The organism is Halomonas sp. SpR8, from assembly GCF_031010195.1.
Taxonomy (GTDB): Bacteria; Pseudomonadota; Gammaproteobacteria; order Pseudomonadales; family Halomonadaceae; genus Vreelandella.
Genome location: NZ_JAUAMC010000011.1, coordinates 57672 through 113751 on the forward strand (window position 1 = coordinate 57672; position 56080 = coordinate 113751).

A 56080-nucleotide genomic window follows, 5' to 3' on the forward strand; every position below is an offset into this window, starting at 1 on the left:
GTGCCACCAACGCACCGGGCGCTAGCTCAACGCGCATTCCCGCCTTCACGTGATCTACGGGCAGCGATGCCCAGGCTTCCTCTTGCCAAACTGTTATATTCACATCCGGCAGCGTCAGGGCATCCAATGCTTTTAACCCCCGATGGCGACACAGCGTCTCGACCAACCGCCCAACGAGTAAAAGCACAATCAGCATCACTGCCGTGTCGAAGTAGACCTCTGCAGAGCCGCGCCATAGCAGCCATACCGAGACCATCACCGCGCCGATAACACCCAGGCTAACCAGCACGTCCATACCCGGGCGCTTGGCCAGCAGCGTGCGCCACCCAGCCCGGTAAAACGGCACGCCTACAAACAGCACAACGGGTAGTGAAAATGCCCCCGATACCCACGCGACGACCAGTTCAATCTGCTTATCGGGCAGCGCTCCGGCGTAGATCAGTAGAGAGGCGAGCATCGTCCACATGCCGAACAGTGAGCCGACCAGCAGTCTAAGCGTTAAGTAGCGGCTCTCCGCTTCTAAACGCGCATGGGCGTTCCCCACCGGTTCAAGCTCTGTCAGCCTATAGCCCAGCCGCTTAACCTTGGCGGCAAGCGTTGAGAGTTGGATAGCGGCAGGCGTGCCGCTGATGAAAAGCGTTGCGCTTGGGTAGTGCACGCTAACCTCACGCACACCTTCAAGATGCTTAAGCGAGCCCTCCACGGCTAGGGCGCAACTGGTGCACCACATACCGTGGAGGGTATAGAGCTTTTCCACGTTGGTGTCCGTCATACCACTCACAGACAAGGCGGAATGCCGATTATCGGCATTGCCGCAAACACAACGCCTAGGGTAGAGAAAAGATACAGGCCAGCGGACACCGTGGCATTAAAGCGCAGCCGCCCGATCTGGCGCTTGGCCATACGGCAACAGCCCACCGTTAGCACCGCCAGTAACGCAATCGCCGCAATACTGACGGCAAGCAGCATAGCGTTCACCAGGGTGAAGACGCCCTGCTCGGGAGCAGGCGGCGCGACTGCGCAGGCGACCGCATGTCCGCCATAAACCGTTACAAACCAGATACACCATAGCGTTAAGCCAATCACAAAATGCAGTGGATGGGTAAGGTGTAGGCGCTGCATCGTAGGCGGTTTCCACATCGGATTAGCTCCCTATTACGCGGGGCAACACGGCAAGCGCGCCCACGAGTATCCAGAAGGTCACCAGGTTATAGCGCCACCATTGGGCAACCACGGCGGGTTCGAAAGGCGCATGGGCACCCACATAGCCATAGCCCACCCGCAGGCCCTGAAGCAGGGTAAGCACGGCGCCTAAACCGCCGTGTAGCAGCACATAGGCCAGCCCGACCAAAATGATCGCATCATGGGCGGTCTCGGTAACCGCCAGGTCTGCACTCAGCAGCACCCAAAGCGTTATCACTACCTGCACAAATCCAAGGGCACTGATGCTATACATGCCCACTACCAGCCCCGCATCCCTACCCTGTCGCAAACCGCGAACAAGTTTTTCGAGAATTCCCGCGCCAGCGGTTAGCGCTGCCCCGGCCAGGATCAACCCCAGCAAGGAGAGCGGTGAAGACTCGGGCATCCGCCACTCCGGCGATACCGTCCACAGGTAAAACCAACCAAACAGATACGAGAGAAAGAACGAGCCGTTAGCGATTAGCGTGATCGACATGGCCCATAGACCCGGGCCATCCATGGTACGCGAGTGCAGCGGCGGATCGCCGGGAGCAACCTCCGCATCCGGGGCAGCTTTTGGATGCGCCCCGTTCTCCCACGACCAGCGCAACAGAAATAGCCCCGCAATAATCACCGCAATACCCGCCAACGGATAAAGACGCGTTAGCAGGCTAATACAGACAACCGCCAGCGCCATCGCAGCAAACAGCGGCCACCAGGAGTTACCCGGCAGGTGAATAATTTCACGCACTTTGCCGGTTATCGGGTCGGTGCCCCACATTTCCCGGCGGCCATGAGTCGCCACCGCCAGACTATGCTGACCTTCTGCCATGGTACTGGGTAGATCCGGATTGTCCCAGAGCGGATGACGCGTCTCGACGTTGGGTAGGCTGACAAAGTTATAGGCACTGGGCGGCATACTGTTAGCCCACTCAAGGGTGTCTGCATTCCAGGGGTTATGCTTGGCAGGTTTGCCGAAACGGAAATGCAGCGCAAAATCGAGCAGCACCATGGCAATGCCCGCGGACATGATAAAGCTACTCATGGACGATAGCAGGTTGAAAATATCCCAGCCCATGCCCGTCTCATAGGAGTAAACCCGCCGCGGCATACCCAGCAGGCCAGTCCAGTGCATGATCAGGAAGGTGCCGTTAAAGCCCAGGAAGGTCAGCCAAAAACCCCATTTGCCCAGGGTTTCAGACGGTATCCGCCCGGAAAACAGCGGCAGCCAGTAGTAGAGCCCGGCAATTAGTGGGAAGAACATTCCGCCCACCAACACATAGTGCATATGCGCTACGACAAAGTGGGTATCGTGCACCTGCCAGTTAAACGGCACCAGCGCCAGCATTACTCCGGTTAAGCCGCCACACACAAAGATAATCAGGAAGCCCATGATCCATAGCATGGGTAACTTCATCTTGGGCTTACCCAGCCATAGCGTGGCCAGCCACACAAACACCTGAATCGCTGTGGGCACCGCCACCAACATACTGGCGGCGGAGAAGAACGCCTGGGCCAGTTGAGGGATGCCCACGGTAAACATGTGGTGAACCCAAAGCCCAAAACTGATAAAGCCAGTCACGGCAATGGCAAACACCACCCAGCCATAGCCAACAATCGGACGGCCAGCAAACACCGGTATCAGCGTGGAGACTATGCCCGCTGCAGGCAGAAAGATGATGTACACCTCGGGATGGCCAAACAACCAGAACAGGTGCTGCCAAAGAATCGGGTCACCGCCGCCGGCCACTTCAAAAAACGGCATCCCCACCGCGCGCTCAAGTTCCAGCAGAATACTGCCCAGAATCAGCGGCGGAAAACCGACCACGATCATCAGCGCCATGGCGAGGATATACCAGGCAAACAGCGGCATTTTGTGCAGCGCCATGCCCTGGGTGCGGGTACGCAGTATTGAAACCACCAGTTCAACCCCGGCAGAGAGCGCGGAGATCTCAACAAAGGTAATCCCCAGCAGCCAGAAATCGGAGCCCAACCCCGGCGAGTACTCGCTGCTGCTAAGCGGGGTATACATAAACCAGCCGCTATTCGGCGCCATCTCCAGCACCAAACTAAACGACAAAATAATGCCGCCAAACAGGTAGCACCAGTAGCCCAGTGATGTCAGCCGGGGGCAAACCAGATCCCGGGCGCCGATCATCTTGGGAATCATATAAATCGCCAGCCCTTCAAGCATGGGGATGGCGAACAGAAACATCATCACCGTGCCATGCATGGTGGTGACCTGGTTATAGATATCCGGCGTCATAAAGTCTTGATCGGGGAGCGCCAGTTGGGTGCGCACCAGCATGGCCAACAGGCCGCCGACCAAAAAGAACACCATCCCGGTGACCATAAATCGCAGGCCGAGCGTGGTGTGATTGACAATGGTGAGGGCCTTCAAGCCACGCGGATTGCCCCAGATCTCGTGCAAATCACTATGCAGTTGATGGGGGCCTTTGATGTTATCGCCTTCGGGGGTCGCTTCACGGTTGATAGTGGTCATGGGGTGAGCGTCTCCAGCCAAGCACCCAGGCTCTCCAAGGTGGCCGTCTCGATATCATTGTGGGGCGGCATTTTGTTGCCCGGCTTTAACTCTTGATGGTGCTGAAGCCAGCGGGTTACCGCTCCCTCTTCCATGGCCATAATGCCCGCCCCGAGGCTGGTACGGCTGCCAAGATCAGAAAGATCCGGCCCCTCCCTACCAGAGGAGAGTCCTGCTACCCGGTGGCAGCTCGCGCAATGGGTCATAAAGGCCTCCCTGGCCGATTCATGCTGTTGGTCGTTTTCCGCTAGCGCTGCCAGTTGATCCGTTTGGCGGGCGGCCAGCCAAGCTTCGTAATCGTCGCGCTCGACGGCTTCTACATAGAGCTGCATTTGGGCATGCTGGGCACCGCAGAACTCGGCGCACTGGGCGCCAAATACCGCCGGCTCATCCGCCTCCAAGCGGATTTTATTCACCCGCCCGGGAACCATATCGATCTTTCCGCCCAGGCGCGGCACCCAAAAAGCGTGAATCACATCAGCACCGCTAACATGAAAATCAACCGGTTCTCCCGCTGGCATAATGAGCTGATTAGAGGTCACCACCTCGCCCCTTTCCGCCCCTGGGTAGCGAACTTCCCACCACCACTGATGGCCGATAACTTCGATGACCTCCGGTGGTTCTGCTAACGGCAGCGGCAATAAGCGCTGCCCAGTAGGCACCCCGAAGGCCAGTAGCGCGGTAATGCTCGCCACCGGCAGCACAATGCCGCCGCCTATAATCCAGCGGCGCGCTATTTTTCGCTCATCAGCAGGCGTTCGCGTTACTTCTTTGCGCTTGAAGGTATACAGCCAAAAAGCCGTGACCAGCACTAGAACCACGGTGCCAAACCCCAGCATTACCCACCAGATCATCACCACATCGCGTGCGGCCTGACCGGCCGGGTCTAGAATAGACTTATCCCCTGCGCAACCGGTTAGCAATAGTCCAGCCAGTAGCGCCAGTGCTATGCCAAGCGAGTTGACCCGCTGTAGGGTTAAGCGTTGAATAGTGTGCTTCATCCCTTGAATTACTGTTTCTGCCCACAGGAAGTGACCATGGCAAAACCTCGTCAGCGCTCGATTAAAAGCCGCGCCTCCCTCGCCGGCCACCCGCTTCATCCCGTGATGATTCACTTCCCTGTTGCAGCCCTGATGGCGCTGGTGGCAAGCGATATCGGTTACCTGCTGAGCGGCGATCCCTTTTGGTTGCGCGCTGGCCTGTGGCTGGCAGGCGTCGGCGCGTTTGGCGGCTGGATTGCAAGTACGGCAGGCATTATTGATCTGGTCACAGTGCCACGCATTCGCCGCCTGATTACCGGCTGGAGCCACGCCATCGTCGCGGTGGTCATGCTCTCGTTGGCGTCGCTGAATTGGCTGTTGCGCTTCAACGACCCCAGCGCGATTCTGCCCTGGGGGCTGGCCGTCTCGCTGGTCACCGCCGCGTTGATCGCCTTGGCAGGCTGGCTGGGCGGTCAGTTGGTGTATGAACACGCGGTGGGGGTCGAGGTTGAGGATTAACGCTAATACGTTAGATGTCATCGTGTTAGCTCCAATCCAGCGGTTTTGCTAACACAAACCCCAGCACGCTTAGAATGCCTGCCAGGGCCAAACAGAGCGCTGCCCAGTTGGCGGGCTTAACCCAGCGGTAGTGGCCCATTTCAAGGCGCAGTATTAACCAGCCAAAACAGCCGTGGGCAGCTACCATGGCCACGACGGCACCCAGCTTTAAAATCAACCACCCGCCCAGCAGGCCATGAACGAGAAACAGCAGCGTGCCTGAGGCGATGGCTACCAAGGCGGCCGGGGTAGCAATAGAGTTATAGAAGAACCGCGGCATGGGCGGCGTGCCCTGGGCAAAACCAGAGTCTTTGCGTAGTTGCAGTGCCTGGCTGAGTAAGGCAGGTAAATAAAGCAGTGAGCCGCACCAGATCACTAGCGCGGCAATGTGAAGCAGTTTAAGCCAAGGCATCGGGGCTTCCTTGCGTTGCATAAGGCGGGATCAGATCACTCCCTAACCTTAGTCAAAACACCCTCATCTGGCTAGCCGCTTAGCTCACTTGTATCTCGTAACCCGTGAATTTGCGGAGATTAATCACACCGCTATCAAGGATCAAATACTGCCCTTTTATGCCTTGCAGCACGCCTTCCACCAGCGGCTGTTTATCAAAATTATGCGAGACCACTTTTTTGGGGAAAACGCTGACGGGGTAGTGAAAATGCTGTGGCGCCGCTTCCAGCGTGCGAATCGCCTCCACGCCATGGGTCTCACGCAGTTGGTTCAAGCCATCGGCTAACTGGTTGAGCAAACGGTCACGCTCGGCGCTTAAATCCATGACCTCGACGTCACCCTTGAGCATCGCCCGCCAGTTGGTGCGGTCGGCCACTTGCTGTTTAAACAGCATTTCGACAAACCCAGACTGCTGACGGGTATCCACTTCAAGTATCGGCAGCGCCTGAATCGCGCCTTGATCCAACCAGCGGGTAGGCATTTGGGTGTTGCGGGTAATGCCGACTTTGAGCCCCGAGGAGTTAGCCAAATAGACGATATGCGGCTGGAAGCAGTGCCGCTCGCCCCACTCCGGCTCACGGCAAGTGCCTTGGAAATAGTGGCAGGTTTCCGGCTTCATGATGCAGGTATCACACTGGGCTAACCGCTTGAAGCAGGGGTAACAGTGACCCTGGGCAAAGCTCTTTTTGGTCGCCCGTCCGCAGTGGGTACAGGCAATGGCACCTGTCCAGCGCAAGCTAAGTGGCTCACCGATACGCTCGTTTAGTGCAACCCGGTGCTCACCCGCACGTAAGTGGTAATCTACCTGTTCGTTTTGGTGACCGGGGAGCGCTGCCGCCATTTTGCTTAAACAGCCTTTTACGGCCGCTTCAATCACGCGTGGCATCCCGTGCCAGGCCCGCCATTTCAGGCGTTACGCCAGCACCGCTGGCTGCCGCCCCGCAGGTACGCTGCTCCAGGTAGCCTACGCGGTTCTCTTCCGGCACGTTGTTCTCCACCTCAAAGCGCATGACGGCTTCCAGGCAGAGTTCAGTCTGCTCTGGCGTTAAGCGGCGACCGTCGGGCCATTTACGCAGCGATACCGCCTGTTTCAGGCTTTCGTAAATCGTCGGGGTCATCTGGTTAATCATTTTCTCGAACGTCATTTCGCTCATTGCAGGCCTCTTAACGGTTTTTCAAACGGCGGGATGAATAATACCAGCCTGTGATAAGCCCCACGAGTAGACCGCCCAAATGAGCTTCATTAGCGACATTGCCAAAACCAACGCTGCCCGCCATATCGGTCATGGTGAATACCATCCACCCCAGCATAAATACCACTAGCATCTGGGGCACAAAGAAGCCACTTTGGGGAATCCGACGAGACATCAACCAAACGTGGGCCAGTAAGGCGTAAACGACGCCTGACATGCCGCCGAACAGCACGGTGCCGGTCGCATACTGCGCCACATTAGCACTAATGCCCGCCACGATAAGCAGCAGTAGCATGGTCCGACTGCCCTGGAGTGCCTCTATCTGGCGGCCAAAATACCACACCCACATTAGATTGAAGATTAAATGCATCCAGCCAAAGTGCAGAAAAGCAGGTGATAGCAAGCGCCATACTTGCCCCGAGGTAAGCGTTTGCATCAGATTGCCGAACACCAGCTCGCCAGCTGAAATACCGATGGGCACAATGGTCAATGTAACGATCAGTTGGTCGCCAAATACGCCGATGAGTGCAAACACAATCAGGCTAACCACAATCATTAGCGCAGTGATGGGTACCTGACGAAGTGACGCCAAGGAGGTGGTCAGGGTAGGTGAACGCTTAGTGGACTGCTGGATGACGAGAGTCTCTCCACGCTTCCAACGTTCCACCAGGGCGTTTAGTTCATCATGCTGGCGTGGGTCGGCGATCCATAGCAGTTGGCCATCGGCTTCATCGGTAATGCGGTGGCCAATGCGATGGCGCCAAAGCGCTTGGCGCAGTTCGCTCGTATCTGCGTGATCGGGCAGAAGCATCACTGGATGCATAACATCCCTCTAATCAATGCGCTAGCGGCACGCTGTCCGCAGCGGGTAACTGTTATATGTGCTCTCGGCGGCCAACAAACAGGCAAAAAAAACCGGCGGTGGGGACCGCCGGAGAATAAAAGCAAGGGATCATTCAAGGGAACACTCACTCTGATAGCCGACAGCAGGGTTAGTTCAGCCGTTTTGCAAAAAAATGTGTAACAGTATGTAGCTTTTAAGTTAATCGTCAGTCGAAATCGATTTCCCAGGGTTTAGGCAGCGCCCGCTCTTCTTTAGGTACCTTTATCCAGACAAAATGATCGGCGTTCAACACCGTTTCGCCACTCCAGCGGTAAGCGACTAAACGTCCATATTTGACCGCGCTGTAGTCTAAACAAGCGATATTACTAGCAGGAAGCGCCGGGACACCTTCGCACCAGTAATGGCCGATAAACAGCGGCGGCTGTTCTGGCCCATAATAACTCAACTGCTGATACTCTTTGGTGGATAGTTCACGGGTTTCAAGGTCGCCGGGTAAGTTATCCGGCTGAAAGACCACATCGCCCCACTGCTTTGGCGCCTGGGCCCAAAAGTGAGCGCGAAAACTTTTCCTCGTAAAGCCATCGCCGGAGTGTATCGCAATGCCTTCGGGTAGTGAGACGTGCGGACCACGAGTGAGACGATCTAAAATTCGAAACGCCTGGGTGGCTGGATCGGTGGATTCAATCAAAAACCGCGTGTCCATGCAGCCATCGGGGCGACGTTGTTTAAGCTCTTCAATGAGCTGAGCGTCCCAGCAGGCATGCACGACACGTATACCATCGATCTCTAAATAGAGCGGTATGGTTTTAAACCACGCCAACGTATCGTCCCATTCGTTGGTGTAGTCACGATACTGCGCTAGGGTATCTTGGATAATGCGATTATGCCGGGGAGTATGTTCTCTTAGCCAGCGCTTGTGGCTGCCTGCCGGCCCGGGATGGGTATACGCCAAGGCGTTATACTCGTGATTGCCCATGACGATATACGCTTCGCCCTGCTCTACCATGCGGCGGGCAATAGTCACTGCCAAGCGGATGCGTGGCCCGCGATCGATTAGATCACCGAGGAAAATGACTTTGCGACGAGGGTGACGGTAAACGCCGCTGCGCTGGTGATAACCCAATTTTTCGAGTAGCGCGGCAAGCGTTGCACCGCAGCCATGGACATCGCCGATAAGGTCATAGCCCTCCATACTTAATCCCCCAACCGATGGCTCCAGCCTAATTTGCTGCGTAGCACTTCATAGAAATTATGGCCGATGGGGTGCACTAGCTGGACGCGTTCAGGTTTGCGGGTAATGACGAGCACGTCATCCGGTTTCGCCACTGCGCGGGTTTGCCCATCGCAGCTAATATGCGGGTAGGTTTGATTGGTTTCGCCAATATGGATGCGAATCTCGCTGGTAGAATCGATCACAATCGGGCGACTTGAGAGCGTATGGGGAAACATCGGCACCAGCGTTACCACATCGAGCTTGGGGTGCATAATCGGCCCGCCGCCAGAAAGCGCATAGGCAGTAGAACCGGTGGGAGTGGCGACAATTAAACCATCGCTGCGCTGGCTGTAGACAAACTGGCCGTCAATAAACAGTTCAAACTCGATCATTCGCACCGCTTTACCAGGATGCAACACCACTTCATTTAAGGCTTCACCATTACCAACGGCAACACCATGACGATAAAGCACCGCATCGAGTAGAAAACGCTGCTCAACCTCATACTCCCCGGCAAGCACTTCGCCCACGCGGGTTTCCAGTTCATCAGGTGAAATATCCGTGAGAAACCCAAGGCGGCCTCGATTAACGCCTAAAATCAGCGTGCCGCTGCGACATAACGTGCGCGCCGCACCCAGCAAACTACCATCACCGCCAACAACAATCACCAAGTCGCACAGCTCTCCCAGCATGCGACGGCTGGCTTCCGGCTGGCCATGCTCAGGTAGCGCGGTGGCCGTGCGATCTTCCACCAATACACTGTACTCATGAGCAACAAGGTAGGTGACAAGCCGCTTAAGGGAGTCGACAACCTTATCGCTACCCAGCCGACCAATCAGCCCGATGGTTTTAAACGGTCTGCTTGGTCGTTCACAGGCAGAAGACATAGCACTTGATGGTGAGGTGTTGCTCATTGGCCGACTCTCGCTAACATAAGTCACCATTATGGAGAGACCTCACGTATCGGGCAAATAGGCTTAACTAGCAATGACCTGACGACGCTGGCACCACCAGTGGTTTAACCATAGTGAGGCAGCCATGATAAGCGCTCCTAATAAAAGCCGTGGAATATCCGCATCACGGTTCCAGATCACTAAATTAACGAGCAGTCCCGCGGGTACCAGCGCATTGTTCATAATCGCTAATGTGCCTGCATCCACTTTAGTGGCTCCCTGGTTCCATGCGAAATAGCCCACCCCCGAAGCGACTAATCCCAACCAAGCCAGAACGCCCCACTGCACTGGAGTAGTGGGCAGCGCAGCGCTATTTCCGAAGAGTAAATAAGCGGGTAAAGATACGCACATTGCCCCAATAAAGAACCAACCAAACACGTTGTGCCAAGCCAGAGTAGGCGGTAAATCAGTCACTAAGCGGCGATAGCCCACTTGACCAATGGCGAAGCAGAGGTTAGCTCCTTGCACCACTAAAAAGCCTGCCCAAAAGCCACTATCAACGCCGTCATAGCGAATCACGCCTGCGCCTACTACCGCTAACAGGGCAGTCACAATATAGATCGGCGTAAAGCGTCCAAACAGCAGATCATCCAGCAGCGCAATATAGATAGGCGTAAAGATGGTGAACAGCAGCACTTCAGGGACTGACAGCAGTAAAAAGGATTGATAGAAGAAGGTGTACATAACGCCCAACTGAATGGCACCCAATGCCATTAATGCCAGCCGCTGTTTACCGCGTAGTAAGCTGGGGCGTAAAAACGGCAAAAATACCAGCGTGGCAAGCATTACCCTCAGGAGCACAGCAAAGTAGCTGTCGACCTGTCCCGCTAGATAAACCCCTATCAGCGAAAAGGAGAAGGCCCATAGGACGGTAACGCCGATCAGATAACCCATCGTAAACCTCTATCTATTATTTAGTTTACACGGATTATACGCACTTGGATGAAGCTGCCAAGCGGTAAACATCTATAAAGTGCGTTAGTTAACGCTGCTGCAGCCACCAAACTGCATACACAACGCCGGGTAGCCACCCCACTAGCGTAAGTAGCACAGCTAAGCCTACTCGCTTGCTTCCCCCCAAGGTTAAACCCACCGCCAGCGGTGGCAGGAGTAACGCCAGAGCATAATAGGCGAGTTTTAAGGCGCCTGACTCTGGCACAGGTTGGTGTGCTTGCTGCGCAGGTGTCGCCTCAAGGGGCGTGCCCTGGGCAGGCGCAGGGTCTGGCTTAGGCGGCGGAGTGAAATGCTCCACTGGGCTGGAAGCGAACTCAGTTGCAGCCTTCGCTGCACGTTCCTGGGCAATCCGGTGAGCCTCTTTATCGATTTTCTGCTCCAGGGTTTGCGCCCCCTCAGCCAAATCATCGTGGTGGCGCTCCCAGTCTTCCCAATCATGGGGCGTGCCCGATTTAGGTCGCTGTTGACCAGAGCCTCGCGCCCGTTCCCAGGCTTTCTCTTCCAAGGTGTTTGGACGATCAGGGTCTCGGTCAAGGCCTACTCCTTTACGGCTTAGGTACTCACGTGCATCCATAAAAGGCTCCTTGATGCGGAAAAAACAACGATGTTGCAGATTAGAAAATCTCCAGCGTAGAAAATTCAGTACTTACAGCGTTGAATAAAGAACGCTTACAGGCTGCATCTGTGGCATTAATCTCCTACAGTGAAAGAGTCGACTTTAGCTTATTGCCATCAAAGACAACTTATTAGACTGCAGCTTCAATCGCGCCCTGTTCGCCACAGCGCTGACTACGATAAGTAAGGAGTCTCCATGATAAATAGAACAAACCCCAACATCGTCCGCGACATCATGTCTCGTGATTGCTACCGTGTCTCGCCCGACGCTTCAGTCACCACCCTCGCCAAGGGATTAGCGTTGCACCGCTTGCCCGGCGCGCCAGTAGTTGACGCGTCCGACCGTTTAATCGGCTTTATTTCTGAGCAGGATGTAATGGGCCGCGTGTTGGATAGTATTTACCATGATGATGAAGCGCCACTGGTAAGGGAGATGATGCGTCACGAAGTGCTCAGCGTCTCTCCCAATAAAAGCATTACCGACTTAGCCCAGGAAATGCTTGGGCCTAAACCTAAAATTTACCCGGTGGTGGAACAGCAACGGCTAATAGGAATCGTGACGCGCCGTGATATTCTAATTGCTCTACTTTCAATGCGACGCCATTAGACGCTTGTTTAGACAAGGCAACCATTCAACTATTAGCCCCAAAAAAACCTAGCCAAAAAAAACCGCTACTCGTGGAGTAGCGGAAGCAAGGGATCAAAACAATAGAGCCGGAACAACAACTTTAGCGACTGCTATCGCGCTGTTGGCTGTACTAACTCAGACACGCTGTACAGAAAAAGTTCTGCAAAAAGTAAAAATTTCGACCCAAGCGGCGTCAAGCGTATAATTTAGAGGCATTTTTTTATTCATAACGCCTGGGAGCATCGCCAATGGCGCTGTATCTGTTAGTTTTTGGGGTGTGCTTACTTGTGATTGGCGCAGTAATACTCGTGCTAATGACCTCGAGCACTCCGCGCTACCGCACTGAGCCCAAAGATTTACTGGCGCTATTTGATAAAGCACTTGATAGCCAGGTAAGCGAAACAGAATGGAATGCTGTGATTGGTTATCCCATTCGGCACAATGAGTACCTGGACAGCATTAGGCGGCGTGCCGCGCACCTAATGGAACAACACGGTCGACGCTGGATGATAGCTCAAGGCAAGCCGTTGCTAAATGAAGAGGGTCACGCAGAACTCAAGGCCCTTCGCGACCATTTGTCCGCCCATACTGCCCTCCGTCAGCAGTAGCAGTTCAGGAGATCTGCATGTCCAGCACCATTCGACAAATTCCACTTGCCAGTGCTACGCATCACCACACCCATGATTTTCATCAAATAGTGATTACGCTATGTGGTTCATCAGAATTTGAAATCGAAGGGCTGGGTGGGCGAGTTAATGCGTTTTCAGGCTGCATCGTGCCCGCTAATCACGAGCATTACTACTCGGGCAATGGCCATAACCGACAACTGATTTTCGACCTGCCTGAAGATGCACCGGCATTAACCGGTGAAAACCGCGAATTAGTAGCGCTGTTTGACGCACCGCGCTTTTTTGGTCTGGATAACGCCCTGCGTCACTACTTAGCGTTTATGGAAAGTGAACTTGCCCAAGGGTTTGATACCGCCATCAACTCCTTTCAGCAAGACCGCTTGGCCGCCACACTGCTGGGCTCCCTTAAAGCGCGCCTGGGGTCAGCTGCCAATACTGCTCAGCAGCGCCTGGACTTGACGCGGATTAACCGCTTCATTCGTCAACACCTTGCCGATGACCTGCGCGTCGCCGATTTAGCCCGGCTAGCCTGTTTAAGCGAAGCGCATTTTTCCGACTGCTTTCGTGCCCAAACTGGGCTTTCGCCCTGGCAGTACGTCAAACGTCAGCGTCTGCATGCGGCCCGCCAACTGATCCTGCAAAGCCGCCTCCCCCTTACCGATATTGCGATTCAAACCGGCTTTGCCAATCAAAGCGCACTCTCCCATGCATTTCGCCACAGTTATGGGTTGTCGCCACGCAAACTACGCCAAGGCGATATACCACCGGCTGCCATTAGCCCATCAAACGCTGCTTTAGGGCCGCTAGCAGCCCAGCAAAAACTCTACTAAAGTCGTATAACAACTGTTCTTGCCGCGAAATTGACACGTTTTGCCCTGAAATCAACATACACCAAAGGGGGCAGCACTCTACATTCGCTTATTTGCGTATGTCGGTAGACGATGAGTGGGCCACTCATCAACATCATTAACCTGAACTCCTGAACAGGAAACTAACTTATGGTCGACAATAATATAGGGATCACTGCTTACAAAGGTACCAACAAGTTCGCTGACTTGGTTCGTGGCGGACGCTCGTTAGGCCTTCTGACGTGAATAAACAACAGGGTCAATAAAAATAACGCGGTTTACTACCGGGCTCTACCCGGTGACCGCACTGATAGGTCGGACCTAGTTCCTTCCTGACGAACTGGAGAAGTTACATGGCTATTGGTGTTTGGATCAGTCTCATTGCGTACTTTGTGCTCATGATTGCCATCGGTATTTATGCGATGCGCACATCCACGTCCACATCCGAAGATTACATGTTGGGGGGACGAACCCTAAGCCCCAAAGTGGCAGCCCTTTCGGCTGGCGCGTCGGACATGAGCGGCTGGTTGCTGCTGGGTTTGCCCGGAGCGATGTTCGTCTCTGGTTTGGGCTCGGCCTGGATCGGAATCGGCCTATTCGTGGGTGCCTTCTTCAACTGGGTGTTGGTCGCACCGCGTCTGCGCGAACAAACGGTTCACTATGGGAACGCGATCACCATTCCCGCCTTTTTGGCCAACCGGTTCCCAACTCGGGCAATGTCGTTGAGAACGGTATCGGCTATCGTTATCGTCGTCTTCTTCGCGGTTTACACGGCCTCAGGTCTGGTGGCAGGCGGCAAGTTGTTCGAAAGCGCATTTGCCGGCGTTATCAACATTGGTGGCCTGAGCGATTATGCGACGGGCATTATCATTACCCTGGGCGTGGTACTTGTCTATACCGTTGTTGGCGGTTTCCTCGCCGTGAGCATGACGGACTTCGTGCAAGGCTGCATCATGATGCTGGCCCTGGTGATCATGCCCTCAGTGGTGCTGTTTGGCGAAGGTGGCGGCGGTTTCAGCCAGGCCTCGCAGACCTTGAATGAAGTCGACCCCACGCTGCTATCGTGGACAGACGGTTTGACCTTCATTGGTTGGCTCTCCGCGGTGACATGGGGACTGGGTTATTTCGGTCAGCCGCACATCATTGTTCGCTTCATGGCCATCCGCACGCTGAAGGATGTGCCTATTGCCCGTAATATCGGCATGAGTTGGATGGCAATATCCCTGATTGGCGCGGTATCACTGGGTATCTTTGGTCGGGCCTATGCGATTCGCAATGGTATGAATGTTGAGGATCCGGAAACGATCTTTATTATTCTGGCGGATCTACTGTTCCACCCGCTGGTCACCGGCTTCCTCTATGCGGCACTACTTGCTGCGGTTATGAGCACTATTTCCAGCCAGCTTTTGGTGGCATCTTCATCTCTGACCGAAGACTTCTATCGCCTGTTCCTGCGTAAAGAAGCGACGGAAAAAGAGACCGTCGGCGTAGGCCGGATTAGTGTCATCCTGGTTGGCTTGGTTGCCGCTGTCATTGCGTCTGATCCTAATTCCCAGGTACTGGGGCTGGTCAGCAACGCCTGGGCAGGCTTTGGTGCCGCGTTCGGGCCGGTGATTATTTTATCGCTGATGTGGTCGCGCACAAACGGCGCTGGCGCAATCGCAGGCATGGTAGTGGGCGCGCTCACCGTTATGATCTGGATCGCACTGGGCTGGAACGGAGAGTTTATGGGTGGTCCCGGTGTTTACGAGATTATTCCTGGCTTCATCGCTTCTTTCATCGCCATTTTGGTGGTGAGCAATGCGACAGCCGATGCCGGTGAATATCAGCATATCGATCGCAAGTAAGCGCCCAGGCGTATCGAGAGGGCTCCCGCGGGAGCCCTCTTTAGGTTTGCTATTCTGTTTGCAGTAAAAAGTATGACTACATCCTAACCGACGCAGCAACGCCTGAGTGTCGGCTAGCAAGGAGAGACCCTGTATGAACGATCATCTGCATAGCGACGTGAGTGATCTACGCTCGCGCATTCGCACCCACTACGACGCCAATGAGGCAGATGTGCTGCACGGGCTTGTCGAGCGTATCAAGCTGTCGGAGGATAACCGCAAGAAAGTTGCCGCCGCTGGCGCCAAATACGTTGAGCGTGTGCGCAAGGAAAGGTCGCCCTCAATGATGGAGGCGTTCCTTGCCGAGTACGGGCTCTCGACCACTGAGGGCGTCGGCCTGATGTGTCTGGCAGAAGCGCTGCTGCGCGTGCCCGATGCGGAAACCATCGACGACCTGATCCACGACAAGATCGAGCCCTCCGACTGGGGCGCCCACCTGGGTAAGTCTTCGTCATCGATGGTTAACGCCTCGACCTGGGCACTCTTGCTGACCGGCAAGGTGCTGGACGACGATCCCAAGGGTCCCACGCGGGCGCTGCGCGGCCTGGTGCGCCGCATGGGCGAGCCGGTAGTGCGTAAAGCGGTTGGTCAGTCGATGAAGATTCTTGGCCGCCAGTTCGTACTTGGTCAGACCATCGAAGAAGGCATGAAGAATGCCCGTGAGCTCGAGAAACAGGGCTATACCTACTCCTACGACATGCTGGGCGAAGCGGCACGCACCGACGAAGATGCCATTCGCTATCATGAAGCCTATGCCAAGGCGATCTCCGCCATCGCCGAGCAGGCCAAGGGCGACGTGCGCGGGAGCCCCGGTATTTCGGTGAAGCTCTCGGCGCTGCACCCGCGCTATGAATACACACACCGCGAAACGGTAATGGCGGAACTGCTGCCCCGCGCCAAAGCGTTGGTGCAGCAGGCGGCCAAGGCCAATATCGGTTTCAATATCGACGCCGAAGAGCAAGACCGGCTGGATCTGTCCCTCGACGTGATCGAAGCCCTGATGGCCGACCCCAGCCTCGATGGCTGGGATGGCTTTGGGGTCGTCGTGCAGGCTTACGGTCGCCGCGCCGCGCCGATGATCGAGACACTCTACGAACTAGCCGCACGATACAACCGCAAGATCATGGTACGCCTGGTGAAAGGCGCTTACTGGGATACCGAGATCAAGCTATCCCAGGAGATGGGCGTCAAGACCTTCCCTGTCTTCACCCGCAAGGTCAACACTGATGTCAGCTACATGGCCTGCGCCCAGATGCTGCTCGACCGGCGCGACCGTATCTATCCGCAGTTCGCGACCCACAATGCCCACACCTGTGCTGCCGTCGTCGAGATGGCGGGTGATGACAAGGACAGCTACGAGTTTCAGCGTCTGCACGGCATGGGCGAGTCGCTGCACCACATCGTCAAGGAGTCGGAAGGCACCCACTGTCGCATCTACGCGCCGGTCGGCGCCCACCGCGACCTACTGGCCTATCTGGTCCGCCGCCTGCTGGAGAACGGCGCCAACTCCTCGTTCGTCAACCAGGTGGTGGATAGCTCGATTCCGCCAAGCGAGGTCTCGAAGGATCCCATTGAAGGGTTTATGCAGCTCGGCAACGACGTCTCAAGCCCCTTGATCCGCCAACCTAGCGAGCTATTTGAGCCCGACCGTAAGAACTCCAAGGGTTATCGGATTAATGAACCCGCCTCGATTCTGCCGCTGCTCGATGCGCGGGAAGCGTTTGCTGACGCCACCTGGACAGCAGGCCCCATGCTGGTAGGTAGCCCTGCACCCCAGGGCCCGGCGCGCGATGCCCTCTCTCCCGCCGACGGCTCAAAGGTAATCGGCAAGGTGCATGAGGCCACCCCGGAAGAGGTCGCCACTGCTCTCGACGCTGCCGAAGAAGGCTTCAAAGAGTGGTCGGCGCGCCCGGCGGCCGAACGTGCCGCAGTACTGCGCCGCACCGCTGATCTCTACGAAGAACACATCGCCGAGCTGACCGTGATTACCACCCGCGAAGCGGGCAAGATGATGTTCGACGGTATCGCCGAAGTGCGCGAAGCGGTGGATTTCCTGCGCTACTACGCCAACGAAGGCGAGCGGCTGGAGGCCGAAGAACCCGGCAGCGCACGCGGCATCTTCGTCTGTATCAGCCCGTGGAACTTCCCCCTAGCTATCACCACCGGGCAGATCGCTGCCGCCTTGGTAGCTGGCAATGCGGTGCTCGCCAAGCCCGCCGAGCAGACGCCCCTAATCGCTGCTCGTGCCGTCGAACTGATGCGCGAAGCCGGCTTGCCGGAAGCGGCCCTGCAGCTATTGCCGGGCGACGGCCCGACGGTAGGCGGCCCGCTGACCAGCGATCCACGCATCGCTGGCGTTTGCTTCACTGGCTCAACCCCGGTGGCCCAGATCATCCACAAAGCGCTGGCCGAGAACGCCGGGCCTGATGCCGTACTGATCGCCGAGACCGGTGGTCTCAACTCCATGATCGTGGACTCCACGGCACTGACCGAGCAAGCAGTGCGCGATATCCTGATCTCCTCCTTCCAGTCGGCGGGTCAGCGCTGTTCGGCGCTGCGCATGCTGTATGTCCAGGAAGAGGCGCGTGACCGGTTACTCAACATGCTCTATGGTGCCATGGAGGCACTCACCATTGGCGACCCCTGGAACACCGATACCGATGTATCACCGGTCATTGACGCCGACGCCCAGACCGAGATCAACGACTACGTAGTGGCACACGAGAAGAAAGGCAAGGTGCTGAAGAAATTGGCTGCGCCGGACACCGGCACCTTCGTCACTCCAGCAGTGGTCGAAGTCGGCGGCATTGAGGATCTCGAACGTGAAATCTTCGGTCCGGTGCTACACGTGGCTACCTTCAAGGCTCGGGACATCGACAAGGTCGTTGACGACATCAATGGCAAAGGCTACGGGCTGACCTTCGGCCTGCATACCCGTATCGACGATCGCGTGCAGCAGATCGTCGAGCGCATTCATGTCGGCAACGTCTACGTCAACCGCAACCAGATCGGCGCCATTGTTGGCTCCCAGCCGTTCGGCGGCGAGGGCCTCTCGGGCACCGGGCCCAAGGCCGGTGGCCCGCTCTACGTGACGCGCTTCCGCCGCACCACCGACGTGGAGCGCGTTGAGGCGCCACAAGGAAAAGCCGTCTCACTGCCTGACCTCCAATCCGCGCTTGATGGGCTGGATGCGCGCAACTGGGCGGTACGACCCAATCGGATCGAGGTACTGCGCAAGGCGCTCTCTGGCAAAAACGGTGTGATCCGCAAGGCGCTTGCCGAAACAGCAGCATTGGATATGACGCCGCAGACGCTGCCCGGGCCAACGGGCGAAAGCAACCGTTTGGCGATGTATCCGAAGGGAGCGGTTCTGTGTCTCGGGCCAACCCTGGATATCGCTATCGCGCAAGCAGCGCAAGCCCTCGGCACGGGCTGTGCGGCCGTTGTAGTCGCACCCGGTGCCGAACAGGCTGTGAAGCCGCTGCTCGACGCCGGTGCGCCGGTAGCCGGGCTTGATGGCAGCGTTTCAGCCGAGACGTTGAGCGAAGTCAAAGGCATTGCGGCGGTTGCCGCAGCGGGCAACAGCGACTGGACCCGCGAACTGCGCATTGCTCTGGCCAAGCGCGACGGCGCCATCATACCGTTAGAGATCCAGACTATCTCGCCGGATCGCTACGTGGTGGAACGCCATCTGTGCATCGATACCACTGCAGCGGGCGGCAACGCCAGCCTGCTGGCAACGGCTGAATAGGTCTCGAGGCTTAGTTATCTGTGCTTACGAGGTGAGCGGCGGTTTAATGCCGCTCATCCTCCTCCCAGGCTTTCTTAGCAATCAATATTTAGCCACTACTCGTTAGTGGCTTTTTTTCATTTGGCAGCCGGGATTTTTGACAACAGCGGCTGGTGATACATTATTCGTAGTGGCTCCAGAGCCTGAGAACTTTCACCACTCGCTCGTCCTCAAGCACTTGGTAGACCAAACGATGCTGGATATTGATCCGGCGTGAATAGGCGCCAGCAAGATCACCAATGAGCTTCTCAAACGGAGGCGGCTTACGGTAGGGATCTTCTGCAATCAGTGCCAGTAAATCCTGGGCTTTTGGCTTGAGGCCGCTGGAGGCCAGTTTCTTCGCATCTTTTTGGGCTTGTTTGGTGTAAACCAACTTCCATGTCACCAGTCCAGCTCCTCATCGCATTCATCTATGGGGGTATTCATCCCTTCACGAATAGACTCCCTCATACCTGGCACAGAGAGCAGGTAAAGTGTTTCCTGAATCGCCGACCAGTCTTCCTCGGATACCAAGACGGCTTTGTTCCGCTTGCCCATGATGACGATGGGCTGGTGGGACTCAGCAGTTTCGTCGATCAACCGATAAAGGTTGCTGCGCGCCTCTGTTGCAGTGATTCCATTCATGACGCACCTCTTGCGTGTTCAACTTCCCACCAAATGTACGCCTTTTGGCACGTACGTCAAGACGAACGCCTTGTGTAACATCGTAAGAATACGTCTTTCAAGTATAAGGCCTTGATACTCATTGAGCCTTTTCTACCAGTTTCGTGTCAGCAGCCTTGTCACATGTTGCTCCAAATAAGGCCTCATAGACCTCATCGATAGAACTGAAATTTTTGAACCAACCTTTTGGCAAAACCTTTATGTTGGGCCGTTCGGCTTTGAACCCGCCCTGGTTGCCCTTGGTATGTTTTGCAACCTTAAGCCCGTCAAGGCTAGGTAATTTCTCGCCTGGAAGGGAACCAAAGAAAAGGAACGGCCCCAGCTCCAAGGTTTCTTCGTTGAAGTAAATCCAAATAACACACCCGGAAGGCTTTTCAGAAAGCCTCGTATGCACTTTTTGGCTAGCCGTTTTGCCCCCAGCATATGAAGCTTTAAGCTGTATATGCCTTATAGCTCCATTATCTTCCGCTATTAGATCGTAGCCAGCGTTATCAACTTCTGGGCTCGCCACCTCTAGCGTGCAGCCAAATTCCTTCCAGGAAAGCTTTAACAGTTCGCCAATGAAAAGATGCTCAACGAGCTTTTCTCGAAAAGACGAGTGTTCAGTATGATTCAACGCCTGCTCTCCATGTAACGCCGCAATCCGGCGTTTGTCGCGTGAATGGCTTTATTAAAGCTTTCACTGGCAAAAATTATCATCCTAAAATTCGAGAGTCAGCCTAAGCATGTCTTGGTGCTGTACCCCATTTTCCATGATTGGCTCTGGATAGTTCTTCAAAAAGAAGTCTTTATCAATGCTTTTAACTCTAAAGCCCTGCCGCTGGTAGAAAGCCAACTGATAACCAAAAGTGCCAGTACCAACCTCTAGACCCTTTTCACCTGACTCCTTCACTTTATCAATAATATTTCTCAGAAGTTGTGTCCCAATGCCTCTCTGTTGATACGATGACGAAACAGCAATGTTCATTAATTCTACCATCCCCCCTGCGATTGGCTTGAGGACACAAACTCCGACTACCACATCGTTCACATATGCCAAAAAGCACCTTGAGTAATTCAGGTACTTCTTGATCGCCTCTTCAGAGGGATCCGCCAAGAGAAGTAGGTTCATCGGTGCCTCTGAAGGCGGCACTTCACTTATTCGCAACGGTGTACACGCCTCTTGGCTCGATATTAGGATTAACCCCGCCATCATTCGCTTATGGCATTGTTAGCGATGCAAGTGTCTCGCGCCGCTACCAATCACCAAAATACGGCAGCACGATAAACGGAAAAATAACTCCAAACACTACAGCCATTCCCGTTTGCTTTATGAATCCTTTCGGCCAACCGAAAATTAAAAAAATAACCCATAACCAAGCGACTGAAGCGGATAAAAGCCCTTCAGATTTATAGATGCCAGAAACATAAATACCGTAAAAGACAATCAACGGCGAAAGCTTCAGCATACGCAGCAATTGACGCCCTTCTTCGGCGCTCTCTTCTTTGATGGACTTCAAGTGCGATTGTCTCTGATGCTCCAATTTGCCTCCCGTTTTTCACTCGCTAACGCGGACAGCAAGCGTGGCTACGGAATAGAGGCTAAGCCGCAATGGAGCAGGCATCGCCGTGCTTGTGATCGTTAGGAATTGCCGATGGATCCGCCATTATGTCAGGTCCTGATAAGGGTTGTAGGCTACTTCCCAATAATGGCCTTCCGGGTCCTGAAAATAACCAGAGTAACCGCCCCAGAAAACTTCCACTGCCGGTTTGATAAGCTGTGCGCCTGCGGATACTGCCTGACTAAGGACAGCGTCAACTTCGGACTTGCTTGCAACATTATGGGCCAATGTAATACCAGAAAAACCAGCCTGAGTGGGGACGGGTAATCCGATATCCTTGGCCAGCTCTTCCCGAGGATAAAGCGCTAACCAGGTTCCCTCCAGACTAAAAAAAGATATATTGCCGCCTTCAAAGTCGTACTTTGGCAGGCCGAGACCTTCACCATAGAAACGGGTGGCCCTCTCCAAGTCATCCACACCAAGCGTGATAATGCTGATTTTCGGTTTCATGATTCCTTTCCTAACGCTCGGCTCACGCCCCGGTTTGTAGCCGCGAAGCGACGGAGAATCGGTCGCCGTGCAGCCGATTGTTAAAGCCTGCCAAGCCAGTATTGGGGACGCCGCCGATCATGGGCAACAGCCAGCACTTGAAAGCCCTCAGGCTTTTCTCGGTAAATAATAGATAGCGGAAATCGGTGAAGGGGTGCTCTGCGAATATCTGGCGGCAACTCGACTTGCCAAGCTTTTGGTGATTCGCCAACTAAATTGGCCAGAGCCTCAAACTCATCTATGAGAGCACCACCCAACCCCAGAACCCTTGATTCGTAATAGCCCACTAATTCCAGGAACTCGGCTTCCGCTGCTGGGTGGAAAAAATAGTTCATCTGAGCAGTGCCCGAGCCTTCCTCATAACATCATCATTGGAGACAACCTGGACTGTGCCATTGTCGAGCTCCTCGCCTCTGCGGCGGGCCTCGAGCAGCCAATCGGACCTGAGCTCATCATCTGACGGAGATTCAAGACTCAGTACCAATCGCTGGATCAATCGGGCCCGCTCCTCTTTAGGAAGATGCAGCGCCTCGTCTTCAATTTTCTGGAGATTCATAGGAGAAGCCTCTCGTTCTCGATTCGCTCGATTTTGACACGGATAAGCATCGGCTGCCACGACTTGGTTTTTCGCTTTAACAGTTTATTCATGCGCATGCGCATTATCATTTCGCATTGCCTATAAACATGAACAAAATCTTCTCAACTCACTGTTTTAATTGTTTTTTATAAAAAATTTCGAAAGATTTGAGCATGCCTATTGTTGAGCGTACCAGAAAAATACGCATCACAAACTAAAAATACTTCGCGTGACCGTGCATACATCGATCCCAAGGGGGTAACCCAAATGGCCAACAGCCCGCTCCTAAATCAAGCCTTCCAGCCCCCTACCCCAATACCACCTGTCTAATTACTCTTGCCCTGGATCAATAATCCACTCCCTGACTCTCGCTACACTGGCTGCATCGTTAAGCGGCTATTGAATGGCCGCCCAGCCTTGAAACCAGGAGTCACTCCATGCGTAAAGCTGCCCTGCCTACCCTACTTGTATCCACCGTTGCCGTTGCGGCGTTAATGACCAGCAGCCAAGCATTCGCTTACGGCGCGGGTGATTTCTTTACCCGCGTTGGCGTTACCAAAGTCGCCCCTAAAAGCGACAACGGCTCGCTGGCCAACGGTGCGCTATCTGTGGATGTACAGGATGAAACCAATTTCGCGTTCACCTTGGGCTATCGTTTCCACGATAAAGTTGGCGTGGAACTGTTGGCAGCGCTGCCGTTCGAGCACGATATCCATTTGAACGGCGATAATATCGCCTCTACCAAACATCTACCGCCGACCCTGACGCTGCAGTACTACCCGCTGGGCGGCACTCAGTCTCGCATTCAGCCTTATGTGGGCGCGGGTATTAACTACACCCACTTCTCCGATGAAGAGCTGGCGATTGGTGATTTGGACCTGGATGACTCTTGGGGTGCGGCGGGGCAAGTCGGTATCGATTTATTGATCGATAAAAACTGGGCACTGAACGCTGCGGCTTGGTACATCGATATCGATACCGATGCGAGCGTTAACGGTGCGGCGGCAGGTACCGTTGAGATCGATCCTGTCGTGGTCATGGCAGGTCTTAGTTACCGATTTTAAGCCGTCGGTAAAACTGTCTCTTTGAAAGTTATCCCCAAAGCCTGCCTGTCTGGCAGGCTTTCGCTGCTATGAGCCTACCCTCAACGCTTCCCAATCAACGCTTTCCTATTCACTCTCGGTGACGATTTGGTCGACTTTCTCTACCGCCTGCACGATGAGCAGTTGGTGGTGGGCAGGTGTTTTTTCCTGCTGCAAATAGGCTGCCACAGCGGGCGCTACGTCACAATTAGCGGGCATCGCAGCACGGGCATCGATCAAGGCATTCAAGCGCGCGATAAACACAAAGCGGATCCATTGCGGCAGCGACATGGTATCGATGCAAAATGGCTGCTGGCTGGCGAACGCTTCTGCATCAGGTGTTGGCATGCGCCATAAGTCGGCGGCTTTCATCGACGCTTCAAGCTCTAAAAGTGCTGTCTGCAGCGGTTGATAAGTACTCATAAAGTCGTTTGTCACTACCTCAGAAATGAAAAATATGTGGCGCCTGTCTATTATCCCCACTCGGCGGGCGGCTTGCCACTTATCAACACTTGCGGGGAGTTATCCATAGACTCACAGAAAACCTGCACGAGCCTGTGGATAAACTATGGAAAGGTGTCGCAACGCGTGCTCTCATGGGGCTTGCGCAAAGTTGATTATTTTTTAACCGCATTGTCATTAATGCCAATGCCTTAAGCCAAGGGCATGAACACTATGTTTATCCGTCACTGCGGCTGACAGTGCCACATCAGCAAGGTAGAGTGCAGGCTTGCAACGCGGAAGGATGTCATGCAACCGATTCAAACCCTTGATGAGTTTTTTACCCGCAGTGGTGGCGAGGTTTCCCTTTACCATATGGGCCGCCATGTCGTCCCCTGCTCACGGGCGTCACTCGCTGCATTTGAAGGTGGCGAAATGGCTTGGCCGGAACCCTGGCAGGGCCAAGCGCGCCTAGCCATCGTATTTCGCCTTGGCGATATGCCCGAGCCTGCCATTTGGTTCCTGGCCCTGCCGCTGGATGAGCAGGGCATGATTGCTCCTGCCCAGCGCGATGCGTTTTTAAACCGCCTACTGGAAACGCTCGGCCGCGCCGTTTCCCAGGTAGGCCGTGAAGAAACAGCGGACGTGGATCACTTAATGAAGGATAATCCCCTCGCCTTCACACCTAGTGTCACTTTCCAGGCTATGCTCAATGCTCGCGCGACCCATGATAGAGGCCTGCCTGCGAGCCAACATTTTGAGCCCGTTGAAGCCTACTTGAGCGGCCAGCAAACAATTGATTGGCAGGCCTTGGGGCTACAAGGAATTGCCGATTACGCTGTGCGTATGGAAACGGCTGATGCTGAATCGCTAGCACTACGGCTACCTGAGCTGCCTACCGCCGTTATTCACTCCCTGTGCTACTGTTTAGAGCACCAGCCATTGCCACAAGCGTTGGTTGACGCACTGCAGCGGCGCGGTGAAGCCGCCGCTCAAGCGGGCGATATTGAAACGCTGTGTGCCTGTCTGCGCGCAGTGGGGAATACGGAGGCATCAGCGGTGGGCAATTGGTACACGGCCTTGCTCAATGACACAGCGGCCTGTGGGCCGGATGTTCTGGCGGCTATCGCCGGGCGCGGTTGGGGCTATCTGGAAGACGCTCAGCGCCTACCGCTCTTTCTGCAACGCTTGAGCGAAGATGAGCGTAGCGATTTTGCCGCCGTAGTGCGTGATATAGCGTTAATACCACGGCTACGTTTACCGATCATGATGGCACTGCGGGATGCGCCCGAAGGCTCTCCTATTCAACGCCGTTTATCCCGGATGATGTCACACAGGAACACTTAATCTGATGTTGTCACTTTCATTTGTAAGGAGTGAGCCGTGAAGGAATTACCCTATCAGGCTAAGGCGGTTATTGGCCGCCGTGAAATGGTGACGCTACCTGAGCTAGGACTTCACCTATGCTGCAAAGCAGATACCGGCGCACGCACGTCTGCTCTACACGCAGAAGAAATAGAGACACATGAAGATGAACATGGTCAACTGTGGGTTAGTTTTATTACCCACAGCGGTGGCCCAGACACGCCGGCCCACCGCTACAGTTTGCACTTGCATGATCGGCGCCAGGTCACCAGTTCCAACGGCCATAGCGAGTGGCGTTATGTGATACGTACTCCCATGCAGATGGGCGATTTGAATTTTCCTGTTGAACTGTCGCTTACTGACCGTAGCAATATGCGCCATCCGATGCTATTAGGACGCCGTGCCATGCGGCGCTTGCTGGTCGCTCCCGGTGCTGCATTTTTGCACGGTGAGCCTTAATCCATTTTGCCGCCTTACCCAGGCTCGGAGTCCCCTAGATGCATATCGCTCTGCTTTCGCGCAATCGCAACTTGTACTCTACCCGCCGCTTAGTTGAAGCCGCAGAGCAGCGTGGACATACCGCTCGTGTAGTGGATACGCTGCGCTGCTATATGAGCATTACATCGCACAACCCTTCAATTCACTATAAAGGTCAAGAAATTGAGCATTTTGATGCGGTGATCCCACGCATTGGTGCATCGGTGACCTTTTACGGCTGTGCGTTGTTACGTCAGTTTGAGATGATGGGCACATACGTTATTAACGACAATGTGTCTATTACCCGCTCGCGGGACAAGCTGCGCTCGCTGCAGTTGCTGTCTCGCAAGGGGCTTGGGCTACCAATTACCGGTTTTGCTCACTCGCCCGACGATATTCCCGATTTAATCACCATGGTCAAAGGCGCTCCGCTGGTGATTAAACTGCTTGAAGGCACACAAGGCATTGGCGTGGTATTGGCAGAAACTAACCAAGCGGCTGAATCAGTGATCCAGGCGTTCATGGGTATGAAAGCCAACATTATGGTGCAGGAGTACATTAAGGAAGCGCGCGGAGCCGACATTCGTTGTTTTGTGATCGGCGATAAAGTCGTCGCCTCGATGAAACGCCAAGCGGCAGAGGGTGAGTTCCGTTCAAACCTACACCGCGGTGGTTCCGCGAGTGTGATTCGGATCACCCCGGAAGAGCGCTCAACAGCGATTCGCGCTGCCAAGGCCATGGGACTCCGCGTGGCCGGTGTCGATTTACTGCGCTCTAATCATGGTCCGGTGATAATGGAAGTTAACTCGTCGCCTGGTTTACAGGGCATCGAGAGCGCTACCGGTAAAGATATTGCAGGCATGATCATTGAGCATATAGAAAAAAATGCCACGCCCGCCCGAAAAGCGCCTCCCAAGCCTAAAGGTTAAGGCGTTAATGCAAAAATAAACCATTGAGGGGGTGGCAAATCGGCGCTGTCACCGCCACAATCTGCGTCACCGAAGGAGGTAGACGCTCATGTTTCTCGATAATCGCCAAGTGGCGATGGACAGCGTATTGGAAGCGCTGGCCGATAGCATTGATTATTTCCAAGACAATATCGAACGCCTGCGACCCTCACTGCGCGACGCGTTAAAGCCGCATTACACGGAACGGCTCAAGAAAATGCGTAAGTTGCAGGAGCTCGCCCGTGCGCATTTGAAAATGCTGCCTCGGGATGCGGACGTCGAACGCGATGATTTTTTATGGCTTTGGAGTCGCCTGAAAAGCTTTGTCGGCAACGATAGTCAGGTATTGATCAATGAGCTATTAGAGCAAGAGCGGGTACTGATGCAGGCGCTCTCCTCGCTGTTTACCCACCCTCTACCCGAACCGATCGAACCGGTGGTAGAAGAGTGTATGCAAGGGTGCCGCAAGCTTATCCGCGAGCTGTATGCGCTGCAAAAGCGTAAAACGCACCGCTAAGGGGCTGTAAAGCGCTCGTTTAGCGAAGGCAAAATAAGATCGATGGGCGCCCGCCTGGGCAACTCGATGGGCTCGGGCGTGCCGAGAAAATAGGGCTCCCTCCCCCACACATAGAGATCGCCCAGGGTAGCCACACGCGCTGCCCACTCGCGCAGTTTTAAACGCCACCCCACCGTTACCGTAGGGTCATCCGCCACACAGCCAGTGACATCGATACCTAGCGCACGACCAATATACACCGCGCGGGGAAGATGCCAGCTCTGGGTGATCAACAGGGCTTTCTCCAACTGAAAGACATCCCGGGCACGCGCTAGTGTGTCGTAGGTACTAAAGCCTGCAAAATCCATGGTCAGTTGCTCAGACGCTACGCCGCGGCGATACAGCTCGCGCCACATTGCCCGTGGTTCGTTATATGCCTGGGTACGGTTATCCCCGGAGAGCAAAAGGTGCTCGACCTGGGACTGTTCAATTAGGGTAGCAGCGGTTCGCATGCGGGCATGGAAGTGCGGATTGCGCCCCCCTCTACGTGTCCAGTGCGACGTGCCGAAGACAATCCCCACATCTGCCGGGCGGCACTGCTGCGGTTGACGCTCAATATAAGCGGCAGTCGTCGCGAGCACCCAAAAATTGCCACCTATAAACAGCAATGTCGCCAGCAGCAATAACGCTCCTAGCGACATTAATAAACGCTTTAGCCATTTCAACAAAACGCTGTGCATCCAGCTCCCCAGCCAGGCTTAACCCAGCAGGCCCTAGAACATGCCCAGTTCAAGTTTGGCCTCGTCACTCATCATGTCACGGCTCCAGGGCGGGCTGAAGACTATTTCGGTGTGCACTTTGCTGATCTGCGGCGCGCCGAGTATTTTATTGCGCGCATCCGCCGCTATCACATCGCCCATCCCACAACCAGGGGCCGTCAGCGTCATGCGAATGGTCACCAGCCGCTCGCCGCTAATAAGACGCTCGATGCGGCAGCCATAAACCAGGCCCAGTTCAACGATATTAACCGGAATCTCCGGATCAAAGCAGGTACGCAACTGTTCCCAAACGAACTGCTCTATCTCCTCCTCGCTAGCCGTTTCGGGCAGCGTAGGACGCGGTAGCGGCTCTAACCCCAGTGCATCCAGGTTGCTCCCCTCAATTAAGTAGAGTCGCCCCTCAAAACCGACGCTTACCGTACTGCCCTTCGCTTGCATGACGCTAACAACGTTATCTTCGGCCAGTGTTTCCGTGCTACCAAACGGAATGGCAATAGCCTCCACATCGCGCTGGAGCGGCAACTGTTGACCACGTTCGAGGCTGGCAACTTGCTCAAAATCCATAACTGTCCTTAAATGACGATCCTTAAAGAACCGACCTTAACGCACCATACCAATGACACGTTGGAGTGCTTCAACAAAACTATCCACTTCTTCGAGCGTATTATACGCCGCAAATGAAGCACGGCACGTCGCGTCGACCCCAAAATGATGCAACAAGGGCTGTGCGCAGTGGTGACCGGTACGAATAGCGACACCAAGCTGATCAATCAGCAGGCCGATGTCTTGCGCATGAGCCCCTTCCACCACAAAGGATAATACCCCTGTTTTTTGCGGCGCAGTGCCTAAAATACGCAGACCATTGATACGCCCGATCGCCTGAGTAGCTTGATCAAGTAGTTGCCCTTCCCAGTCACCAATAGCAGCTATACCGACACTCTCCATCCACTCAAGGGCTCGGCCCAGGGCGATGACCTCCGCAATAGCAGGCGTGCCCGCTTCAAATTTATGCGGAATAGCGGCAAAGGTGGTGCCTGCGTCAAAGGAGACTGTTTTAATCATCTCCCCGCCTCCCTGCCAGGGCGGCATGGCTTCAAGCAGTGCTTGCTTGCCATAGAGTACGCCAACGCCAGTGGGTCCATACACTTTATGGCCGGAGAAGGCATAGAAGTCGGCGTCGATGGCCTGCACATCGATCACTTGATGCGGTGCTGCCTGGGCGCCATCAATTAGAATCAGCGCACCCTGCTGATGGGCAAGGGCTGCCATTTCTTGCACCGGGTTGATAGTACCCAGGGCGTTAGAGACGTGGTTAACCGCCACCAGTTTGGTGCGTTCACTCAGCAGCTCGCGGTAAGCGGCCATATCCAGCGCGCCGTTGGCCTCGACGGGAATCACCTTGATGGTAAAACCAATCTCAGCGGCCAGCAGCTGCCAGGGCACAATGTTGGAGTGGTGCTCCAGCATGGAAATCAGCACTTCATCTCCGGGAGCGAGGTTTGTACGCCCCCAGCTATGAACGACCAGATTAATCGCTTCCGTGGTGCCACGGGTAAAGATGATCTGACGCGCATCTTCCGCATTAAGGAACGCCTTAACCCGTTGCCGCGTGCCTTCAAACGCCGCCGTCGCCTCATCGGCTAGGGTATGCAACCCACGGTGAATGTTGGCGTTATAGCGCGAGTAGTAATCGCTAAACACATCAATCACCTGCTGAGGTGTCTGGCTGGTCGCCGCGTTGTCTAAATAGATCAGCGGTTTGCCATGCACCTCACGGGCCAGCACCGGAAAGTCCTGGCGCAGGCGCATAACATCAAAGGTCGCCTGCTCAGGGCTCGCTTGAGAAGGGCTGGGCATTGGCTCAATAACGGGATGTGACATCAGACGCTCCTGATTGGATAGTGGCGCTAGTCGTTAAGTGAAACCGCCGCTTCGACAAGCCCGGCAAGATTGAAGCGCTCTGGCAGCTTGCCAGCAACCGCTAATTCAACGCGCTCGGCAATCTCATCCAGGGTGACTTTGTCCAACACCTCGCCAGCAAAAGCGAGCGTGAGCAGCCCCCGGGCAGTGGCTTCATCGATACCGCGCGTGCGCAGTGCATAGATCGCTTCTTCATCTAGCTGGCCAGTGGTGGTGCCGTGGGAGCACTTAACGTCATCCGCGTAAATCTCAAGCTCGGGCTTGGCATCGATGTGGGCGCGATCCGACAGCAGCAGATTTTGGTTACTTTGAAAACCTTCAATTTTCTGGCTATCGCGCTTGACGTAGACCTTGCCGTTAAACACCCCGTGGGCGCGATCGTCCAAAATGCCCTTGTAGTTCTCGTTAGAGAACGTCAGCGGCGCATTGTGGTTAACCTTAGTGTGGTTGTCGACGTGCTGGCGCCCCTGACCGAAAAACAGCCCCAAGAAGTTGGTTTCAGCACCCAGACCATTCAAATCGCTGATCAAGTCGTTACGTACCAGCGCACCGCCCAGGCTCAAATTGTAGGAGGTATAGCGCGTATCGCGGCCCTGCTCAACGTGAATGCTCGCCACGTGCATATCACCCAGCGGCGCTTCTTGCAGCTTGTAGTGGGCTAGGATCGCACCGCGGTCAAGCATCAGCTCGCCTACCACGTTAGTAAAGTTAGCCGCTTCGCTTTCGCCGGTGTAGTGCTCGATCAGTGTGGCTTCGCTACGGCCGCCAGCTTCCACCAGCACTCGCGGGTGACACATCACCGGCTGGCCCGCACGGGACAGAAACTGCAGCAGAATGGGTTTCTCAACCACGGTGCCGGGTGCAATACGCACCACGGCACCCTCTTCCATAAAGGCGGTGTTTAGCGCGGCGAAGGGCGAAAAATCCACACCGGTTAAGCGCCCCAGCGGGCCACCCACAGCCTCGTGATTTTCTGCCAATGCTTTGGAGAGCGGCAACACCTGAACGCTCGACGGCAGTGAATCCACATCCGAGAGCGCCGATGAGAAAACGCCATCCACAAACGTCAGGCGGTAGGCATCAATGGGCAGCGTTAGCGCCGCGGCGCTGGCCTGGGAGAACTCAGCGTTGTCGGCGAGGGCAAAGTTGCCCTGGGCAATCGCGCGCACATCGGTGTATTTCCACTCTTCATCACGGCGAGTGGGAAAACCCAGCGCTTCAAAACGCGCAGCACCCGCTTGGCGACGTGCGGCAATCCAGGTAGGTTCCGCCGTGTAGTTCGAGCTGCGCGCCTTCAGCGTATCTAAAAAGGTTTGCGTATCGCTCATGCCACAGACTCCTCGATACCTTCGTAACCATTGGCTTCCAACTGCTTCGCAAGCTCAGCGTCACCGGTTTTGACGATACGGCCATCGACCAGGACGTGAACCTTATCCGGTACAATGTAATCCAGCAGGCGCTGATAGTGAGTGACCAGCAGAATAGCGCGGTCTTCAGCACGCAGGCTGTTAACGCCGTCGGCGACCACTTTCATGGCGTCGATATCCAAGCCCGAATCGATCTCATCGAGCATGGCGAGCTTCGGCTGCAGCACTAGCATTTGCAGGATCTCGTTACGCTTTTTCTCACCGCCGGAGAAGCCTTCGTTAACGGCGCGCTGGAGAAAGCTGGCGTCCATTTTCATATAGCCTAGTTTCTCTTTGACCAGCTTCATAAACTCCGGTGCGGGCATTTCGCCTTCACCGCGAGCTACGCGCTGGGCATTAAGCGCCGACTTCAGTAGGTAAATGTTTTTAACCCCTGGAATCTCCACTGGGTACTGGAAACCCAACAGCAAACCGGCCTGGGCGCGCTCTTCAATTTCCATCTCGAGCACGTCTTTGCCTTCAAAGGTAATCGTGCCCTGGGTGACTTCGTAGCCATCTTTACCGGCAATCACCGCGGATAGAGTCGATTTACCCGCGCCGTTCGGCCCCATAATGGCGTGCACTTCACCCGCCTTGATGGTCAGGGTCAGGCCTTTGAGGATTTCATTACCTTCGACGGAGACGTGTAAATCATTCACTTGCAACATATTGATTACCTTCTGATTCTGGCGAGTCGCTACGGCGACACTACTATAATTAAGTGGAATAAATGACCAGCGGTTAGCCGACCGCGCCTTCCAGGGTCACGTTGAGCAGCGCTTCGGCTTCAACGGCGAACTCCATGGGCAGCTCTTGGAAGACATCTTTACAGAAACCGTTAACAATCATGCTGACGGCGTCCTCTTCCGAGATACCGCGGCTCTGACAATAGAACAGCTGGTCTTCACCGATTTTCGAGGTGGTCGCTTCGTGCTCAATGGTCGCCGTGCTGTTGCCAATTTCCTGGTAAGGGAAGGTGTGGGCACCGCACTTATCACCGATTAGCAGGGAGTCGCACTGGGTAAAGTTACGCGCCCCTTTGGCACGCGGGCCGATTTTCACCAAGCCACGGTAGGACTGATCACTTCTGCCCGCAGAGATACCTTTGGCAACGATATACGAACGCGTGCCTTCGCCAATGTGAATCATCTTAGTGCCAGTATCGGCCTGCTGACGTCCATTGGTAACGGCGACGGAGTAGAACTCGCCAATACTATCTTTGCCACGCAGCACGCAGGAGGGGTACTTCCAGGTAATCGCCGAGCCGGTTTCGACCTGAGTCCAGCTAATGCGCGAACGGTCGCCGCGGCAGTCGCCGCGCTTGGTAACGAAGTTATAGATACCGCCGACGCCATTCTCATCACCGGGATACCAGTTCTGTACGGTGGAGTACTTGATGTAAGCATCATCAAGCGCAACAAGCTCGACCACCGCGGCATGAAGCTGGTTCTCATCACGCATCGGTGCGGTACAGCCTTCCAGATAAGAGACCTGGGCACGGCTTTCGCAAATGATCAGCGTGCGCTCAAACTGACCGGTATTGGCTGCGTTAATGCGGAAGTAAGTAGACAGCTCCATCGGGCAAGTCACGCCTTCTGGCACAAACACAAAGGAGCCATCAGTAAACACCGCTGAGTTCAGCGCCGCGAAGTAGTTATCCGCTACGGGTACCACAGTGCCCAAATACTGCTTGATTAGCTCTGGGTAGTCGCGGATAGCTTCAGAGATAGAGCAGAAGATAACCCCGGCTTCGCCAAGCTGTTTCTTAAAGGTGGTGGCTACCGATACGGAGTCGAACACCGCATCGACCGCAACGCCCGCCAGGGCGGCGCGTTCGTGCAGTGGAATACCCAGCTTTTCATAGGTTTCCAGCAGCTTGGGATCGACTTCATCCAAGCTCTGGGGGCGATCTTCTGGGCGTTTCGGCGCACTAAAGTAAGAGATCGATTGGTAATCAATCGGCGGATAGTCAAGATGCGCCCAGGAAGGAGCTTCCATCTTCAGCCACTGGCGGTAGGCATCCAGACGCCACTCCAGCATCCACTCCGGCTCGCCTTTCTTTTTGGAGATAAAGGCAATGGTGTTTTCATCCAGGCCAGGTGGCAAGGTGTCGCTCTCAATATCGGTTACAAAACCGTCTTTGTATTCGCGACGAACCAACTGTTCCATTTCTTCGCTTGCCATGGTGATACCCTCCGGGCAGTTGGGTGGCGAGGTCATCGCCTTTAAATAATAAATTAGGCCTGCTGTGCTTACGCCGCTGTTAGGCAGACGCCGCCGACAGGCTGATCGTTTGAATAGGCAGTTGCACCGGCAGCTTGATCGGCGCGGTATCAGCTAAGTGCGCCAGCGTCACGCTTTCAAGCAGCGTACGCATAGCCAACGAGACTCGTTGCCAGTTATCAGCCACCCCGCAGGTAGCCACCAGCTCACAGTCGCCTTCTGCTTGACTGCACTCGGTCATGGCGACAGGGCCTTCAATCGCCGCGATGATATCGGCGGCGGTAATTTGCGATGCAGGTCGGGCTAAGCGGTAGCCGCCTTGAGCACCACGCTGGGAAACCAGCAGCCCTGCCCTCACTAGCATTTTGAGTGTTTTACTCACCGTCGGATGGGGCAACTGCACGGCCTCAGCTAACTCTGTCGCTGCATGCGACGCCTCGGGGTAGCGGGCAATTTGCGCCATCACCACAGCGGCATAGTCTGTCAGCCGAGAAAGCTTGAGCATGTCGACTCCCTTAATGTCATTAGTACGCAGTTAACCAAATGATTGCCGCGTTAATTGAGTACCATTTTAGTCCTGTATAAATTTGATGTGAAGCCCTTGAGCAAAATGGATAGCAAATTGCGCGCAATCTCTGCACGTTCGGCGCTGTTAGCATCAAAAACAACAATCATTATCATTTAAAAAAGCTATGAAAGGCCTAAAACATAAAAAAACCCACGAGAAATTCTCGCAGGCTCTTGGAACAGTACATTTCAGGCTTTTTTAACAAATTCGGATTTAAGTTTCATAGGCCCGATGCCATCAATTTTGCAGTCAATATCGTGATCGCCATCCACCAAACGAATGTTTTTCACTTTGGTGCCTACTTTAACGATCAGTGAACTGCCCTTTACTTTTAAATCTTTGATTACGGTAACGCTATCACCGTCGATCAATATATTGCCGTTAGCATCGCGAACGCTTGATAGGTCATCTTCGCCCTCTTCTCCGGCTACTCTCGACCACTCATAGCCGCATTCTGGGCACACATACTGAAGTCCATCGTCGTAGCTGAATTCCGAGGCACAGGCAGGACAGTTAGGCAGGTCGCTCATTAAACGGCTCCATCACTTTGCTAATACAAAAGCCTACTACAGGGGCTTAAAAAGCGATGGAGCCTACACGGGTTACGCAAAATGTCTAGCTAGAAGCTATTTATTAATCTCGCTGATAAGTGCCGACCAAGCGGTTCATGCCCAACAGATGCGGCTCGACTTCTTTAAGAAGTTCAGCCAGCGTCAGGCCTTCAGGCAGCGAGGTCTGATGTTCCAAAGCCATTACCCAGAAGTAGTAAAGGTGCTTGCCGTGCCCCTCTGGTGGCATCGGACCACAATAACCTGTACCGCCTTTATCATTAGCGCCGACGGTGCCCACAGCACTCTTTTCAGTTAACTCCTGAACATCGCCCGGCAGGTTGTAGAGAACCCAGTGCACAAAGCCGTAGCTACCTCCCTTGACCAGCGGCGCGTCAGGATCATGACAGATCACCGCAAATCCTTTGGTTCCCTCAGGAGCACCCTGCCATACTAGTGCTGGAGAAACATCCTCTCCTTCTCCGGTATGCTTGGTTGGAATCGCTTGATGATCAGCAAACGCTGGGCTGGCAACCTTCATTGATGAAAGTGCAAATACCATGCTTCTCTCCTTGGTTTATCTGATGAGTCTTTCGCGCACAGCCTAGGCTTTGCCCGCAAACTTTTTTGTACGAAAACTTTTTTGTACGAAAACTAGGTGGACCATCGACCCTGTTTCTTCAGGCGGCGCTTAACCCAGACATCATAAAGCTTTCGCAACACTGGTTTAATTATCGGTAAACCGATCATCCAGGCTACTGGCACCAGTAAGGGGATACGCGCCATTAACAAACGGTAGGCATCGATACCCTCAATCAGTTGCCCTTGCGCGGTTTCGATATGCAGAGAGCGCAGCGCCGTGTCAGGATTAACGCCCTTTTCCCGCAGAGCTTGATGATGCTCGCTAACATCGAGCCAATCGATATCATCCGCATGATGTCCCGACCAGCGCTCATACCGACGCCGCTCGTTACGGCAAAGCGGGCACTGCGCATCATAAAAGACATTGATAGAGGTCTTATTCGGCATATAGGCTCTCTACTGTTAGCCACTTGATCAGTGTGGCATTTTCGCTATCTAGCGCAAACCTTTAGATTGACGCCTTGACGTGAGGCTTGCATATGAAACAGCTGTTGATTATCGCCCATGCCCCTTCCCCCAACACCCGACAATTACGCGATGCAGCCGTTCGAGGCGCTAGCCATCCTGACCTTGAGCAGATCCACTGCACGGTAAAAGCCCCTTTAGAAGCAGGCCCAAACGATGTACTTGCCTGTGATGCCATTTTGCTCGGCACTACAGAAAACCTGGGTTATATGAGCGGCGCGCTGAAGGATTTTTTTGATCGCAGCTACTACCCTGTTCTAGAAGAGAAGCAGGGCTTGCCCTGCGCACTCTATATTCGCGCCGGCCATGATGGCACGGGCACCCAGCGCGCAGTGGAGAGCATCGTTACCGGCTTAAGCTGGCGATGGATACAGCCTCCGCTGATTTTACGCGGCCAATGGCAAGCCACATTTGCCGGTCAGGTAGAAGAGCTCAGCATGACACTAGCGTTTAGTGTTGAAAATGGCATTGTATAACCTAGCTTGTCTTACTATAGGCAAGCATTTCGTGCCCATAGCGCATTAGAGAGGTAATGCAGCGTCTAACTCGACTCTATTGCGGTTACTCAACGCACGCATTTTAGGTAGCCATTATGCATAAAGTCATTGCATTCTATGATGATCGGGTGCTCGCTCATGAGCCCAACATTGACGCCGATTTTTTACCCCAACGAATAGACAAGCGCATTCGTCATTTGCTTGCGGGTCTTCCGGTACCGTGGAAATACCCCGAACATCCGGGTCGTCTGAAAGCCATTCAACACCTACTTGAGAAATCACCTGTTGAGGGCCTTCATCTTGAGGGTGGCAAAGCCGCCACCCATGAACAATTGGCCAGGGTGCATACCACTTCCTATCTAAGCGATATTTTCAATTTACGCGGTAAAAATGCCTGGCTGGATGTGGATACCACAGCGGTCTCTCCAGGTAGCATAGACGCCGCAGAGGTCGCCGCTGGCACGGCCATTGCTGCGGTAGAAGCAGTGATGGAGAAGCGTACTAAAAGCGCCTTTGCGCTGGTTCGCCCACCAGGGCACCACGCGGAGCCCGTTCGTGCCCGCGGCTTCTGCTTATTCAATAACGTTGCGGTGGCAGCGGCCCATGCTCGCACCGCGCTGGGCTGCGAAAGAGTGCTGATCGTCGATTGGGATGCCCATCACGGCAACGGCACCCAGGATATCTTTTGGGCAGAGCCCGACGTAATGTTTTTCGATATCCACCGCGCCGCGCCCTTCTACCCTGGCTCTGGCCATCTGGAAGAAGTGGGCGCTGGTTTAGCGGAAGGCACCACCATCAACGTACCGCTACCGGCTGGCGCTGGTGATGAAGCATTTCTAAAGGCATTTCGCGACATTCTCGCCCCGGCTGCGGCTTGGTTTAAGCCTGATATTATTTTGGTTTCTGCCGGATTTGACCCCCACTGGCACGATTTAGCTCTCAATGTTTCCTATGAAGGGTTTGGCGCGCTAACCGGTTTTTTACAGCAGCTAGCTGAACAGCATTGCGACGGTCGTCTGGTGTTTGTATTAGAGGGTGGCTACAACCTGGAGTCTTTGGCCAACGGCTCCAGAGCCGTACTCTCGGTGCTAGCAGGCAACACGGTGCCGGTACCCGATACCTGCGGTATTGCCGAAGTTCAAGCCGCAGCAGATTTCCATCGTACCGCTTTTCAATCTGATTAGCGGCTTTGCAATTAAAAACGGCACCCCGTGAGGTGCCGTTTTCTAGTGCTGATTTGGAGCTCTGAAAAAACGAGGTAGTTATTTCAGGCGTTCAAACACAGTCGCAACGCCCTGCCCCATGCCGATACACATGGTAGCCAAGCCCAAGGTGGTATCGCGCTGCTTCATGACGTTAAGCAGCGTGGTGCAGATACGCGAACCCGAACAGCCCAACGGGTGACCTAAAGCAATCGCCCCGCCGTGCAGGTTCACTTTATCGTCCATGGCATCCAGGAAACCTAAATCTTTCAGTACCGGGATACCCTGTGCGGCAAAGGCTTCGTTTAGCTCAACGGTCTGGATATCCGCTGCGGATAGGCCGGCGATTTTCAGCGCTTTTTTAGACGCGGGCACCGGGCCATAGCCCATGATGGACGCATCACAACCTGCCACGCCGGTTGAGAGCACCCGCGCAATCGGTTCCAGACCCAACGCTTGAGCGCGCTCGTAGCTCATTACCGCCATCGCCGAGGCACCCACGGAAAGCGCCGAGGAAGTACCTGCGGTCACGGTACCGTTGCGCGGATCAAACACTGGCTTCAGATTCGCCATGGACTCCAGGCTAGCGTCCCCACGAATCACTTCATCGCGCTGAACCATAACTCTAAAGCCACGCTGGTCGTGGCCTTCGACGCCGATAATTTCGTTATCGAAGTAGCCCTTCTCCATGGCCGCCTGGGCTCGCTGGTGCGAGCGAACGCCAAATTTATCCTGCTCTTCCCGGGAAACACCGTGCATTTTGCCCAGCAGCTCGGCGGTCAGGCCCATCATCATCGCCGCTTTAGCCGCATATTTGCTGGCCGCCGGGTTAACATCAACGCCGTGAGCCATGGGCACGTGCTCCATGTGCTCGACACCGCCGATGATAAAGAAGTCGCCCATACCCGCTTTGATATTGGCGGCGGCGATATGCAGCGCCGTCATCGAAGAGCCACACAAACGGTTAACGGTTTGCGCAGGCACCGAGCGGGGAATGCCGGTCATGATTGCCGCGTTGCGGGCAATGTTCATCGACTGCTCGAGCGTCTGGTTGACACAGCCCCAGATTACGTCATCAACTTCTGAGGGATCCAGGTTAGGGTTACGGTCAAACAGCGCCTGCATGGTGGCAGCAGAAAGATTCTCGGCGCGAACGTTGCGAAAAGCACCATTCTTGGCTTTTGCCATGGCGGTACGAACACCGTCAACCACCACAATATCTCTTGGATTCAAACTCATCATATTTCTCCTGTGCGTGGTGGTTAGGCCTGGGTAGCAGAATTGTTGCTGGAATAGAATTGCTCGTTGTTTTGAGCCATCTGACGCAGCTTATCGGTAGGCGCGTAAAGCGGCCCCAGCTCGTCGGCCAAGCCTTCTGCTAGCTTAACGAACTCCGCCACGCCCAGGGCGTCGATGTAACGCAGCGCACCACCGCGGAACGGCGGGAAGCCGATGCCATAAATCAGCGCCATATCGGCTTCAGCAGGGGTGGCTACGATGCCATCTTCCAGGCAACGCACCGTTTCCAGGCACAGCGGCACCATCATGCGCGCGATGATGTCCTCGTCGGAAAACTCTTTATGCTCTTTCACCACCTCTTTGACTAAAGCGTAAGCCGCTTCATCGGTGACTTTTTTCGGCTTACCCTTTTTATCCTCTTCGTAGGCGTAGAAACCCTTGTCATTCTTCTGACCTAAACGGTCATTGTCATACATGACCTGAATGGCGGTTTTACCCTCTCGGGCCATACGATCAGGGAAGCCTTCCGCCATCACTTCATTGGCATGCACTGCGGTATCCAGGCCGACCACGTCCAGCAGGTAAGCCGGGCCCATGGGCCAACCGAACTTCTCCATCACTTTATCAACGCGCTGGAAATCGGCGCCCTGCTCAACGAGGAAGCTGAAGCCACCAAAGTAAGGGAACAGCACCCGGTTGACCAGGAAGCCTGGGCAGTCGTTAACCACGATCGGTGTTTTGCCCATTGCCCGTGCGTAGGCCACGGTAGCAGCAACGGCAGCATCCGAGGTTTTCTCGCCACGAATCACTTCCACCAGCGGCATGCGGTGTACGGGGTTAAAGAAGTGCATGCCGCAGAAGTTCTCGGGCCGCTTGAGGTTTTGCGCCAAGCGGTTGATGGAAATCGTCGAAGTGTTCGAGGTAAGAATGGTGTTTTCACCTACCAAGCCTTCCACTTCGGTTAATACGGCATCTTTAACCTTGGGGTTTTCAACCACCGCTTCGACGACGAGATCGACGTTACCGAAATCTCCGTAAGAGAGCGTCGGGCGAATATTGGTCAGCTTTTCCGCCATCTGCTCTGAAGTCAGCTTGTTGCGCTCTACCTGCTTGGCAAAAAGCTTGCGGGCTTCTTTCAGGCCCAGCTCTAGCGCGTCATCCTTGATATCCTTCATCAGAATTGGCGTGCCTTTAGAGGCACTCTGATATGCGATACCACCGCCCATGATGCCAGCCCCAAGTACAGCGGTCTGCTTCACTGACTGAGCCTGTTTTTCATACTTGCTGGCTTTTTTCTTGACCACTTGATCGTTCAGGAACAGGCCAACCAAGTTAAACGCTACGCTGCTCAGCGCCAGCTTAGCGAAGGCTTTGGCTTCAATCGCCTGGGCGCGGCCACGCTCTTCCCCCGCGCCCTTTTGGATCACTTTAATCGCTTCAATCGGCGCCGGATAATGGGGGCCCGCTTTACCGGCGACATAGCCTTTCGCGGTTTCAAAGGCCATCATCTGCTCAATGGGGTTGAGCTTCAGGGGGCTGGTCTTTTCAGCACGGCGGGCTTGATAATCCAGCTCACCGGCGTTGGCACGGTCGAGAATATCCAGCGCCGCCTCTTCCAACTGCTCGGCTGCTACCACCGCATCGACAGCGCCCACTTTTAGCGCGGCATCGGCACGGTTCTCGGTGCCACCGGCAATCCACTCGATGGCGTTATCGGCGCCGATAATGCGCGGCAGGCGAACACAGCCGCCCCAGCCAGGCAGAATGCCGAGTTTGGTTTCTGGCAGGCCGATCTTGGCTTTCTCGCCCATCACGCGAAAATCGGTGGTCAGCAACACTTCACAGCCGCCCCCCAGCGCCAAGCCGTTGATAGCAGTAACGGTGGGGAACGGCAGATCCTCAATGGCATTGAAGATACCGTGCACCTGCTCAAGCATCTCGGCAATCTGCCCCTCACCCTTGGAGAACATGCCGTGAAACTCGGTGATATCGGCGCCCACGATAAACACATCTTTACCGCTCGCAATCAATAAGCCTTTTATGTCGTTTTCGGCTTGAATGGCCTTCACTGCCTCGCCCAGCTCTGCTACCACAGCGCTGGAGAGCTTATTAACGGACTCATCTTTCAGATCGAAAGTGAGCATTGCGATATCATTGCCACTCGGGGTGTCACGACGTGTCACCGTGATGGCGTTGCCTTGATAAATCATCCGCGCTCTCTCCACATTTTCGGGCTGGCTCTGAAAAGAGAACCCGCCACGTTGCTCATACGGCTTTTATATACTTTCATACGGTCGTTTGATTGCTTTAGCTTGGTTGAGTTGCATGGCAACGTCAAGCCCAGACTTTTGGCTAATTCACCCATCTAGTGAGACCAGCACTCCCCTGCATCCGTTCATACTGCTAGGATCACGCTTCTTTTAATTTTGTAGGTTACCTTGTTATGGGCGCACTGCTCACACCATCGCGCATTGAAGCCGTTCAGCGGCGTATTGAAAGCATTGTAGAAAGGATAAAACCATGGAGCTGGCTGTGGCCGCCCATGGCGTTCGCTGCCGGTTTAGGAAGCTTTTTCCTGGTTGATCGCCAGCAATGGCTAGGCGCTGCGTTAGCGCTGGGATTACTGTTCGCCTGGGCACTACTGCTCTCCGAAGGTTTGATCAGCCGCTGGTTGTCACGACGTGGGCATCCCACCCCCCCGCGGGGCGTGACCAACTTTATTGCGCAAATGATTCACCAGGAGACACTTTTCTTCACGCTGCCGTTTATTTTAGTCACTACCGTGTGGAATAGCGGACAGACACTGTTTGCACTACTGGTAGGCGGCATGGCGCTACTGTCGATTATCGATCCGCTCTATTTCAAGGTCGCGGAGCGTTGGCGCAGTCTGTATTTCGTCTTTCATGCCCAGTGCGTTTTCCTGGTGCTGCTGGTCACGCTACCCATCATGGTGCATCTTACCACCGGCCAAAGTCTGCTACTGGCGCTGGGAATCACCATTTTGCTAGCCCTGCCAAGTTTTTGGCACTTGCTCAAGCAGCGCTCGCTCAAACGCTGGTGCGCTTTTTTTGTATTGACGTTGATACTTGCCTATGGCGCTTGGCTTGGTCGCATCTGGGTACCTCCCGCCAGCCTTTGGATGACCAGCAGCGCACTGTCTCCCGGTTTTGATGTGGAGCAGCGCCTGCCTCAAGGCTCTATGGCATTAACGCCGCAAGCCATTAACGAGAATGGCCTCTACGTTTATACTTCTATTCGGGCACCGCGGGGATTAAGTGAAACCATTACCCATGCTTGGCATCATAATGGTGAGCCAATGGACATTGTGGAACTTAATATCGATGGTGGACGTGAGGAGGGTTACCGCGCGTGGAGCCACAAACAAAACTTCCCCGCAGACCCTACTGGGGATTGGCGCATCGATATCATGACAGGAACTGGCCAGCGCTTAGGATTGATACGTTTTGAGGTGTCAGCCGACCCTCAGCACGCCTCGCTGGCAGATGGGGAAATACGCGCCAGTGGCCTAAGTGGATTAAATTTACGTCGATTTGTGCCAGGTAGCCCTAACGATGAAAAAGCGCAACCAGAAGATTGAAAGGTTAAGCACCTTGCATTCAGCGGCGCAGCTTATGACAATTCCTATACTCATACTTATTGGCAGCTAGTTACCTATGGCTTCAACGATTGGATTCCGCATCGCACGCTTGCCCCATTTATGGCGCTCCATCTTGGATCGCCGCTTGGCGCCTCTGGGTTTAACCCAAACACGCTGGGTGACGCTGTACCACCTGTGGCGGTTGGGCGAAGGCCACCCGCAGTGCGACCTCGCCCGCGTTATTGGTGTTGAGGCGCCCTCGCTGGTGCGCACCCTTGGCCAGCTTGAGGAACAAGGCCTGGTAGAGCGCCGAGCCTGCGACAACGACCGCCGCAGCAAGCGTATTTATCTCACGCCTGCCGCTATGCCGCTGCTGGAACAGATCGACAGCGTTGCCCAACAGGCGCGCAAGGAGATGTTCGCTGGCTTAAGCGAGGAGAACCTTGAACAACTCAACGATTGGTTGGCGGTGATTGAAGAGAATGGACTAGCGATACAAGCACGCGATCAAGACAGCCCGTCATCTTGATCGCTGACGGCGGGCGATACCTGCTCAGTGACCTTTAACGGCTGGCTGAAAGGCTGGTCGGCGTGGCCAAGAAGGGCGTCGCGCAGTTGCTGAAATTCGGGTAGATAGGTCGCGAATCGTTCCGCGGTTTGCGACTCCCACCACCAAAGCGTCAGCGCATAAGGCGTTGATTGCACTACCAGCGCGTCCTGGGGCAAGCGTTCAAGCAATGCCTTTAAAGGCACCGCAGCATTATCGGGTAGCGGGCGCAGGGGGGCTATTCGCCAACGCCAGCCTGCATAATACGGCGCTAAAGCCTCACTGGCATTGCTATCTCTTACCAGCAGAAAATCCGGGCCGGGTCCTTCCTGGGGATAGTGCCAGCGGTAGGCAGGCATGGTGCCTCTAAAATGGTGCAGCGGCGGCTTTTCCATTTTGATGCTGACACCCTGCTTGGCGATTTGCGAGCGCAGCGCCTGTTGGCGTTTTTGGCGCGGGCTGGGCTTTAGCCACATCACTGGCGCAATCACTAACATCAAAATAAAGACTATAATGAACCAATCCATCTCTACATTTCCCTCCACATGAGCCACACTGTAAACACTATTCTAAAAGCTATGACTCAGGCCGTTGTTTTGACTCAAGTCATTGTTAAAACGCTTGCTATTGTTAAAAAAGGACACGCCATCTAAAGTAAAGGTCATTGAACAAAGAGCTTTTTCTTTGTTAACCAGTGCTTTCATGCCAAGGAGATACGCCATGAGCTATCACCACATTTTAGTTGCCGTTGACCTAACCAAAGACTCGCACAAGATTTTGGAACGTGCCGTTGCGATCGCTGCGCGCAATGATCAAGCCAAAATCTCCATTATGCATACCCTGGAACCGCTTGGATTCGCCTATGGCGGCGATATACCCATGGACTTGACCAGCATCCAAGACCAGCTCGATGAGCACGCTAAAAAACGCTTGGCTGAAATTGCAGCCCCGCATATTGCCGAGGCTGATCAGCACGTTGTCGTCGGTATGCCCGACACCGAAATCCACCGTTTTGCCGGAGAGCACGATGTGGACCTGATCGTGGTGGGCTCCCATGGCCGCCACGGCTTTGCCCTGCTGCTGGGCTCAACCTCTACCGGCGTGCTGCACGGCGCCCAGTGCGATGTACTCGCAGTACGCGTGGGCAAAAAAGGCGAAGAAAGCGACGAGTAACCCACTACGTGATACGGCTGACAAAAAAGGCGCCTACACGGCGCCTTTAACATCGCTGCGCTTACTCTCCTGCCGCCATCGCTTCCAGCTCCATCCAGCGCTCCATGGCGATTTCTAATGCCTTTTGCACCTTTTCGAGCGCTTGCAGCTTAGCCGTCACGGCGTCAGCGTCCTGCTGATAAAACGCAGGGTCACCAATTTCACTCTCTAACGCCGCTATTTCCCCTTCAAGACGCTCGATTTCGGCGGGCAGTGCATCTAACTCACGCTGTACATTGTAAGAGAGTTTGACGCTCTTTTTCGCTGGCGCAGTGGATGCTTCAGCGACCTTTTTGGGCGCTTCTAAAGTAGGTTCGGTACGCTGGCGCGCCGCGCCTTCCCAAGGCGCTGGCGGCAACTTGCCCCCTTGGCGAATCCAGTCGGTATAGCCACCCACGTATTCACGCACAACGCCATCGCCTTCAAAGGCGAGCATGCTGGTGACCACGTTATCCATAAATGTTCGGTCGTGTGAGACCAGTAGCAGCGTGCCATCGAAATCGAGCAGCAGCTCTTCGAGCAGCTCCAGGGTTTCCATATCGAGATCGTTGGTCGGCTCATCGAGCACCAACACGTTAGCTGGCTGGGTGAACAGCTTGGCTAACAACAGACGGTTGGACTCGCCCCCGGAGAGCGCTTTAACCGGCTGGCGCACCCGCTCGGGGGTAAACAGGAAGTCCTGCAGGTAGCTCATCACATGGCGATCTTTTCCACCCACACTGACGCGATCGCTACCTTGAGCAACGTTGTCGTAGACGGTTTTTTCCAGCTCCAGCCCGGCGCGCAGTTGATCGAAATAGGCCACTTTTAAGTTGGTGCCCATCTGCACCTTGCCTTCACTGGGTTCCAATTCGCCCAGCAGGATTTTCAGCAACGTTGTCTTGCCCGCGCCGTTGCGCCCCAGGAAACCAATACGGTCGCCGCGCAGCACCTCAAGGTTAATATCGCGTAGTATTACCTCATCGCCAAACCGCTGGGTGACGCCCTGCAGTTCTACAACGCGCTTGCCGGTGCGCTCGCCGCGATCCACCGTCAAGTTGGCATTACCCTGGCGCTCACGGCGCTGGCTGCGTTCGTTACGCATTGCCTCAAGCGCTCGAACGCGGCCTTCATTGCGGGTACGCCGGGCTTTAACGCCCTGGCGAATCCAGGCTTCTTCCTGGGCGAGCTTTTTATCAAACTCGGCGTTCTCCCGCGCTTCCACTTCCAGCTCGTGCTGCTTGCGAGCCTGATACTCCTCGTACTTGCCGGGGTAACGACCTAACTGGCCACGATCCAGCTCGAGAATATTGGTCGCCAGCTTGGAGAGAAACGCCCTGTCGTGGGTAATCAGCAGTACCGCACCGTTGAAGGCCAGTAGCTGCTCTTCCAACCAGGCAATGGTGTCTAAATCCAAGTGGTTGGTGGGCTCATCGAGCAGCAGCAGATCGGGCTCGGCAACCAGCGCCCGCGCCAGCGCTACCCGACGGCGCCAACCGCCGGAGAGCGAGCTCATCTCAGCCGCAGGGGGCAGGCCCAAGCGGGTCAGTACGGTGTCGATACGCTGGTGGTATGACCAGCCATCAATGGCTTCCAGGCGCGTTTGCAGGGTCGCCATACGATCCATATCGGGGTCGGGATCATTGATAAGATGATCGTATTCGGAAAGTAGCCCCCCCGCTTCCGGCAGGCCCTGGGCCACCATATCGAAAATAGTCAGGCCGGATGACTCAGGTAACTCCTGGGACAACACGCCTATTTTAAGGCCAGGCGCGCGCCAGATTGAGCCATCATCGGGCAGGATATCCCCCGCCACCAGTTTCAGCAGGGTGGACTTGCCGGTGCCGTTGCGCCCGACCAGCGCCAGCCGCTCGCCTTTTTCAACTGTCAGGTCGGCGCGATTGAGTAGTACATGGGTGCCGTAGGCGAGTTGCAGCTGTTCGAGTCGTAACAGGGTCACGCGGTGTCCTCCTTAATCGTGAGGCGCACAGTGTAACGCATGAGCGCGCCGTGAGGGGGAACCTTATAGAGAGGAAACCACCAGCGTGGTAACGTTTTGCCAACAAGTACCGTAACACTAGCAATAGTCACTACTTTAAAGGCGGGCTGACAATGACGGTGACCGTCTCGATGCATTTTGTAAATGAGCTATTTAAAGGCTTACCAGACAGCGAGACACCGCCCACCCGCTATTTGGAACGGGCGGGTATTTCACCGTTTTTACTTTCGGCTCCCCATGGTCGCGTCACCGTTGAGCAGTTTGCCGAACTCTATCGCGGCTTGGTTAACGAACTGGATGACGAAACGCCCGGCTTTTTCTCGCGCCCTCTGCGGGGTGGCACCCTAAAACTGCTGTGCTTAAGCATGCTGGATGCACCCAACCTACAGGTGGCGCTGCATCGCTATACGCAGTTTTTTCGTATTCTGCTCGATGATTTTGGCTACGCGTTTACTCTTGAAGGTGACTTGGCCCGCATGGCATTGGTGGAGCATACGCCTTTGGTGGGCAGCCGCATTTTAATTCATGAGCTAATGCTCAAGCTGTTTCACGGCATCGCATCGTGGATGATTGCGCGTAAAATACCGCCCATTTTGATGGAGTGCGCTTACGCCCAGCCGCCTCACAGCGCTGACTATCTCTACTTTTACCCCGGCACGGTGCGCTTTGATCAACCACAAACCGCCATCTATATTGATCGCGGACTGCTTGATCATCCTATCCGACAGACCAAGAAACACCTGGGCGCTTTTCTCAAGCGTGCCCCGGCGGACTGGTTCTATGTGTCGTTTGCTGACCGCCTGCTCACTCACCGGGTGCGGGAACACCTTTCACGCCATTTGTTGACGGCAGGCACGGTGCATAGCGCCGCCGATGCGCTACATATGTCTGCACGCACGCTAGCGCGGCATTTAAAAATGGAGGGCACACACTTTCAAGCGGTCAAGGATGAGTACCGCCGCGATGTCGCGATTCAGGCACTCACCTGCAGTGAGAAGCCCCTTGTCAACATTGCAGAAGCGTTGAGCTTCGAGGATCTAGCCTGCTTTAGCCGAGCGTTCAAAACCTGGACAGGCAACTCGCCCGCCGCGTATCGAAAAGCACGCACGGCGGGCAGAGTTAATTGATGCCGCTAGATTTCGGTACGAATACGTTTTTTATCCAGCTTGCCCACGCTGGTTTTGGGTATTTCATCGACGAAACGGATCATACTGGGAATCGCCCAGCGGTTGAGTTTGCCCTGAGCGACAAACTGCTCTAGAAACGCCTGCACGGTTTCCGTCGTCGGGGGGGTATTTAGATCAACGGGAACCGCTAACGCCGCGGGGCGCTCTCCCCATTTATCGTCCGCGACCCCAATTACCGCCACTTCGGCAATCCCTGGACACTGGCTTATATAACTCTCCAGCTCTAACGACGAGAGCCACTCTCCACCGGTTTTAATCACGTCTTTTATGCGGTCGCTAATGGTCAGAAAGCCCCGCTCATCGAGTGAGCCTACATCTCCGGTATGCAGCCAGCCGTCGCGCCATAGCTCCGCGCTGCGTTTCTCCTCTTTGTAGTAAGCCTGGGTCAGCCAGGGCGCTTGAACTCGCACTTCGCCAACACTTTTACCATCATTGGGCAGAGGCTCGCCGTCCGCATCGACCACCTGCAACTTGACCATCGGAATTGGCAGACCTGCTTTACAACGCCAGGGTAGCTGGGTTTCAAAATCAGCCTCGGCGATATCATGCGGCAGAATATCGGCGGTGAGTAGCGGGCAGGTTTCCGACATGCCGTAAGCGCTGCGGGTATCGATCCCCAACGCCCATGCCTTGCTTGCCAACGCTTGGGTTAACGCACTACCGCCTACCAACACTTTCCAACCGGCGAGGTCGACCTGCTTTGAGGCAATCGCTTCAGCGCTAACCACCATGTTGAGCAACGTTGGCACGCAGTGGGAGAAATCAACTTTCTCATTAACCAATAGCTTGACCAGCATTTCCGGCTCGTAGCGGCCTGGGTAAACCTGGGTAGCCCCCATCAGCGTGGCGGTATACGGCACCCCCCAAGCGTGAACGTGAAACATAGGGGTAATCGGCATATACACCTTGTCGCGGTTGAGCAGCTCAAAGCCGGGGGCTTGGAAAGCGCTCGCCTCGCCAAGGGTATGCAGCACCAACTGGCGATGGGTGAAGAAAACCCCTTTGGGATTACCCGTCGTGCCCGTGGTATAGAACAGCGTAGCAACGGCGTTTTCATCAAAAGTAGGGAAATCATAGTGTGTAGGCTGCTGGCTTAACAGCGCTTCAAATTCGCCTACCAACGACAGCGTCGTATCGCTGACCTGTTGGCTTTCCTGGCACAGCAGATAGCCACGCACCTGGGGGAGCTTATCGGCCAGCGGCTCAAGCAGCGGCACAAACTCTTCGTGCACGATCACAAAAGCGTCTTCGGCGTGCTCCATCGTATAAAGAATTTGTTCCGGGGCTAGGCGAATGTTCACCGTGTGCATTACCGCACCAATCATCGGAATGGCAAAGAAGCACTCCAGGTAACGGTGGCTATCCCAATCTAGCACTGCCACTACGTCGCCTGCTTGTACGCCCAGGGACGTCAACGTATGGGCCAGTTGATGCACCCGCTCACGAAAGCGCTCATAGTTGTGGCGACTTTGATCCCGGTAAACAATTTGGTTGTTGCCTGCCATGCGTACGCCTGCTTCCAGCAAATCACCAATCATCAGGGCAGGGTTTGTCGCCGAGGCCGCAGCGGGTAGGATTTTGGGGCTAACTGAAGACATAAAAACTCCTTTAACGTCGTTTTTGCAGCACTGTTCTTGTAGCACTCAACGCGATTTAGCCGCGCTCGATAAGCAGGGCGATACCTTGTCCGCCACCAATACACAGCGTAATCAGGCCATAGCGACCGTTAATTCGCTCCAATTCGTGAAGGGCTTTAATTATCAAAATAGCCCCCGTGGCTCCCACTGGATGCCCCAGAGCAACCGCACCGCCGTTGGGGTTCAACTTCTCAAATGGAAATCCCAGCGTTTCGGCCACCGCCATCGCTTGGGCAGCAAAGGCCTCATTGGACTCAATCACATCAATATCGTTGATACTAAGCCCTGCCTGTTGCAGGCAGCGCTTCACCGCAGGGATTGGCCCAAGGCCCATCAGTGCGGGCTCAACGCCTGCGGTGGTGGCAACGCGTAGATGCGCCCTGGGGGTTAGGCCGCGCTGGGCGGCTTCATCGCTATGGGCCAGCACTATGGTTGCCGCGCCGTCGTTAATGCCTGAGGCATTGCCTGCGGTCACCACGCCGTCTTTCTGAAAGGCAGGCTTAAGCCGTACTAAATCGCTAAGCTCAACGCCTTCGCGCACGTGTTCATCGCGGGAGAAAAGCTCTGTTTGCTTACCGCGGCTGACCTCCACCGTTACGATTTGATCGTCAAAGCGACCCTCCTTGATAGCACGCGCCGCCTTTTGATGGCTCTCCAGGGCAAATTGATCCAGTTGCTCTCGGCTTAAGTCGTACTGTTTAGCGATGTTTTCGGCAGTGCAGCCCATATGGCCGCTACCAAAAGGATCGCTGAGCACTCCCAGCGTTAGATCTTGGATGTTGACGTCGCCCAAGCGCACACCGTTGCGCGCTTGGGGCGGCAGCAGATAAGCCCCCCGCGACATCGACTCCGCGCCTCCTGCCAGCGCCAAGCGGCTATCGCCCATGGCGATCTGCTGGGCGGCGGACACGACTGCCTGCGCCCCTGAACCACACAGCCGATTAACGTTGAAGGCCCCTGCTTCTTTCGGCACCCCCGCTTCAAGCGCGATATGCCGCGCCAGATAGGCATCCTGGGGGCCGGTAGTAATAATGTGACCATATACCGAGTGGTCGATATCACCGCCCTCAATGCCTGCCCGCCGCAACGCCTCTTTGGCGGTGATCGCGCCCAGCTCAAATGGCGCCATTGCTGAAAGCGAGCCACCAAAACTACCAATAGCAGTACGGGCGCCGCCTAAAATTACGACATCATCTAATCGCATATTTATCTCCTGTGCTTGCCGCCTAGCTAGGCCTTTTTGCCCAACAACGAACGCGCGACGACTTCTTTCATAATCTCCGAGCTACCGGCGTAAATGGTTTGCACCCGGGCATCGAGATAAAAGCGTGAAATGGGGTATTCGTGGGTGTAGCCGTAACCGCCAAATAACTGAAGGCAGCGATCCACCGCCTGGCACTGCAGCTCGCTTAGCTGCAGTTTTAAAATCGCTGCATTCGTGCTGCTCATGGTGTTCTGGCGATACTTTGCGATGCAGTGTTCAAAGTAGGCGCGGGCTACGTCCAACTGGGCTTTGATCTCGGCTAAGGTAAAGCGGGTATTTTGAAAATCCGCTACCCGCTGGCCAAATGCTTGGCGCTGCTGCACGTACTCCAGGGTCAGAGCCAGCGCGCCCTCTACGGCACCCAACGCCTGCGCTCCTACTCCCAGGCGTTCACGGGGCAGCTCCTGCATTAAGTAACGAAACCCAGCGCCCTCTTCAGCCAGCAGCGCATCATGGGGCAACTGCATCTGATCAAAGGCAAGCTCGGCGGTGTCACTGGCGTGCTGACCGATCTTTTTAATCGGCTTACCGCGAGAGAAGCCTGGCAAGTGGGTATCGACCAAAAACAGCGAGACCCCTTTGGCACCGGCGGAAGGATCGGTTTTAGCGCACACAATGATCAGATCCGCAAACTGGCCGTTAGTGATAAAAATCTTATTGCCGCTTAGCTCCCAACCATCGCCAGTGCGCTTTGCGTGGGTTTTTATTGACGCCAGATCACTCCCCGCATGGGGTTCAGTCATGGCAATAGCGCCAAGGCACTCGCCACGAGCCATGGCAGGCAGCCACTGCTCCTGCTGAGCAGCGGTGCCCAGATTCTGCAGATAAGGCATTACGATATTGGCATGAATGTTATAGGCGCTGGCTAGGCCACCAAACCCTTGCCGGGAAAGCTCTTCCAGCGCCAACTGGGTGATGGCGATATCGGCCCCTGAACCGCCGTGCTGCTCATCCAGATCAATACCGAGCAGCCCCGCAGCACCCAGTGCTTGCCAAAGCGAGCGGGGTATTGCACCTGCCGCCTCCCACTCATCGTAGAAAGGGGCGACCTCTTGACTTAGGCAGCGCGTGATCATGGCGTGAAACAGCTCAGTGGTTTGCTCGTCCATGTTCACTCCTTGAGATCTTGGCGCAAATGACGCTTGAGGATCTTGCCTGCGGTACTTTTGGGCAGGGCATCGGCAAACAGGATGCGTTTAGGCACTTTATAGGGCGCCATCAGCGTTTTGGCGTGATGAATCAACTCCTCCTCGCTTGCCTCTTGGCCCTCTTTCAAGACCACTACCGCCGTAATAGCTTCGATCCACTTCTCATCCGGCTGGCCGATCACCGCCACTTCGGATACCGCCGAGTGCTTAAACAGTCCCTCCTCTACTTCACGGCTAGCGACCAATATGCCGCCGGTGTTAATCACATCCTTGATACGATCAACGACGTATAAATAGCCAGCTTCGTCGAAGTAACCCACGTCACCCGAATGGAACCAGCCGCCTTGAAACGCCTCTTCCGTCATCGCCGCTTTATCCCAGTACCCTTTCATGAGCTGCGGTGAACGATGGACAATTTCACCATGCTCTCCTGGAGGTACGTCATTCATCTCAAGGTCGACGATACGGGTTTCCACCGTCAGTATGGGCCGCCCGGCGGAAGCGGGCCGTTCGGCGTGCTCTTCAGGGCGCAGCACGGTTGCCAAGGGGGCAATTTCGCTCTGCCCATAGCAGTTATAGAGCCCTACGCCCGGTATCCGCTGCTGCAGCTCTTCAAGTACCGGCACCGGCATAATTGAGGCGCCGTAATAGGCTTTGTTGAGGGCGCTTAGGTCAAAGCGCTCAAATTCGACATGACGCAGCAGGCTGATCCAGACCGTAGGTGGGGCAAAAAAGGACGCTATCTGGTGCTCGGCTATGGCACTTAAGCACAGCTCGGGAAGTGGTGCTTCCAGCAAATAGACAGGGGCACCCAATAGTAAGCCAGGCATCAGAAAGACGTGCATTTGCGCTGAGTGGTAAAGCGGCAGCGCGGCCAGCATGGCCTCGCTGCCTTTGATATCCAGCTCGACCATACAGGCCATGTATTCGGCCATCAGTGCCTGATGGGTCATCATCGCGGCTTTCGGCGCGGCCGTAGTGCCCGAGGTATAGAGCAGTTGCGCAAGGCTTGCGTCATCGACCGTTACACTGGGCTCTTGACTACTGGGCCCTTCGTTATATCGCCCAGAGGCTGCACAAGCCAATACATCAAAGCTTGCATTCCCCCCCTGATTCGCGTGCAGAGTGCCCATCATGACGAGATTCAAGCCTTCGGTGGCAGCACTCACTTTATCGGCGAGACTGATATCGCTGAGTAAACCCGCGGCCCCCGACTGATCAAGAATATAGCGCAATTCATCGCTACTTAACGCGAAGTTGATCGGTACATGCACTAACCCCGCTTTCGTAGCCGCCAACCAGGCGATAACATAGGCGTCGGAGTTTTTGCCATACACCGCCAGCCGATCACCCGGCGTAAGCCCCGCTGCCAGCAAGCCGTTTGCCACGCGGTTAGCTGCTTGGTTGAGTGCTTGATAACGCCATTGACGCTCGCCAAACACCAGCGCCAACTGATGTGAATATTTTCGAGCGCTGCGGTTCAGAGCAGCCCCGATGGTGTTTTGCTGAATAACAGATGTTTCAGACATGCCAAATCCTCTGAATTGTTGTCGTGAATTGGCAACGATTTAGCTGTTTACGAGCGGGCAGTTGCTCTCTGAAAGCGGACGGAAGGCCTCTTCCGCAGGAATGGTGCGGACAACATGAAAAAGATCATCCTCATCTTGCGACTCTTCAGGCGTTTTAACTTCCACTAAATACATATCGTGAACCATGCGGCCATCTTCACGAATATAGCCACCGGTGGCGAAGATATCGTTGATGGGCGTATCGGCCATTTGCTGACGAACCGTCTTGGTATCATCGGTGCCGGTGGCTTTGATCGCTTCAAGGTAGTGGCGCGTGCTGGAGTAGAGGCCTGCGTGCACCATGGTGGGCATGCTGCCGGTTCGCTCACGGAAGCGCTCTGCCCAAGCGCGGGTTTCATCGTTTAAGTCGTAGTACCATGCTTTGGTGAACTGCAGGCCCTGGGCGTTCTCCAGCCCTATGCTGCGCACATCGGTACTAAACAGCACCATCCCAGCCAAAATCTGCCCCGCCTGGGTAATGCCGAACTCCCCCGCCGTCTGCACCGCGTTAATCGTATCGCCGCCAGCGTTATTCAGCGCAATCACATCAGCACCGGAGGCTTGGGCCTGGAGCATAAACGAGGAGAAATCACTGCTGGGGAAAGGATGGCGGGCGCTACCCACAATGGTGCCACCATTTTCCGTCACTACTCGTGTGACGTCGGCTTCCAGCGCATGGCCAAAGGAGTAGTCGGCACTCAGTAAGAACCAATTTTTATGCCCCTCATCAGTAATAGCTTTTGCGGTACCGTTGGACATCGCCCAGGTGTCGTAAACCCAGTGAATATGGTTGGGAGAGCAGTGTTCATTGGTAATAGACGACGATACAGCGCCATTGACCAGGCCAAGTTTATTCGCCTCTTCCAACAGACCAACCGCCGCTAGAGTGACAGAAGATGCCACGAGCCCGGTAACCATGTCGACGTTACGCTCGTCGATCCACTCACGTACAACGCTTGAGCCCACATCAGGGCTGTTGCGGTCATCAGCGCTAAACACCACGATGCTGGCGCCATTAACACTACCGCCCATATCTTCAATCGCCATATTGATGGCGTCTTCACCCAACGGCCCGATAGGGTCGCGGTAAACACCGGACATATCGGCTAAATAGCCAATACGGATTTCATTATCGGAAATACCCTCAGCGGCGACAGTAGTAGGCGCATAAATGGCCAGCAAGACAGCAGCGGCGAGGGTCGAAGAAGCACAGCGGTGAGATAAGTAATGGGGAAGTTGCATTTTTATGTGGCTCTCTTTTGTTGTTATTAACGGCTGCCAATAGCTCAACCAGATGAATTAAGCGCTAGTATCAAGCGCTAGGCTTGACCTCATCTTAGGCGTTACTAAGCCTTTGCTGTTTACCTATCGAGCCAGATTTTTTGCAATTCGTGCCATTCGCTAGCGCTGATCACTACTAATACTCCATTAGTCGATGCCCGCGCATACCGTTACAATGGTGTTTTTTATAATCCGATGGAGAGTGACGTTTGGCTACTGCGTACGCTGATGATTTCCTACCCGAAGCACTACAGTTCCGCCCTAGTGCTCCGTTGGTGGATATCGGCGCGAACTTGACCCACGAAAGCTTCGGGCGTGACCTTGAGGCGGTGATCCAGCGTGCCCAGGCGGCGCAGGTGACCACCATGATTGTTACCGGCACCGACCTTGCCCACGCCGAGCAAGCGGTTGCGCTAGCCAAGCAGTATCCTGGCCTCTACGCCACGGCGGGGGTGCATCCCCATGACGCCTGCCGGTGGGACGAGAACCTCGAGCGCGCCATGGCGGCCCTGCATGCCATGCCGGAAGTGGTCGCTGTAGGCGAGTGTGGTTTGGATTTCAACCGCAACTTCTCGACACCTCCTGAGCAGGAGCGGGCCTTTGAGGCGCAGCTGGCACTGGCAGCGGAGAGCGGCTTGCCGCTGTTTTTGCACGAGCGGGATGCGGGGCAGCGGATGCGCGAAATACTGCATGCCTGGCGAGACGATATCTCTCATGCGGTAGTGCACTGTTTTACTGCCGACCGCGATACGCTGTTTGGTTATCTCGACCTAGACTTGCATATAGGCCTGACCGGTTGGATTTGTGACGAACGGCGCGGTCACCACCTTCGTCCTCTGGTAAGCGATATACCCGTAGAGCGTTTGATGGTAGAAACCGACTGCCCTTATCTATTGCCACGCAACCTACCGGCGAAATTAAAGGGGCGTCGACACGAACCCGCATTGCTGCCGTGGATTGTCCGCGAGATCGCCCAGTGGCAAGGTATTAGCGAAGCTGAGCTGGGAGCGGCAACCACACAGACCGCCCAGCGTTTTTTCCGTCTACCCACGGAATCTTAACAGGAGTATTAGCGTGGTCGATTATCCAGGGTTTATAGCCATAGAGACAGGTGAAGACGATGGCCTTCCGCTAGCCATTGCCTGGTCGCTGCCTGATGGCCGTGTAAAACAGACATTGATTCAACCAGACGATAGCTGGATCAAAGAAGATACCAATGCCATGGGCGCCTACAGTATGGAAGAGCTGGAGAGCCTGGGGGTTAGCCCGCTTGAGGTGATTCGCGAGCTTGAGAACGACCACTTCTCCGCCACGCTCTACACCAGCGACAACGGCGACGACGAAGCGGCGCTGGCGCGGCTGTTTGACACCTACGGCCTGGATCCTTTTGTTGAGCTAGCCCCGGCGTCGGTGCTCTACCCTTCACTTACCCCCGGCGAATGGCACCGCCAGCGGCGCGAAACCTTCAGCGAGCTGGGCTTAGAGCCGATGCGCCCAGAGCATGAGCTGGAAGTGATGCTATCGATGCATCAGCGCCTCACCGAAGAGGATTAAGCCAACAACGCTTCATCCATTGACTCCAAGGTGGCATGCGCCTGGGCCACAGCCTCTGCTAGTGTCAGTTGGTCAGAGTAGAAGCTTTTAAGCGCTACCTGGAAAGCCTTAGCGCGGGCCGTCAAGCCCTCTTCCAAATAGCGCTGGGCGCGTGCCTCTACTTGCGCCGCAAAAGCCTCTATATCCACCTCGATATCGCCGCCTAAATTATCC

60 protein-coding genes (2 of these 60 only partly in view) are annotated in these 56080 nt (G+C 55.0%); 19 read left to right on the forward strand and 41 right to left on the reverse strand.

Going from position 1 to position 56080, the window contains the following annotated elements; genetic code table 11:
* The 4 genes in view from QT230_RS18435 to coxB are tightly spaced (at most 5 nt apart) and all read right to left on the reverse strand, a layout consistent with a single transcriptional unit that may run on beyond the window.
* A protein-coding gene (locus QT230_RS18435) for a cation-translocating P-type ATPase (protein WP_308323621.1) crosses the window boundary here: on the reverse strand, positions 1-772 show its start. 1415 nt of this gene lie to the left of the window's left edge; 772 of the gene's 2187 nt are visible here — the first part of the coding sequence; it begins with the start codon at positions 770-772; its stop codon lies beyond the left edge, outside the window.
* Between the two features lie 5 nt (positions 773-777).
* The gene (locus tag QT230_RS18440) at positions 778-1140 is read right to left on the reverse strand and encodes a hypothetical protein (protein ID WP_308323622.1); all 363 of its coding nucleotides are present in this window, start codon (positions 1138-1140) and stop codon (positions 778-780) included.
* Between the two features lie 4 nt (positions 1141-1144).
* Positions 1145-3685, reverse strand: a complete 2541-nt coding sequence (gene ctaD / locus QT230_RS18445; protein WP_308323623.1) for a cytochrome c oxidase subunit I — start codon at positions 3683-3685, stop codon at positions 1145-1147.
* The gene (gene coxB / locus QT230_RS18450; protein ID WP_308323624.1) at positions 3682-4725 is read right to left on the reverse strand and encodes a cytochrome c oxidase subunit II; all 1044 of its coding nucleotides are present in this window, start codon (positions 4723-4725) and stop codon (positions 3682-3684) included. The genes ctaD and coxB overlap by 4 nt, the downstream gene beginning before the upstream one ends.
* A gap of 36 nt (positions 4726-4761) precedes the next feature.
* On the opposite strand from coxB, the gene QT230_RS18455 reads away from it, so the two are divergent.
* Positions 4762-5223, forward strand: coding sequence for a DUF2231 domain-containing protein (locus QT230_RS18455; protein WP_040480622.1), 462 nt, complete (start codon positions 4762-4764; stop codon positions 5221-5223).
* A gap of 25 nt (positions 5224-5248) precedes the next feature.
* Here the strand turns inward: QT230_RS18455 and QT230_RS18460 are convergent, their stop codons facing one another.
* From QT230_RS18460 to QT230_RS18495, 8 genes are all read right to left on the reverse strand, one after another.
* Positions 5249-5674: a CopD family protein gene (locus QT230_RS18460; protein ID WP_308323625.1), complete on the reverse strand. Its 426-nt coding sequence runs from the start codon at positions 5672-5674 to the stop codon at positions 5249-5251.
* A 79-nt stretch (positions 5675-5753) separates the two neighbouring features.
* The gene (locus tag QT230_RS18465) at positions 5754-6554 is read right to left on the reverse strand and encodes a DUF2797 domain-containing protein (protein ID WP_374694485.1); all 801 of its coding nucleotides are present in this window, start codon (positions 6552-6554) and stop codon (positions 5754-5756) included.
* A 28-nt stretch (positions 6555-6582) separates the two neighbouring features.
* The gene (locus QT230_RS18470; protein WP_308323627.1) at positions 6583-6867 is read right to left on the reverse strand and encodes a DUF1315 family protein; all 285 of its coding nucleotides are present in this window, start codon (positions 6865-6867) and stop codon (positions 6583-6585) included.
* Positions 6868-6877: 10 nt separating this feature from the next.
* Complete coding sequence (locus QT230_RS18475) at positions 6878-7729, reverse strand: rhomboid family intramembrane serine protease (RefSeq protein WP_308323628.1); 852 nt, start codon at positions 7727-7729, stop codon at positions 6878-6880.
* 226 nt (positions 7730-7955) lie between these two features.
* Complete coding sequence (locus tag QT230_RS18480) at positions 7956-8942, reverse strand: metallophosphoesterase (protein ID WP_308323629.1); 987 nt, start codon at positions 8940-8942, stop codon at positions 7956-7958.
* Between the two features lie 2 nt (positions 8943-8944).
* Positions 8945-9877 (reverse strand): NAD(+) kinase, encoded by a 933-nt coding sequence (locus QT230_RS18485; protein WP_308323630.1) that lies wholly within the window; start codon positions 9875-9877, stop codon positions 8945-8947.
* Between the two features lie 63 nt (positions 9878-9940).
* Positions 9941-10810: a carboxylate/amino acid/amine transporter gene (locus QT230_RS18490; protein WP_308323631.1), complete on the reverse strand. Its 870-nt coding sequence runs from the start codon at positions 10808-10810 to the stop codon at positions 9941-9943.
* 88 nt (positions 10811-10898) lie between these two features.
* On the reverse strand, positions 10899-11444 hold the full coding sequence (locus tag QT230_RS18495) for a YqaE/Pmp3 family membrane protein (RefSeq protein ID WP_308323632.1): 546 nt from the start codon (positions 11442-11444) through the stop codon (positions 10899-10901).
* 237 nt (positions 11445-11681) lie between these two features.
* Here QT230_RS18495 and QT230_RS18500 point away from each other — a divergent pair, with 237 nt between their 5' ends.
* The 5 genes from QT230_RS18500 to putA all read left to right on the forward strand — a co-directional run bounded on the left by QT230_RS18500 (position 11682) and on the right by putA (position 19227).
* The gene (locus QT230_RS18500; RefSeq protein ID WP_374694482.1) at positions 11682-12092 is read left to right on the forward strand and encodes a CBS domain-containing protein; all 411 of its coding nucleotides are present in this window, start codon (positions 11682-11684) and stop codon (positions 12090-12092) included.
* 269 nt (positions 12093-12361) lie between these two features.
* Positions 12362-12721, forward strand: coding sequence for a hypothetical protein (locus tag QT230_RS18505; protein ID WP_308323633.1), 360 nt, complete (start codon positions 12362-12364; stop codon positions 12719-12721).
* 17 nt (positions 12722-12738) lie between these two features.
* Positions 12739-13572: an AraC family transcriptional regulator gene (locus tag QT230_RS18510; protein ID WP_308323634.1), complete on the forward strand. Its 834-nt coding sequence runs from the start codon at positions 12739-12741 to the stop codon at positions 13570-13572.
* Between the two features lie 371 nt (positions 13573-13943).
* Positions 13944-15437, forward strand: a complete 1494-nt coding sequence (gene putP / locus QT230_RS18515) for a sodium/proline symporter PutP (RefSeq protein WP_308323635.1) — start codon at positions 13944-13946, stop codon at positions 15435-15437.
* Between the two features lie 133 nt (positions 15438-15570).
* Positions 15571-19227 carry a bifunctional proline dehydrogenase/L-glutamate gamma-semialdehyde dehydrogenase PutA gene (gene putA / locus QT230_RS18520; protein ID WP_308323636.1) on the forward strand — a complete coding sequence of 1219 codons (3657 nt, stop codon included), beginning with the start codon at positions 15571-15573 and terminating at the stop codon, positions 19225-19227.
* Positions 19228-19387: 160 nt separating this feature from the next.
* Here the strand turns inward: putA and QT230_RS18525 are convergent, their stop codons facing one another.
* The 8 genes from QT230_RS18525 to QT230_RS20895 form a co-directional block, all read right to left on the reverse strand.
* The gene (locus QT230_RS18525) at positions 19388-19651 is read right to left on the reverse strand and encodes a Txe/YoeB family addiction module toxin (protein ID WP_308323637.1); all 264 of its coding nucleotides are present in this window, start codon (positions 19649-19651) and stop codon (positions 19388-19390) included.
* Positions 19648-19890, reverse strand: coding sequence for a type II toxin-antitoxin system Phd/YefM family antitoxin (locus QT230_RS18530; protein WP_308323638.1), 243 nt, complete (start codon positions 19888-19890; stop codon positions 19648-19650). Before QT230_RS18530 ends, QT230_RS18525 begins: the two co-directional genes overlap by 4 nt.
* A 118-nt stretch (positions 19891-20008) precedes the next feature.
* A complete protein-coding gene (locus tag QT230_RS18535) occupies positions 20009-20545 on the reverse strand; it encodes a hypothetical protein (RefSeq protein ID WP_308323639.1) in 537 nt (178 codons plus the stop codon).
* Between the two features lie 84 nt (positions 20546-20629).
* Positions 20630-21040 carry a GNAT family N-acetyltransferase gene (locus QT230_RS18540; protein WP_308323640.1) on the reverse strand — a complete coding sequence of 137 codons (411 nt, stop codon included), beginning with the start codon at positions 21038-21040 and terminating at the stop codon, positions 20630-20632.
* Between the two features lie 124 nt (positions 21041-21164).
* Positions 21165-21428, reverse strand: coding sequence for a hypothetical protein (locus tag QT230_RS18545; RefSeq protein ID WP_308323641.1), 264 nt, complete (start codon positions 21426-21428; stop codon positions 21165-21167).
* 147 nt (positions 21429-21575) lie between these two features.
* The gene (locus tag QT230_RS18550) at positions 21576-21980 is read right to left on the reverse strand and encodes a VOC family protein (protein ID WP_308323642.1); all 405 of its coding nucleotides are present in this window, start codon (positions 21978-21980) and stop codon (positions 21576-21578) included.
* Between the two features lie 80 nt (positions 21981-22060).
* The gene (locus QT230_RS18555; protein WP_308323643.1) at positions 22061-22354 is read right to left on the reverse strand and encodes a type II toxin-antitoxin system RelE/ParE family toxin; all 294 of its coding nucleotides are present in this window, start codon (positions 22352-22354) and stop codon (positions 22061-22063) included.
* A complete protein-coding gene (locus QT230_RS20895; protein ID WP_374694483.1) occupies positions 22351-22575 on the reverse strand; it encodes an addiction module protein in 225 nt (74 codons plus the stop codon). The genes QT230_RS18555 and QT230_RS20895 overlap by 4 nt, the downstream gene beginning before the upstream one ends.
* Before the next feature lie 458 nt (positions 22576-23033).
* Between QT230_RS20895 and QT230_RS18560 the strand changes: the two genes are divergently transcribed.
* Positions 23034-23660, forward strand: a complete 627-nt coding sequence (locus tag QT230_RS18560) for an OmpW family outer membrane protein (protein WP_308323644.1) — start codon at positions 23034-23036, stop codon at positions 23658-23660.
* A gap of 105 nt (positions 23661-23765) precedes the next feature.
* Here the strand turns inward: QT230_RS18560 and QT230_RS18565 are convergent, their stop codons facing one another.
* The gene (locus QT230_RS18565) at positions 23766-24101 is read right to left on the reverse strand and encodes a YqcC family protein (protein ID WP_308323645.1); all 336 of its coding nucleotides are present in this window, start codon (positions 24099-24101) and stop codon (positions 23766-23768) included.
* A 327-nt stretch (positions 24102-24428) separates the two neighbouring features.
* Here QT230_RS18565 and QT230_RS18570 point away from each other — a divergent pair, with 327 nt between their 5' ends.
* The 4 genes from QT230_RS18570 (at position 24429) to QT230_RS18585 (ending at position 27425) form a co-directional block, all read left to right on the forward strand.
* Positions 24429-25466 carry a DUF3549 family protein gene (locus QT230_RS18570; RefSeq protein ID WP_308323646.1) on the forward strand — a complete coding sequence of 346 codons (1038 nt, stop codon included), beginning with the start codon at positions 24429-24431 and terminating at the stop codon, positions 25464-25466.
* A gap of 36 nt (positions 25467-25502) precedes the next feature.
* Entirely contained in the window at positions 25503-25943 is a 441-nt protein-coding gene (locus tag QT230_RS18575; RefSeq protein ID WP_308323647.1) for a RimK/LysX family protein, read from the forward strand.
* Between the two features lie 38 nt (positions 25944-25981).
* The gene (rimK, locus tag QT230_RS18580) at positions 25982-26890 is read left to right on the forward strand and encodes a 30S ribosomal protein S6--L-glutamate ligase (protein WP_308323648.1); all 909 of its coding nucleotides are present in this window, start codon (positions 25982-25984) and stop codon (positions 26888-26890) included.
* 88 nt (positions 26891-26978) lie between these two features.
* The gene (locus QT230_RS18585) at positions 26979-27425 is read left to right on the forward strand and encodes a hypothetical protein (RefSeq protein ID WP_308323649.1); all 447 of its coding nucleotides are present in this window, start codon (positions 26979-26981) and stop codon (positions 27423-27425) included.
* On the opposite strand, the gene QT230_RS18590 is transcribed toward QT230_RS18585, so the two are convergent.
* The 10 genes from QT230_RS18590 to QT230_RS18635 all read right to left on the reverse strand — a co-directional run bounded on the left by QT230_RS18590 (position 27422) and on the right by QT230_RS18635 (position 35877).
* On the reverse strand, positions 27422-28144 hold the full coding sequence (locus QT230_RS18590; RefSeq protein WP_308323650.1) for an ElyC/SanA/YdcF family protein: 723 nt from the start codon (positions 28142-28144) through the stop codon (positions 27422-27424). The two genes, QT230_RS18585 and QT230_RS18590, sit on opposite strands and share 4 nt — an antisense overlap.
* Before the next feature lie 33 nt (positions 28145-28177).
* Positions 28178-28747, reverse strand: a complete 570-nt coding sequence (sufT, locus tag QT230_RS18595; RefSeq protein WP_308323651.1) for a putative Fe-S cluster assembly protein SufT — start codon at positions 28745-28747, stop codon at positions 28178-28180.
* Positions 28748-28783: 36 nt separating this feature from the next.
* Complete coding sequence (locus tag QT230_RS18600; RefSeq protein ID WP_308323652.1) at positions 28784-30064, reverse strand: cysteine desulfurase; 1281 nt, start codon at positions 30062-30064, stop codon at positions 28784-28786.
* 26 nt (positions 30065-30090) lie between these two features.
* Positions 30091-31431, reverse strand: a complete 1341-nt coding sequence (gene sufD / locus QT230_RS18605) for a Fe-S cluster assembly protein SufD (protein WP_308323653.1) — start codon at positions 31429-31431, stop codon at positions 30091-30093.
* The gene (gene sufC, locus QT230_RS18610) at positions 31428-32177 is read right to left on the reverse strand and encodes a Fe-S cluster assembly ATPase SufC (protein WP_308323654.1); all 750 of its coding nucleotides are present in this window, start codon (positions 32175-32177) and stop codon (positions 31428-31430) included. Before sufC ends, sufD begins: the two co-directional genes overlap by 4 nt.
* A 73-nt stretch (positions 32178-32250) precedes the next feature.
* On the reverse strand, positions 32251-33693 hold the full coding sequence (sufB, locus tag QT230_RS18615; RefSeq protein WP_022522975.1) for a Fe-S cluster assembly protein SufB: 1443 nt from the start codon (positions 33691-33693) through the stop codon (positions 32251-32253).
* Positions 33694-33772: 79 nt separating this feature from the next.
* Positions 33773-34237: an SUF system Fe-S cluster assembly regulator gene (locus QT230_RS18620; RefSeq protein ID WP_308323655.1), complete on the reverse strand. Its 465-nt coding sequence runs from the start codon at positions 34235-34237 to the stop codon at positions 33773-33775.
* A gap of 251 nt (positions 34238-34488) precedes the next feature.
* Positions 34489-34830: a zinc ribbon domain-containing protein YjdM gene (locus QT230_RS18625; protein WP_308323656.1), complete on the reverse strand. Its 342-nt coding sequence runs from the start codon at positions 34828-34830 to the stop codon at positions 34489-34491.
* 103 nt (positions 34831-34933) lie between these two features.
* The gene (locus QT230_RS18630; protein ID WP_308323657.1) at positions 34934-35410 is read right to left on the reverse strand and encodes a YbhB/YbcL family Raf kinase inhibitor-like protein; all 477 of its coding nucleotides are present in this window, start codon (positions 35408-35410) and stop codon (positions 34934-34936) included.
* 92 nt (positions 35411-35502) lie between these two features.
* Entirely contained in the window at positions 35503-35877 is a 375-nt protein-coding gene (locus tag QT230_RS18635; protein WP_308323658.1) for a DUF393 domain-containing protein, read from the reverse strand.
* 92 nt (positions 35878-35969) lie between these two features.
* Between QT230_RS18635 and QT230_RS18640 the strand changes: the two genes are divergently transcribed.
* On the forward strand, positions 35970-36431 hold the full coding sequence (locus QT230_RS18640; RefSeq protein ID WP_308323659.1) for an NAD(P)H-dependent oxidoreductase: 462 nt from the start codon (positions 35970-35972) through the stop codon (positions 36429-36431).
* A gap of 116 nt (positions 36432-36547) precedes the next feature.
* A complete protein-coding gene (locus QT230_RS18645; protein WP_308323660.1) occupies positions 36548-37636 on the forward strand; it encodes a histone deacetylase in 1089 nt (362 codons plus the stop codon).
* Between the two features lie 78 nt (positions 37637-37714).
* Here QT230_RS18645 and fadA read toward each other — a convergent pair whose 3' ends face one another.
* Together fadA and fadB are read right to left on the reverse strand one after the other, a co-directional pair.
* Positions 37715-38893 (reverse strand): acetyl-CoA C-acyltransferase FadA, encoded by a 1179-nt coding sequence (fadA, locus tag QT230_RS18650; RefSeq protein ID WP_308323661.1) that lies wholly within the window; start codon positions 38891-38893, stop codon positions 37715-37717.
* A gap of 23 nt (positions 38894-38916) precedes the next feature.
* Positions 38917-41103 carry a fatty acid oxidation complex subunit alpha FadB gene (gene fadB / locus QT230_RS18655; RefSeq protein WP_308323662.1) on the reverse strand — a complete coding sequence of 729 codons (2187 nt, stop codon included), beginning with the start codon at positions 41101-41103 and terminating at the stop codon, positions 38917-38919.
* Between the two features lie 233 nt (positions 41104-41336).
* Here fadB and QT230_RS18660 point away from each other — a divergent pair, with 233 nt between their 5' ends.
* Positions 41337-42491 carry a DUF5924 family protein gene (locus QT230_RS18660; protein ID WP_308323663.1) on the forward strand — a complete coding sequence of 385 codons (1155 nt, stop codon included), beginning with the start codon at positions 41337-41339 and terminating at the stop codon, positions 42489-42491.
* Positions 42492-42567: 76 nt separating this feature from the next.
* On the forward strand, positions 42568-43020 hold the full coding sequence (gene slyA / locus QT230_RS18665) for a transcriptional regulator SlyA (protein ID WP_308323664.1): 453 nt from the start codon (positions 42568-42570) through the stop codon (positions 43018-43020).
* Here slyA and QT230_RS18670 read toward each other — a convergent pair.
* Positions 42999-43565: a preprotein translocase subunit YajC gene (locus tag QT230_RS18670; protein WP_308323665.1), complete on the reverse strand. Its 567-nt coding sequence runs from the start codon at positions 43563-43565 to the stop codon at positions 42999-43001. The genes slyA and QT230_RS18670 overlap by 22 nt on opposite strands.
* A 193-nt stretch (positions 43566-43758) precedes the next feature.
* Between QT230_RS18670 and QT230_RS18675 the strand changes: the two genes are divergently transcribed.
* Positions 43759-44211, forward strand: a complete 453-nt coding sequence (locus QT230_RS18675) for a universal stress protein (RefSeq protein ID WP_308323666.1) — start codon at positions 43759-43761, stop codon at positions 44209-44211.
* 61 nt (positions 44212-44272) lie between these two features.
* Here the strand turns inward: QT230_RS18675 and QT230_RS18680 are convergent, their stop codons facing one another.
* Entirely contained in the window at positions 44273-46189 is a 1917-nt protein-coding gene (locus QT230_RS18680; RefSeq protein ID WP_308323667.1) for an ATP-binding cassette domain-containing protein, read from the reverse strand.
* 152 nt (positions 46190-46341) lie between these two features.
* On the opposite strand from QT230_RS18680, the gene QT230_RS18685 reads away from it, so the two are divergent.
* Positions 46342-47355: an AraC family transcriptional regulator gene (locus tag QT230_RS18685; RefSeq protein ID WP_308323668.1), complete on the forward strand. Its 1014-nt coding sequence runs from the start codon at positions 46342-46344 to the stop codon at positions 47353-47355.
* Positions 47356-47360: 5 nt separating this feature from the next.
* Here the strand turns inward: QT230_RS18685 and QT230_RS18690 are convergent, their stop codons facing one another.
* Genes QT230_RS18690 through QT230_RS18710 form a run of 5 tightly spaced genes read right to left on the reverse strand, consistent with a single transcriptional unit; the run spans position 47361 to position 54274 of the window.
* On the reverse strand, positions 47361-49013 hold the full coding sequence (locus QT230_RS18690) for a fatty acid--CoA ligase (protein ID WP_308323669.1): 1653 nt from the start codon (positions 49011-49013) through the stop codon (positions 47361-47363).
* Positions 49014-49068: 55 nt separating this feature from the next.
* Positions 49069-50256 (reverse strand): beta-ketothiolase BktB, encoded by a 1188-nt coding sequence (gene bktB, locus QT230_RS18695; RefSeq protein WP_308323670.1) that lies wholly within the window; start codon positions 50254-50256, stop codon positions 49069-49071.
* Between the two features lie 26 nt (positions 50257-50282).
* A complete protein-coding gene (locus QT230_RS18700) occupies positions 50283-51425 on the reverse strand; it encodes an acyl-CoA dehydrogenase family protein (RefSeq protein ID WP_308323671.1) in 1143 nt (380 codons plus the stop codon).
* 2 nt (positions 51426-51427) lie between these two features.
* Positions 51428-52993 carry a fatty acyl-CoA synthetase gene (locus QT230_RS18705; protein WP_308323672.1) on the reverse strand — a complete coding sequence of 522 codons (1566 nt, stop codon included), beginning with the start codon at positions 52991-52993 and terminating at the stop codon, positions 51428-51430.
* A gap of 39 nt (positions 52994-53032) precedes the next feature.
* The gene (locus QT230_RS18710) at positions 53033-54274 is read right to left on the reverse strand and encodes an ABC transporter substrate-binding protein (RefSeq protein WP_308323673.1); all 1242 of its coding nucleotides are present in this window, start codon (positions 54272-54274) and stop codon (positions 53033-53035) included.
* A gap of 248 nt (positions 54275-54522) precedes the next feature.
* On the opposite strand from QT230_RS18710, the gene QT230_RS18715 reads away from it, so the two are divergent.
* Together QT230_RS18715 and QT230_RS18720 are read left to right on the forward strand one after the other, a co-directional pair.
* The gene (locus QT230_RS18715; RefSeq protein ID WP_308323674.1) at positions 54523-55374 is read left to right on the forward strand and encodes a TatD family hydrolase; all 852 of its coding nucleotides are present in this window, start codon (positions 54523-54525) and stop codon (positions 55372-55374) included.
* A 13-nt stretch (positions 55375-55387) separates the two neighbouring features.
* The gene (locus QT230_RS18720) at positions 55388-55867 is read left to right on the forward strand and encodes a hypothetical protein (RefSeq protein WP_308323675.1); all 480 of its coding nucleotides are present in this window, start codon (positions 55388-55390) and stop codon (positions 55865-55867) included.
* Here the strand turns inward: QT230_RS18720 and QT230_RS18725 are convergent.
* Positions 55864-56080: the 3' end of an elongation factor P hydroxylase gene (locus QT230_RS18725; protein ID WP_308323676.1), read on the reverse strand. Its footprint extends 368 nt past the window's final position; the window shows 217 of its 585 coding nt (coding positions 369-585); its start codon lies beyond the right edge, outside the window — the gene reads right to left on this strand; it ends in the stop codon at positions 55864-55866. The genes QT230_RS18720 and QT230_RS18725 overlap by 4 nt on opposite strands.

What these genes read in the sequence shown, in the direction of transcription:
- QT230_RS18625 (WP_308323656.1), bottom strand. Translation starts at nt 34,830, where the DNA reads ATGAGCGACCTGCCTAACTGTCCTGCCTGTGCCTCGGAATTCAGCTAC.
- sufT (WP_308323651.1), bottom strand. Translation starts at nt 28,747, where the DNA reads ATGGATTTTGAGCAAGTTGCCAGCCTCGAACGTGGTCAACAGTTGCCG.
- QT230_RS18505 (WP_308323633.1), top strand. Translation starts at nt 12,362, where the DNA reads ATGGCGCTGTATCTGTTAGTTTTTGGGGTGTGCTTACTTGTGATTGGC.
- fadA (WP_308323661.1), bottom strand. Translation starts at nt 38,893, where the DNA reads ATGAGTTTGAATCCAAGAGATATTGTGGTGGTTGACGGTGTTCGTACC.
- QT230_RS18620 (WP_308323655.1), bottom strand. Translation starts at nt 34,237, where the DNA reads ATGCTCAAGCTTTCTCGGCTGACAGACTATGCCGCTGTGGTGATGGCG.
- QT230_RS18480 (WP_308323629.1), bottom strand. Translation starts at nt 8,942, where the DNA reads ATGGAGGGCTATGACCTTATCGGCGATGTCCATGGCTGCGGTGCAACG.
- QT230_RS18530 (WP_308323638.1), bottom strand. Translation starts at nt 19,890, where the DNA reads ATGAATGGAATCACTGCAACAGAGGCGCGCAGCAACCTTTATCGGTTG.
- QT230_RS18490 (WP_308323631.1), bottom strand. Translation starts at nt 10,810, where the DNA reads ATGGGTTATCTGATCGGCGTTACCGTCCTATGGGCCTTCTCCTTTTCG.
- QT230_RS18565 (WP_308323645.1), bottom strand. Translation starts at nt 24,101, where the DNA reads ATGAGTACTTATCAACCGCTGCAGACAGCACTTTTAGAGCTTGAAGCG.
- QT230_RS18710 (WP_308323673.1), bottom strand. Translation starts at nt 54,274, where the DNA reads ATGCAACTTCCCCATTACTTATCTCACCGCTGTGCTTCTTCGACCCTC.
- rimK (WP_308323648.1), top strand. Translation starts at nt 25,982, where the DNA reads ATGCATATCGCTCTGCTTTCGCGCAATCGCAACTTGTACTCTACCCGC.
- ctaD (WP_308323623.1), bottom strand. Translation starts at nt 3,685, where the DNA reads ATGACCACTATCAACCGTGAAGCGACCCCCGAAGGCGATAACATCAAA.
- QT230_RS18475 (WP_308323628.1), bottom strand. Translation starts at nt 7,729, where the DNA reads ATGCATCCAGTGATGCTTCTGCCCGATCACGCAGATACGAGCGAACTG.
- QT230_RS18690 (WP_308323669.1), bottom strand. Translation starts at nt 49,013, where the DNA reads ATGTCTTCAGTTAGCCCCAAAATCCTACCCGCTGCGGCCTCGGCGACA.
- sufC (WP_308323654.1), bottom strand. Translation starts at nt 32,177, where the DNA reads ATGTTGCAAGTGAATGATTTACACGTCTCCGTCGAAGGTAATGAAATC.
- QT230_RS18540 (WP_308323640.1), bottom strand. Translation starts at nt 21,040, where the DNA reads ATGAACCTACTTCTCTTGGCGGATCCCTCTGAAGAGGCGATCAAGAAG.
- QT230_RS18705 (WP_308323672.1), bottom strand. Translation starts at nt 52,993, where the DNA reads ATGTCTGAAACATCTGTTATTCAGCAAAACACCATCGGGGCTGCTCTG.
- QT230_RS18590 (WP_308323650.1), bottom strand. Translation starts at nt 28,144, where the DNA reads ATGCACAGCGTTTTGTTGAAATGGCTAAAGCGTTTATTAATGTCGCTA.
- QT230_RS18700 (WP_308323671.1), bottom strand. Translation starts at nt 51,425, where the DNA reads ATGGACGAGCAAACCACTGAGCTGTTTCACGCCATGATCACGCGCTGC.
- QT230_RS18570 (WP_308323646.1), top strand. Translation starts at nt 24,429, where the DNA reads ATGCAACCGATTCAAACCCTTGATGAGTTTTTTACCCGCAGTGGTGGC.
- QT230_RS18555 (WP_308323643.1), bottom strand. Translation starts at nt 22,354, where the DNA reads ATGAACTATTTTTTCCACCCAGCAGCGGAAGCCGAGTTCCTGGAATTA.
- QT230_RS18685 (WP_308323668.1), top strand. Translation starts at nt 46,342, where the DNA reads ATGACGGTGACCGTCTCGATGCATTTTGTAAATGAGCTATTTAAAGGC.
- QT230_RS18455 (WP_040480622.1), top strand. Translation starts at nt 4,762, where the DNA reads ATGGCAAAACCTCGTCAGCGCTCGATTAAAAGCCGCGCCTCCCTCGCC.
- QT230_RS18585 (WP_308323649.1), top strand. Translation starts at nt 26,979, where the DNA reads ATGTTTCTCGATAATCGCCAAGTGGCGATGGACAGCGTATTGGAAGCG.
- QT230_RS18485 (WP_308323630.1), bottom strand. Translation starts at nt 9,877, where the DNA reads ATGAGCAACACCTCACCATCAAGTGCTATGTCTTCTGCCTGTGAACGA.
- QT230_RS18440 (WP_308323622.1), bottom strand. Translation starts at nt 1,140, where the DNA reads ATGTGGAAACCGCCTACGATGCAGCGCCTACACCTTACCCATCCACTG.
- QT230_RS18640 (WP_308323659.1), top strand. Translation starts at nt 35,970, where the DNA reads ATGAAACAGCTGTTGATTATCGCCCATGCCCCTTCCCCCAACACCCGA.
- QT230_RS18470 (WP_308323627.1), bottom strand. Translation starts at nt 6,867, where the DNA reads ATGAGCGAAATGACGTTCGAGAAAATGATTAACCAGATGACCCCGACG.
- QT230_RS18660 (WP_308323663.1), top strand. Translation starts at nt 41,337, where the DNA reads ATGGGCGCACTGCTCACACCATCGCGCATTGAAGCCGTTCAGCGGCGT.
- QT230_RS18630 (WP_308323657.1), bottom strand. Translation starts at nt 35,410, where the DNA reads ATGGTATTTGCACTTTCATCAATGAAGGTTGCCAGCCCAGCGTTTGCT.
- QT230_RS18670 (WP_308323665.1), bottom strand. Translation starts at nt 43,565, where the DNA reads ATGGATTGGTTCATTATAGTCTTTATTTTGATGTTAGTGATTGCGCCA.
- QT230_RS18460 (WP_308323625.1), bottom strand. Translation starts at nt 5,674, where the DNA reads ATGCCTTGGCTTAAACTGCTTCACATTGCCGCGCTAGTGATCTGGTGC.
- QT230_RS18495 (WP_308323632.1), bottom strand. Translation starts at nt 11,444, where the DNA reads ATGGATGCACGTGAGTACCTAAGCCGTAAAGGAGTAGGCCTTGACCGA.
- fadB (WP_308323662.1), bottom strand. Translation starts at nt 41,103, where the DNA reads ATGATTTATCAAGGCAACGCCATCACGGTGACACGTCGTGACACCCCG.
- QT230_RS18600 (WP_308323652.1), bottom strand. Translation starts at nt 30,064, where the DNA reads ATGTCACATCCCGTTATTGAGCCAATGCCCAGCCCTTCTCAAGCGAGC.
- putA (WP_308323636.1), top strand. Translation starts at nt 15,571, where the DNA reads ATGAACGATCATCTGCATAGCGACGTGAGTGATCTACGCTCGCGCATT.
- coxB (WP_308323624.1), bottom strand. Translation starts at nt 4,725, where the DNA reads ATGAAGCACACTATTCAACGCTTAACCCTACAGCGGGTCAACTCGCTT.
- putP (WP_308323635.1), top strand. Translation starts at nt 13,944, where the DNA reads ATGGCTATTGGTGTTTGGATCAGTCTCATTGCGTACTTTGTGCTCATG.
- QT230_RS18560 (WP_308323644.1), top strand. Translation starts at nt 23,034, where the DNA reads ATGCGTAAAGCTGCCCTGCCTACCCTACTTGTATCCACCGTTGCCGTT.
- sufD (WP_308323653.1), bottom strand. Translation starts at nt 31,431, where the DNA reads ATGAGCGATACGCAAACCTTTTTAGATACGCTGAAGGCGCGCAGCTCG.
- QT230_RS18465 (WP_374694485.1), bottom strand. Translation starts at nt 6,554, where the DNA reads ATGGCGGCAGCGCTCCCCGGTCACCAAAACGAACAGGTAGATTACCAC.
- QT230_RS18675 (WP_308323666.1), top strand. Translation starts at nt 43,759, where the DNA reads ATGAGCTATCACCACATTTTAGTTGCCGTTGACCTAACCAAAGACTCG.
- QT230_RS18510 (WP_308323634.1), top strand. Translation starts at nt 12,739, where the DNA reads ATGTCCAGCACCATTCGACAAATTCCACTTGCCAGTGCTACGCATCAC.
- QT230_RS18500 (WP_374694482.1), top strand. Translation starts at nt 11,682, where the DNA reads ATGATAAATAGAACAAACCCCAACATCGTCCGCGACATCATGTCTCGT.
- QT230_RS18645 (WP_308323660.1), top strand. Translation starts at nt 36,548, where the DNA reads ATGCATAAAGTCATTGCATTCTATGATGATCGGGTGCTCGCTCATGAG.
- sufB (WP_022522975.1), bottom strand. Translation starts at nt 33,693, where the DNA reads ATGGCAAGCGAAGAAATGGAACAGTTGGTTCGTCGCGAATACAAAGAC.
- bktB (WP_308323670.1), bottom strand. Translation starts at nt 50,256, where the DNA reads ATGCGATTAGATGATGTCGTAATTTTAGGCGGCGCCCGTACTGCTATT.
- QT230_RS18635 (WP_308323658.1), bottom strand. Translation starts at nt 35,877, where the DNA reads ATGCCGAATAAGACCTCTATCAATGTCTTTTATGATGCGCAGTGCCCG.
- QT230_RS20895 (WP_374694483.1), bottom strand. Translation starts at nt 22,575, where the DNA reads ATGAATCTCCAGAAAATTGAAGACGAGGCGCTGCATCTTCCTAAAGAG.
- QT230_RS18550 (WP_308323642.1), bottom strand. Translation starts at nt 21,980, where the DNA reads ATGAAACCGAAAATCAGCATTATCACGCTTGGTGTGGATGACTTGGAG.
- slyA (WP_308323664.1), top strand. Translation starts at nt 42,568, where the DNA reads ATGGCTTCAACGATTGGATTCCGCATCGCACGCTTGCCCCATTTATGG.